This window comes from Pseudomonas fluorescens, assembly GCF_001902145.1.
In the GTDB taxonomy this organism is placed as follows: Bacteria; Pseudomonadota; Gammaproteobacteria; order Pseudomonadales; family Pseudomonadaceae; genus Aquipseudomonas; species Aquipseudomonas fluorescens_BV.
The window spans coordinates 398,823-450,229 of sequence record NZ_MRST01000023.1 but is presented as its reverse complement, the minus strand read 5'-3'; the positions used below and the strand labels follow the sequence as shown (position 1 = coordinate 450,229).

General features: G+C 61.3%; 45 protein-coding genes (1 of these 45 only partly in view). 17 read left to right on the top strand and 28 right to left on the bottom strand.

The features are described 5' to 3' along the window. Nucleotides 1-380: 380 nt before the first annotated feature. The 6 genes from BUE92_RS29290 to BUE92_RS13860 all read right to left on the bottom strand — a co-directional run bounded on the left by BUE92_RS29290 (nt 381) and on the right by BUE92_RS13860 (nt 7,416). Nucleotides 381-1,025, bottom strand: coding sequence for a hypothetical protein (locus BUE92_RS29290; RefSeq protein ID WP_305955552.1), 645 nt, complete (start codon nt 1,023-1,025; stop codon nt 381-383). Between the two features lie 678 nt (nt 1,026-1,703). Then, nucleotides 1,704-2,174, bottom strand: a complete 471-nt coding sequence (locus tag BUE92_RS13880; protein ID WP_073524320.1) for a CS1 type fimbrial major subunit — start codon at nt 2,172-2,174, stop codon at nt 1,704-1,706. Between the two features lie 5 nt (nt 2,175-2,179). Then, entirely contained in the window at nt 2,180-2,938 is a 759-nt protein-coding gene (locus BUE92_RS13875) for a pilus assembly protein (protein ID WP_073524318.1), read from the bottom strand. Nucleotides 2,939-3,007: 69 nt separating this feature from the next. Continuing rightward, nucleotides 3,008-4,252, bottom strand: coding sequence for a hypothetical protein (locus BUE92_RS13870; protein ID WP_073524315.1), 1,245 nt, complete (start codon nt 4,250-4,252; stop codon nt 3,008-3,010). Nucleotides 4,253-4,278: 26 nt separating this feature from the next. After that, nucleotides 4,279-6,798 carry a CS1-pili formation C-terminal domain-containing protein gene (locus tag BUE92_RS13865; protein ID WP_073524312.1) on the bottom strand — a complete coding sequence of 840 codons (2,520 nt, stop codon included), beginning with the start codon at nt 6,796-6,798 and terminating at the stop codon, nt 4,279-4,281. Nucleotides 6,799-6,918: 120 nt separating this feature from the next. Then, the gene (locus BUE92_RS13860; protein ID WP_073524309.1) at nt 6,919-7,416 is read right to left on the bottom strand and encodes a CS1 type fimbrial major subunit; all 498 of its coding nucleotides are present in this window, start codon (nt 7,414-7,416) and stop codon (nt 6,919-6,921) included. Nucleotides 7,417-7,961: 545 nt separating this feature from the next. On the opposite strand from BUE92_RS13860, the gene BUE92_RS13855 reads away from it, so the two are divergent. Then, a complete protein-coding gene (locus tag BUE92_RS13855; RefSeq protein WP_073524307.1) occupies nt 7,962-8,498 on the top strand; it encodes a PadR family transcriptional regulator in 537 nt (178 codons plus the stop codon). Further along, nucleotides 8,495-9,262 carry a siderophore-interacting protein gene (locus tag BUE92_RS13850; protein WP_073524304.1) on the top strand — a complete coding sequence of 256 codons (768 nt, stop codon included), beginning with the start codon at nt 8,495-8,497 and terminating at the stop codon, nt 9,260-9,262. The genes BUE92_RS13855 and BUE92_RS13850 overlap by 4 nt, the downstream gene beginning before the upstream one ends. 45 nt (nt 9,263-9,307) lie before the next feature. On the opposite strand, the gene BUE92_RS13845 is transcribed toward BUE92_RS13850, so the two are convergent. Beyond that, the gene (locus BUE92_RS13845; protein WP_073524301.1) at nt 9,308-9,934 is read right to left on the bottom strand and encodes a Pr6Pr family membrane protein; all 627 of its coding nucleotides are present in this window, start codon (nt 9,932-9,934) and stop codon (nt 9,308-9,310) included. A gap of 4 nt (nt 9,935-9,938) precedes the next feature. After that, nucleotides 9,939-10,172: a VF530 family DNA-binding protein gene (locus tag BUE92_RS13840; protein WP_043048686.1), complete on the bottom strand. Its 234-nt coding sequence runs from the start codon at nt 10,170-10,172 to the stop codon at nt 9,939-9,941. A 170-nt stretch (nt 10,173-10,342) separates the two neighbouring features. Here BUE92_RS13840 and BUE92_RS13835 point away from each other — a divergent pair, with 170 nt between their 5' ends. The 3 genes from BUE92_RS13835 to BUE92_RS13825 all read left to right on the top strand — a co-directional run bounded on the left by BUE92_RS13835 (nt 10,343) and on the right by BUE92_RS13825 (nt 15,242). Then, nucleotides 10,343-12,361, top strand: a complete 2,019-nt coding sequence (locus BUE92_RS13835) for a TonB-dependent receptor (RefSeq protein ID WP_073524299.1) — start codon at nt 10,343-10,345, stop codon at nt 12,359-12,361. 31 nt (nt 12,362-12,392) lie between these two features. Continuing rightward, nucleotides 12,393-12,602, top strand: coding sequence for a hypothetical protein (locus BUE92_RS28500; protein WP_073524297.1), 210 nt, complete (start codon nt 12,393-12,395; stop codon nt 12,600-12,602). A gap of 222 nt (nt 12,603-12,824) precedes the next feature. Beyond that, a complete protein-coding gene (locus BUE92_RS13825) occupies nt 12,825-15,242 on the top strand; it encodes a glucose/quinate/shikimate family membrane-bound PQQ-dependent dehydrogenase (protein WP_073524295.1) in 2,418 nt (805 codons plus the stop codon). A 122-nt stretch (nt 15,243-15,364) separates the two neighbouring features. Here the strand turns inward: BUE92_RS13825 and BUE92_RS13820 are convergent, their stop codons facing one another. The 9 genes from BUE92_RS13820 to BUE92_RS13780 all read right to left on the bottom strand — a co-directional run bounded on the left by BUE92_RS13820 (nt 15,365) and on the right by BUE92_RS13780 (nt 25,861). Continuing rightward, complete coding sequence (locus BUE92_RS13820; protein WP_073524372.1) at nt 15,365-17,701, bottom strand: putative bifunctional diguanylate cyclase/phosphodiesterase; 2,337 nt, start codon at nt 17,699-17,701, stop codon at nt 15,365-15,367. 207 nt (nt 17,702-17,908) lie between these two features. Next, on the bottom strand, nt 17,909-19,084 hold the full coding sequence (locus BUE92_RS13815; RefSeq protein ID WP_073524294.1) for an ABC transporter substrate-binding protein: 1,176 nt from the start codon (nt 19,082-19,084) through the stop codon (nt 17,909-17,911). Further along, nucleotides 19,081-20,055, bottom strand: a complete 975-nt coding sequence (locus BUE92_RS13810) for a CobW family GTP-binding protein (RefSeq protein WP_073524293.1) — start codon at nt 20,053-20,055, stop codon at nt 19,081-19,083. The genes BUE92_RS13815 and BUE92_RS13810 overlap by 4 nt, the downstream gene beginning before the upstream one ends. Before the next feature lie 112 nt (nt 20,056-20,167). Further along, nucleotides 20,168-20,470 (bottom strand): hypothetical protein, encoded by a 303-nt coding sequence (locus BUE92_RS13805; RefSeq protein WP_073524292.1) that lies wholly within the window; start codon nt 20,468-20,470, stop codon nt 20,168-20,170. Between the two features lie 13 nt (nt 20,471-20,483). Further along, entirely contained in the window at nt 20,484-21,233 is a 750-nt protein-coding gene (locus BUE92_RS13800) for an SDR family NAD(P)-dependent oxidoreductase (protein WP_073524291.1), read from the bottom strand. 149 nt (nt 21,234-21,382) lie between these two features. After that, nucleotides 21,383-22,144: an SDR family NAD(P)-dependent oxidoreductase gene (locus BUE92_RS13795; RefSeq protein ID WP_073524290.1), complete on the bottom strand. Its 762-nt coding sequence runs from the start codon at nt 22,142-22,144 to the stop codon at nt 21,383-21,385. A 10-nt stretch (nt 22,145-22,154) separates the two neighbouring features. After that, nucleotides 22,155-23,495 (bottom strand): MFS transporter, encoded by a 1,341-nt coding sequence (locus BUE92_RS13790; RefSeq protein WP_073524289.1) that lies wholly within the window; start codon nt 23,493-23,495, stop codon nt 22,155-22,157. Nucleotides 23,496-23,639: 144 nt separating this feature from the next. Next, nucleotides 23,640-24,518: a polysaccharide deacetylase family protein gene (locus BUE92_RS13785; protein ID WP_056789931.1), complete on the bottom strand. Its 879-nt coding sequence runs from the start codon at nt 24,516-24,518 to the stop codon at nt 23,640-23,642. Nucleotides 24,519-24,529: 11 nt separating this feature from the next. Continuing rightward, complete coding sequence (locus BUE92_RS13780; RefSeq protein WP_073524288.1) at nt 24,530-25,861, bottom strand: amidase; 1,332 nt, start codon at nt 25,859-25,861, stop codon at nt 24,530-24,532. Nucleotides 25,862-26,209: 348 nt separating this feature from the next. On the opposite strand from BUE92_RS13780, the gene BUE92_RS13775 reads away from it, so the two are divergent. From BUE92_RS13775 to cmoB, 6 genes are all read left to right on the top strand, one after another. Next, complete coding sequence (locus BUE92_RS13775) at nt 26,210-27,199, top strand: GntR family transcriptional regulator (protein ID WP_073524287.1); 990 nt, start codon at nt 26,210-26,212, stop codon at nt 27,197-27,199. A 144-nt stretch (nt 27,200-27,343) separates the two neighbouring features. Next, nucleotides 27,344-29,764 (top strand): endopeptidase La, encoded by a 2,421-nt coding sequence (gene lon, locus BUE92_RS13770; protein WP_073524286.1) that lies wholly within the window; start codon nt 27,344-27,346, stop codon nt 29,762-29,764. Between the two features lie 185 nt (nt 29,765-29,949). After that, nucleotides 29,950-30,339: a protease inhibitor I42 family protein gene (locus BUE92_RS13765; protein WP_073524285.1), complete on the top strand. Its 390-nt coding sequence runs from the start codon at nt 29,950-29,952 to the stop codon at nt 30,337-30,339. A 1-nt stretch (nt 30,340) separates the two neighbouring features. After that, complete coding sequence (locus BUE92_RS13760) at nt 30,341-30,997, top strand: lysoplasmalogenase (protein ID WP_073524282.1); 657 nt, start codon at nt 30,341-30,343, stop codon at nt 30,995-30,997. Between the two features lie 36 nt (nt 30,998-31,033). Then, nucleotides 31,034-31,777 (top strand): carboxy-S-adenosyl-L-methionine synthase CmoA, encoded by a 744-nt coding sequence (gene cmoA / locus BUE92_RS13755; protein WP_073524279.1) that lies wholly within the window; start codon nt 31,034-31,036, stop codon nt 31,775-31,777. Continuing rightward, nucleotides 31,774-32,730: a tRNA 5-methoxyuridine(34)/uridine 5-oxyacetic acid(34) synthase CmoB gene (gene cmoB, locus BUE92_RS13750; RefSeq protein ID WP_073524278.1), complete on the top strand. Its 957-nt coding sequence runs from the start codon at nt 31,774-31,776 to the stop codon at nt 32,728-32,730. Before cmoA ends, cmoB begins: the two co-directional genes overlap by 4 nt. 140 nt (nt 32,731-32,870) lie before the next feature. Here cmoB and tadA read toward each other — a convergent pair whose 3' ends face one another. The 10 genes from tadA to lptF form a co-directional block, all read right to left on the bottom strand. Continuing rightward, complete coding sequence (gene tadA / locus BUE92_RS13745; protein ID WP_073524277.1) at nt 32,871-33,368, bottom strand: tRNA adenosine(34) deaminase TadA; 498 nt, start codon at nt 33,366-33,368, stop codon at nt 32,871-32,873. Next, nucleotides 33,368-34,750, bottom strand: coding sequence for a multicopper oxidase family protein (locus BUE92_RS13740; RefSeq protein ID WP_073524370.1), 1,383 nt, complete (start codon nt 34,748-34,750; stop codon nt 33,368-33,370). The genes tadA and BUE92_RS13740 overlap by 1 nt, the downstream gene beginning before the upstream one ends. A gap of 228 nt (nt 34,751-34,978) precedes the next feature. Further along, nucleotides 34,979-35,722, bottom strand: coding sequence for a pyridoxine 5'-phosphate synthase (pdxJ, locus tag BUE92_RS13735; RefSeq protein WP_073524276.1), 744 nt, complete (start codon nt 35,720-35,722; stop codon nt 34,979-34,981). A gap of 51 nt (nt 35,723-35,773) precedes the next feature. Continuing rightward, nucleotides 35,774-36,463, bottom strand: a complete 690-nt coding sequence (recO, locus tag BUE92_RS13730) for a DNA repair protein RecO (protein ID WP_073524275.1) — start codon at nt 36,461-36,463, stop codon at nt 35,774-35,776. 167 nt (nt 36,464-36,630) lie between these two features. Further along, nucleotides 36,631-37,533 (bottom strand): GTPase Era, encoded by a 903-nt coding sequence (gene era / locus BUE92_RS13725; RefSeq protein WP_005785147.1) that lies wholly within the window; start codon nt 37,531-37,533, stop codon nt 36,631-36,633. Further along, nucleotides 37,526-38,215: a ribonuclease III gene (gene rnc / locus BUE92_RS13720; protein WP_003188856.1), complete on the bottom strand. Its 690-nt coding sequence runs from the start codon at nt 38,213-38,215 to the stop codon at nt 37,526-37,528. The genes era and rnc overlap by 8 nt, the downstream gene beginning before the upstream one ends. Before the next feature lie 144 nt (nt 38,216-38,359). Next, on the bottom strand, nt 38,360-39,214 hold the full coding sequence (gene lepB, locus BUE92_RS13715) for a signal peptidase I (RefSeq protein ID WP_073524273.1): 855 nt from the start codon (nt 39,212-39,214) through the stop codon (nt 38,360-38,362). A 5-nt stretch (nt 39,215-39,219) separates the two neighbouring features. Then, complete coding sequence (lepA, locus tag BUE92_RS13710) at nt 39,220-41,019, bottom strand: translation elongation factor 4 (protein WP_003210439.1); 1,800 nt, start codon at nt 41,017-41,019, stop codon at nt 39,220-39,222. A 256-nt stretch (nt 41,020-41,275) separates the two neighbouring features. Beyond that, entirely contained in the window at nt 41,276-42,355 is a 1,080-nt protein-coding gene (gene lptG, locus BUE92_RS13705; RefSeq protein ID WP_073524271.1) for an LPS export ABC transporter permease LptG, read from the bottom strand. Further along, complete coding sequence (gene lptF / locus BUE92_RS13700) at nt 42,348-43,466, bottom strand: LPS export ABC transporter permease LptF (RefSeq protein ID WP_073524269.1); 1,119 nt, start codon at nt 43,464-43,466, stop codon at nt 42,348-42,350. The genes lptG and lptF overlap by 8 nt, the downstream gene beginning before the upstream one ends. A gap of 284 nt (nt 43,467-43,750) precedes the next feature. On the opposite strand from lptF, the gene BUE92_RS13695 reads away from it, so the two are divergent. The 5 genes from BUE92_RS13695 to rlmF all read left to right on the top strand — a co-directional run bounded on the left by BUE92_RS13695 (nt 43,751) and on the right by rlmF (nt 50,438). Further along, complete coding sequence (locus BUE92_RS13695) at nt 43,751-45,241, top strand: leucyl aminopeptidase (RefSeq protein WP_073524267.1); 1,491 nt, start codon at nt 43,751-43,753, stop codon at nt 45,239-45,241. Between the two features lie 145 nt (nt 45,242-45,386). Then, the gene (locus BUE92_RS13690) at nt 45,387-45,815 is read left to right on the top strand and encodes a DNA polymerase III subunit chi (RefSeq protein WP_073524265.1); all 429 of its coding nucleotides are present in this window, start codon (nt 45,387-45,389) and stop codon (nt 45,813-45,815) included. A 7-nt stretch (nt 45,816-45,822) separates the two neighbouring features. Then, nucleotides 45,823-46,197: a DNA polymerase III subunit chi gene (locus tag BUE92_RS13685; protein ID WP_073524263.1), complete on the top strand. Its 375-nt coding sequence runs from the start codon at nt 45,823-45,825 to the stop codon at nt 46,195-46,197. 174 nt (nt 46,198-46,371) lie between these two features. Next, nucleotides 46,372-49,218, top strand: coding sequence for a valine--tRNA ligase (locus BUE92_RS13675; RefSeq protein WP_073524261.1), 2,847 nt, complete (start codon nt 46,372-46,374; stop codon nt 49,216-49,218). A gap of 203 nt (nt 49,219-49,421) precedes the next feature. Further along, complete coding sequence (gene rlmF / locus BUE92_RS13670; protein ID WP_073524260.1) at nt 49,422-50,438, top strand: 23S rRNA (adenine(1618)-N(6))-methyltransferase RlmF; 1,017 nt, start codon at nt 49,422-49,424, stop codon at nt 50,436-50,438. A 181-nt stretch (nt 50,439-50,619) separates the two neighbouring features. Here the strand turns inward: rlmF and BUE92_RS13665 are convergent, their stop codons facing one another. After that, on the bottom strand, nt 50,620-50,901 hold the full coding sequence (locus tag BUE92_RS13665) for an HU family DNA-binding protein (RefSeq protein ID WP_003188840.1): 282 nt from the start codon (nt 50,899-50,901) through the stop codon (nt 50,620-50,622). Nucleotides 50,902-51,297: 396 nt separating this feature from the next. Here BUE92_RS13665 and yejK point away from each other — a divergent pair, with 396 nt between their 5' ends. Continuing rightward, on the top strand, nt 51,298-51,407 hold the beginning of the coding sequence (gene yejK / locus BUE92_RS13660; protein WP_003171997.1) for a nucleoid-associated protein YejK. It continues 895 nt past the right edge of the window; only the first 110 of its 1,005 coding nucleotides appear in the window; the start codon lies at nt 51,298-51,300; its stop codon lies off the right edge, out of view.

The following is a 51,407-nucleotide window of genomic DNA, read 5'->3' as shown; positions in this document are numbered from 1 at the left end:
ATCAGTGACTGACACTCCGCTTTCGCGAGCAAGCCCGCTCCCACAGGGGATCTGTGCCAGGCGTTGATTCTGTGGGCAATACATGGCCAATGTGGGAGCTGGCTTGCCTGCGAAAGCGGTGGTTCAGTTAAGGATTCAGTGACTGACACTCCGCTTTCGCGAGCAAGCCCGCTCCCACAGGGGATCTGTGCCAGGCGTTGATTCTGTGGGCAATACATGGCCAATGTGGGAGCTGGCTTGCCTGCGAAAGCGGTGGTTCAGTTAAAGATTCAGTGACTGACACTCCGCTTTCGCGAGCAGGCCCGCTCCCACATTTGGTCTTCGTTGCTTTGAGCATTGCGTTCGCTTAACTGATCGGCATTGGGGCGACATTGGGCCGGCTAGACCTCCGAATCCCAGATCACCGTGGCCGTGCCCGAATAGGTGGTGCCCGGCGCCTTGAGCATTTCGGCGACGTCGTCCTTGCCCACCTCGAAATGCAGCTTGCCCGGTCGGAAGTCCACGTACTGGTTGGCCTGAATCAGCTCGGTGCCGACGCCGTCCAGGCGCAGCGGCAGTTTGTTCACCGGCTGGTCGTACTGGTCGCGCAGGCCATAGGGCAGGGTCACGGCGATCTGCACTGGCACCTCGTCCCCCTCGCCATTGCGCAGGCCGCAGGTGTTGCCGATCACCAGGCCGCATTCCAAGGTCATCTTGAAGCGCGAGCTGGCGGCGATGGTGAAGGTCTGTTCGCGGAACAATCGCGCCGGGCGCCGCCCCCCGTTGAGCCAGGATTGCCAGCCGCCTTCGGGCAAAAGCTCGATGCGATTGCCGCCCGGTGGCAAGTCGACCTTGAGCACGTGCTCCACCGACAGGGTGAAGTTGAAGCCAACGATGTTGTCGTTGGGCATCATCACATCACCGAAATCGAAGTCACCGCCCGGGCCCATGGTGTAGGTAATGGCACCTGTGTATTCGCCAGTGTCCATCCCCAGCGGATTAGGCGTTCTGAGTTCGTAGGCGTACTCCAAATGGCCGTACGACATGCGTGTAAACCCGGAACCGGACTTCACACTACAAGCCCCAGCCCCCTCCGGGACGATCCAGAAAAACAGCGCAAAGTTAGTGCCTGCCGCAAAGTAATTAATCGGCAGGCAAGGCGCCGGGGCACCGTACCAATACGTTCCCCAGTTGGGCGCCTCGGGTGTGGCCCAGCCGGACACACCTGGTGGCCGAGGCACGCTCCAAACAGAACCGATAGCCGCAATACGCACCTGCACCCTTTCTGTGTTACCCGTACCTCGATGGGTCACCAGCACGTCCCGCCATTCTGAGGGCACTTTAAAATAAGCGCTCTGACGCGGGTCTTCAGGATTGGCAGGAATAGGCGCAATCGAAGAGGCCCGAAACGTGGTATCGCGAATGCCGAAAATATTCAGCGCCTTACATTTATTGATGGCCCCCGAGTGGTATTCGCATAGGCCACTTTGCGGGGTTGTGTTAATGAACTTATTGCTCATGGGGTTTGCCGGGTCAGGACGAAAGACCGCAGTAATATCCGTGACAAAAGCCACCGCCGGCTGGCTGAACGCTCCCAATCCCAAGGCCAATGCACCCGGTACCACGACCCGCTTGATTGCTGTGATAACACTCATAAAAACTCCGACGCGACAGGCGCTGCTCTCACCGACAATGAAACTCAACTCTGGAATGTTCATCCCGTCTCAAGGCGCCAGAAAATCGAAGACCAAATGCACCGTGCCGAAGTAATCCCCGCCCTTGTAGCCGCCCTCGGGTTCGATGGCCGCAATGTCTAGCTCGGCACGGGTGCCGACGCGCGCCACGTCGGCGCTGATCACTTCGGTGGGATCCAGGCTCAACGGCACTTGGTTGAACAACACACGCAGCTCGATACGGTCACGCGGGCTGGCCAGGTAAGGCGTGTCCCCCAACCGCGCGGCGACGCCGCCGGCGAGGTTCTTCACGTCAAAATTCTTGCGCAGGCGCCCCAGTTCGGCACGCACCAGGTTCCAGGGCAGCAGCTGGTCCTGGCCCATCCAGTCCGGCTCCGAGGGCAGCACATAGGCTTCGTGCACCGGGATGGTCACCGAAATATCGAAAGTCTCGCGTTCCTGAATCGCCCAGGCTGAAGTACCGCTCATCAGCAGTACCGCCAGTGTCAGTTGCTTGAACATTAGGCTCACCCGTTATCGTTGACGGTCATCAGTTTTTTGTCGCGCCCTTCGACCTTCTGGAAGCTGAACTGGCGGTCGGGCTTTTTCTCGAAGACCAGTTCGCGGCCCGGCAAAATATGGTGTTTGGTGGTGGGCAGGCAGTCGGACTTTTTCGCCTTGGCGCAGTCACGGAACTCATCCAGTACCACCACGCTGTTGCCCGCGTTGCGCAGCTTGTACTGGCTGTCGGTCTGGGTGATTTGCGTGTCGAAGCGGGTGTCCTTGGGCCGCACGAAAAACACCGTGCCGTAGCCGGCCATGATGTTCACACCGGCCGCCAGGCTGTCCTTGTAGTCGGAGCGCTCTTGGTCGGTTACCGCAAAGTCATCGCTCTTTTCCGGCACCACCGGGATAAAGCGCACGCGAAAGTAGCGCTCTTTATCCCGCGCGCCCATGTACAGCAAGCGTGTGCCCTGGCGCCCGTTGGCGGGGACGATCATGCGCGCCGGGCTGGCCATCAGGCCGTCGCGGCTGGTGGTGGCGCCCTTCTCGTCGGTCAGCGAGGCCACCGGCACTTCCTTGGAGGTGCCGTCGGCGTTGTAGATGATTTCCAGCACATTGACCTTGATGAACGCGGTGCTGGTGCCGCCGTTGAATACCCGCTTGAGGTAGGAACTGCGGTCACCTTCCAGGTAGTCGTACACCACGCCGACGTTGATCGCCGGCCCGGCGTGGGCACTCAGGGAACCCAGGAGCAGAGCGCCCCATAACACTGCATGCTTCATATTTGTTACGCCTCATTGATTGAACGCGGCCTCCACCGGAGGCCGGTGCTGCGAATAGGTGTTGGCCGGCTAGACTTCCGAGTCCCAGATCACCGTGGCCGTCCCCGAATAGGTGGTGCCCGGCGCCTTGAGCATGTCGCCGACGTCGTCCCTGCCCACTTCGAAATGCAACTTGGCCGGACGGTTATCCAGGTAATAGGTGGGCTGGAACAGTTCAGTGCCGACGCCGTCCAGGCGCAGCGGCAAGTTGTTCACCGGCTGGTCGTATTGATCGCGCAGACCATAGGGCAGGCTGACGGCGATCTGCACCGGCACCTGGTCACCCTCGTCATTGCGCAGGCCGCAGGTGTTGCCGATCACCAGGCCGCACTCCAGGTTCATTTTGAAGCGTGAGCTGGCGGCGAGGGTGAAGGTCTGGTCGCGGAACAAGCGTGCCGGGCGCCGCCCCTGATTGAGCCAGGCTTGCCAGCCGCCTTCGGGCAACAGCTCGATGCGATTGCCGCCGGGGGGTAAGTCGACTTTGAGCACGTGTTCAACGGTGAGGGTAAAGTTGAACGTAAGCACACTGTCATTGGGGATCATCGTGTCGCCGAAATCGAGATCACCACCCGGGCCCATGCTGTAGGTGATGGTGCCTTCGTAGATGCCGGTGTCCATCGTCAACGGGTTGGGGGTCTTGAGTTCGTAACCATATTCGAGCCCGCTGTAGCGCATCCATGGAATGTCCGCACCGTTAGTAACACTACAGGCCCCAGCATTTTCCGGAACGATCCAGAAAAACAGCGCGAAACTGGCCGATGCCGCGATGTAGTTGATCGGCTGGCAAGGAGCAGGCGCTCCTCTCCAATAGGCAGACCAACCGACACCAGGCGTCGCCCAGGCCGATACGCCCGGTGGACGGGTGACATCCCAACGCCCGCCAATACCGGCGATGCGCATTTGTACGGTTTCCGTCCGACCGGTACCCCTATGGGTCACTGACACATCGCGGAACGCTGACGGCATCTTGAAATAGGCACTCTTGCGCGGATCGTCGGGAAACGCTGGTATGGGTGCGTTGTTAAAGGCGAGGAACGAGGTATTACGAATACTGAAGGTGTTGACCGCTTCACATCTGGCAGGCACGTGCCAGGGGCATAAACCACTTTGCGGCGTGGTGTTGATGAACTTATTGCTCATCGGGTTGGCCGGATCGGGCCGAAACACCGCGGTAATGTTCTCCACAATGGCCACCGCCGGCTGGCTGAACGCCCCCAACGCCAAGGCCAAGGCGCCCGGCACCATGACCCGCTTGATTGCTGTGATAACACTCATAAAAACTCCGAGGATCCAAACCGCCGTCAACCGGCGGTTTCAGCCTTGTGGGTGGCTTCGGCCAGGGTGTCCGGCGTGCAACGCAGGTCGCCGATCATCAGCACGTCGTTTTCACTCGGCGCGTTGGCCGGGTCCAGGCGGAACTGGCAGAGCAACTGGTTCTGGTAACGCACCTCCAGGGTCGGCGCGCTGGCGCTCATTTCCATGGAGAAGAACCCGTCCACTTCGCTGACCCCACGGCTGGCGTGGTTGATCACCTGGTGGCCGCGCAGCGGCGTGCCCTGGTCATCCAGCAGGCGCCCGAGCACCGTCACGGTTTTCATCACCGTGACCTTGCGGTAGTCCACCCCGCCCTTGTTCAGGTGGTAGGTGGAGCGTGCCGGCTGGATATTCGCCGCCGGTGGGTAGTTGCCTTCAAAGTCGAACGACACGGTGCTGCTCTTGTACGCCGACACCGGCACATAGTTGCGCCCGGGGCGCAGCACTACGCTGCCGCCGCTCAAGTCGTCGGCGCGCAGGCTGATGGCGTCCAGGTCCGTCTCAAGGTCGACGATCATGCCGGCGCCATTGCCCTGGTACTGGCTGCTCAGCAAGACCTTGCCGGCCCCGGCCACCAGGGTGCTGTTGAGGTTCAGGCCACCGGTGAATTCACCGTTATAGGAACTGCGCTGCACAAAACCGTCGCCGCTGACCGCATCGGTGCTGAAGCTGGCGGTTCCCGACATGCCGACGCCATAAGTGTCGGTAATGGCCGTCGCCGAAACGCTTTGCAGCACGTGGTCGGTCAAGTCCTGGCGAATCGTCACGGAGGCGTTGTTATCACGGCCGCCATCGCGCGAGGTACGGCTGCCGATGCTGCCGGACACCTGCCGGCCATCGGTGCCCAGAGCCAGGCTCAGCGTCACGTCGACACCGCGGTTGCGCCTGTCGTTGGTGCTGCCGGTGCCGGGGCGGTCAAACAGCGAGAAGCGCCAGTTGGCATCGCTGCCCAACACGATATCGCGACGGCTCCAGCCCAGGTCGAGACCGGCACCTTCGACGTTGCCTTCGCTGTGGGAGACGCGCATGTTCAGCGAGTTTTTCGCGTCGATCCGGTGGTTCACCGACAGCGAACTGTTGCTGGTCTGGCCAACGAAGGTATTGCGCCGCAGGCGGGTGCCATCGGGCAGGGTTTCATAGGTGTCGCGGGTGTCGAGCCAACTGCGGTTGTGGCTGAACACCAGGTTGGTGGCGCCGAAGGTGTAGAGCCCTTGCAGGTCCATGCCGGTGCCGTGGTCCTGGGTTTGGAACACGTTGGCGTAGACGCTGATATTGTTGGCCACGTTCCAGTCCACCGAGCCGCCGTATTGCAGCTGCTCACGGACCTCGCGTGCCGACAGGCCGAGGATCACCCGGGGGTGCAGCAGGTAGTTGACGGACGCACCGGCGGTGATCGAACCCGAGGCTTGTTCTTCCCAGTTACTGAACAGTTTGGTTTCGCGTCCGGCAAATACGTTGTAGCGCCAGCGGTCTTCGGCATTGCGCCAGTTACTGGGTTTGTATACCAGTTCCTGGGTGGTACTGACGGTCAGCCCGTCTTCGATCAGGCGTACCTCCACCTCATAGATGCCGCCCGGCAGCGGGCGTGTATCCAGGGTCTGCAAACCGGCTGCCACCGCCTGAGTGTTGATCAACAGGCCGTTGCGGTAGACCTCCACCGCCGCCTGCCGGTTGGCCGTGACGTAGATCGGGTAGACGCTGGGCTTGGGGTTATTGATGGCCAGGCTGTCGGAGCTGCCATACATTGCGCCCACCGCCGTGTCGGGACTGGCGCCGAAGCTGCGCAGTTGGCGGGTGAGGCCGTCGGAATTAGGGGTGAAATGGCCCAGGCGAAAGAAATTGCCTTCCATTTCACGCTGGGTATACAGCTCATGGATCGCATGGCGCATGGATTCATCGGCGCCGCTCTGACGCGCCAGTTGCAGGTTGAACACCTGGCTCCAGTTACCGATGCTGGAACTGGCTTGCAGGCCATAACGCCCGCCCAGGTCCTGTTCCTGGCCGCCGTTGAGGTTGAGCTGGTTGTTGATGATCAGCCCCAGGCTGCCGTCTTCGGGCTGCGCGTAATAGCGCGGGGCGTCACCAGTGCGCTCCACGTTCTGGGTGATGATCGACAGTTGCGAGCTTTCCAGGTTGTAGAACGCCGACACCAGCTGTTGCGGGCACGACTGGGTACAGGCGCCCAGGGCCACGCCTTTTTCCAGGATCGCTTGCCAGGTGTCGCGGGTGGCGGCCGGGACTTTGCTGTCGCCGGTGTCGGTGAATTCGAGCAGGCTGACGCGGTCATCCTGGGTCAACACGATCATCGCCTCGCCCAGCGGCTGCTGGTCAAGGTCCACACGTACGGCCAGCGGCACATCGAAAAAGTGCTCGGCAAACCCCGAGGGCAAGCCTTGGGCCTGGGTGATCAGACTACCGGGGGTCGAGGCGGCGTTGGCCTGGGTTGCCAGTGCACTCGTACCTATCAATAGCGCAAGCGCCGCCGCGATGTGAGTCATCGGGAACATGAACGGAATACTCTGAGGCCAAGAGACGGGGTTAAAACCAGGCCGGAGGAACGAGGGAGAGGGATCCAACCGGCCTGTAAATGACCCGCGAGCATTTCGCTCAGCGGGCCGGTATCGACATCAAGGCGTTACAGGCAGAACGGCATCGAATACAACCTGCGCCACTGCGGTGTAGGCACCACGCTGGGTAGCGTTCGGCTTGGCGGCGACGATACGCATTTCAGCGCCGACGCCCGGGGTGGAATCCGCTTCGTTCACGACTTCCTGTGGTGTACCGGTCAGGGTGACGCCATTGAGGGTGGTGGTCAGTGGGATGTTTTGCGCCGCATCACCGTTGAACAGCACAGCCGGGCCGCCTTCGATGTAGGCATGCACCGAACCGTTGGTGTTGCGGATGTCATAGATCGCGCTCAGAGGCGACAGCTCACCACTCACCAGGTTGTAGCTCATGGTTTCGTCACGGCCCCAGTTCGGATCACGCGGTTGGGCGTGGAACACGGTGGTCGGGATATTTGCCTTGAGGTTAACGGTGTGGCTGGCTTCGCCCGCTGCGAAGGCTGGCGAAGTGCTCAGCGCGATAGCGGTCAGTGAGGCGGCAAATGCAAACTTCTTGAACATGGTCAATACCTGTAGTTGTAAACAGTGAGTGACTCGTCGGTAAGTTTATTTAAAAGCACCAGGCTTTAGAGGACTTACAACGAATAGCGTTGCGCGTCGTTAGTTGAACCGCTGCAACGCCGAGGAATAATCCACTGTATTCAAAAGCAGGTATGCAGGGCGACTCCTATTGGCTCGTAGCCCATAGAGACTGGAGTTGAGGGAAAAGCATGGCACTTTGCCAAAACTTTAAAAGTAGCCGTCAGAAACTACCTACACGTATTAAAATGAGAATATTTCACACACTAACTTTACTGTAGGAATGGTATTACAACGTACCCTGGCGCTCAAGTTTCTGCGCTACCGAAGTTCAGGATAGTTTATTTTTCACCTAACTGAGTAGTTACTCTAAAAAATAATCAATGGCTCACTTTTAACCCTCGCCTGCCACTTGCAATCAACACTGATCGTTGTTGAGGTGAAGCCGACCGTTGGTCAGAGGGGCTTGCCCGGTCGCCAAGATATATCTTAAGTTGTATCTAACCCTAACGACGAGCACAGAGAAAATGAGAGAGCACCACCCCCACGACAGCCGCGACGGCTTCGAAAAACGCTTGGGCCGCGAACGCGGCGGGCGCGGCCCACGGGTCTTTGCCCCCGGCGATTTGAAGCTGCTGCTGCCGGCCCTGATCGCCGAACAGCCCTGCCACGGCTACGACTTGATCCGCCGGATCGAAAGCCTCTTCGACGGCGCCTATAGCCCCAGCCCCGGCGTGATCTACCCCACCCTGACCTTCCTCGAAGAGAGTGAGTTGATCAGCGGCGACACCGAGGGCGGAAAAAAACGCTACACAATCACCGACGCCGGTCGTCTCTTCTTAAGCGAACAAGCCGTTGCCCTGGATGGCGTACGCATGCGCATTGATGTCAGCAAGCGCTCGCTGCGCGGCCAGGACCGCCCACCGGAGATCCACGAGGCGGTGCATAACCTGCGCCATGCCTTGCATTCGCACCACGGGCGCTGGAGCCCGGAAGAAATCCTGCGTGTCGCGGCGCTGCTCAACCGCACCGCGCAAGCCATTGCCGACGGGAAAGACCAATGAACCCACAAGCCATTCACCGCGTGACCCACGAAATCAAACGCCGTCGCCTGCAGGTACTGCGGGTGGTGGATATCACCCCGCGCATGCGCCGCATCACATTGGGCGGGCCGGAATTGGCGGGCTTTATCAGCCTGGGCAGTGACGATCACATCAAGCTGCTGTTCCCGCAGAACGCCCAAGAGCAAGCCGCGCTGGAAAGCCCCACGTTCACGATCAAGGGCGACGGCCCGCAACCGGCCATGCGCGATTACACGCCACGGCGCTACGACTTGAGCATCGGTGAACTGGATATCGACTTCGTGCTGCACGGCGACGGCCCTGCATCCACCTGGGCTGAACAGGCGCAAGTCGGCCAGTACCTGTATATCGGTGGGCCAAGGGGCTCGATGATCGTGCCGGATATCTTCGACAGCTACCTGCTGATTGGCGATGAAACCGCCCTGCCCGCCATCGGTCGACGCCTGGACGAATTGCCGGCCGGGCGCAAGGTGCTGGCGGTGGTTGAAATTGCCGATGCGGCGGAACAGCAGGTGCTGGAGAGCGCGGCGGACGTCGAGATTATTTGGGTGGTGCGTGGCCAGCAAGACCTACTTGACGTAGTGCGCAACCTGACGCTGCCCGGCGGCACGCTGTACAGCTTTGTCGCGACCGAAACCAAGTTGTCACGCCAGGTGCGACGGGTATTGCTGGATACGCACAAGGTCAACGAGGAATATCTCAAAGCAGTGGGTTACTGGCGCGCAGAAGGCAGCGACGAAGATTAAACTGTGGGAGGGGGCTTGCTCCCTCCCACCCTGATCGTGCCCACTTTAAGTCGAGGGTGATTTGAGGCGTTTATCCAGGCCGATGATCGCCAATGCTATGACAATGAACCCCGCCAAAATCCCCCCGGCATTCACGAACACCTGTGGGTAACCCAGGGTCAGCACGTCAATGAACGGGTACTGATACTGCCCGAGCAAATCCCCGCGCAACAGCACATAACCGAAGTACACCAATGGGTAGATCACCCAGGCACCAATGTGCCTGAAACGCAGCTGCCCCTTGGGCACGTACTGCCACCAATAGATCACAAACAGCAGCGGCATCACGTCATGCAGCAATTCATCCGCGATGAATTGAAAGCCTTCGGGGCTCCACAAATGTCGCAGCAGCAGGTTATACGCCAGGTTCACCACAATGATGCTCACGGCGATTGCGCTGCTGACCACCGGCGCCAGGAAAAACCGTTTCATCGCTGAGTCGCGCTTGACCCCTGCATAACTGAGCACCACCACCGCCAGGGTATTGGTCAGCACCGTGAAGAAACTGAAAAAGCTGATCAGCCCACCCATCAGGCTGGCGTCGAGGGTCCAGCGTGAATATAAGATCAGGTATTGCTGGAGCGCCAACCCCACCCAACCGGCCAGTGCCGCTGCCGCCACAAAGCGCTTCATGGCCTCAATCCAGCGGGCGTTTGGTGCGCATCAGCTTGACGTACAGGCTTTCGACTTTCTCCCGTGCCCAAGGGGTCTTGCGCAGGAAGGTCAGGCTCGACTTGATGCTCGGGTCGCTCTTGAAGCAGCGGATATCAATACGCTCGGCCAGGCCGCTCCACTCGTAATGTTCAACCAGGGTGGTGAGCACGTGTTGCAGGGTCACACCGTGGAGCGGGTCGTTGCTTGTCGCGGTCATGCCAGGCCTTTTGCAAAAAGAGGAAACACAGCCGCGCACCTTAGCCGACGAGGCGTGCAGGTGGAAGCATCGCATTGAATATAGCCCGTAAGGAAAAGTTCCCCTTTTTTGCACAAAAGAGATGTTATATTGTAACTTTAATTAACAGTCATTTTTCCTAGGAATATCCGATGTCGCTGCCTTCTCTCTGGCGCTTGTCGCCCCTCGCCGCCGCCCTGTTGATCGGCTCCCAGGCCCATGCCCTGGAACTGCCAACCCAAGTGGTCACTGGCAACCCGCTGGGCAGCGAACAGCTGGCGTCACCCACCACCGTGCTGGAAGGCGACAACCTGACCCTGCAACAAAAAGGCAGCCTCGGCGAAACCCTGAACAAGCAGCCGGGCGTGTCGTCTTCGTACTTTGGCCCGGGGGCCAGCCGCCCGATCATTCGCGGCCAGGATGGCGACCGCATTCGCATCCTGCGCAATGGTGTGGGGGCACTGGATGCGTCGTCGCTGTCCTACGACCACGCGGTGCCGCTCGACCCGATCAACGTTGACCGCATTGAAATCGTGCGCGGCCCGGCTGCCCTGCTGTATGGCGGCAGCGCCATCGGCGGTGTGGTCAACACCTTCGACAACCGCATCCCCACCGAGGCCATCGAAGGCATCCATGGCGCTGGCGAGTTGCGCTACGGCGGTGCCGACACCACCCGCAGCAGCGCAGGCAAACTGGAAGCCGGCAACGGCACCTTCGCCCTGCACCTGGATGCCAATGCACGGGAATTCAACGACCTGAAAATCCCCGGTTATGCCCGCAGCCGCCACGCCCCGGCAAGCGAAGACGGCACCGGCAAAAATGGCCGCCTGGGCAACAGCAATGGGCGCCAGGACGGCGGTGCGGTGGGCGGTTCCTACACCTGGGACGATGGTTATGCCGGGCTGTCCTACAGCAATTACGACAGTAACTACGGCTCACCCGCCGAGCAGGATGTGCGCATCCGCATGAAACAGGACCACTACGCCTTTGCGTCCGAGATCCGCAACCTGCAAGGGCCGTTTACCTCGGTGAAAATCGACGCCGGGTACACCGACTACGAACACCGCGAAATCGAAGGCGGCGAAACCGGCACCACCTTCAAGAACAAAGGCTATGAAGCGCGGGTGGAAGCTCGCCACCAGCCGATCGGCCCATTCGATGGCGTGGTCGGCGCCCAAGTGACCCGCAACGAGTTCTCGGCCCTGGGCGAAGAAGCTTTCGTGCCGCAGACCGACACCAATGCCGGCGCACTGTTCATCCTCGAAGAGATGCAAGCCACCGAGCGCCTGAAACTCAGCCTCGGCGCCCGCGTGGAACACACCAGCGTCGATCCCGATGCCAAGGGCAACGAGCGATTTGCCAATGCCAGCAAGAGCAATGACTTCACCGCCGGCAGCCTGTCGTCCGGCGCGGTATATACCCTCACGCCAATCTGGTCCCTGGCTGCTACGTTGGGCTACACCGAGCGCGCGCCGACCTTCTATGAGCTGTATGCCAACGGCGCCCATGTCGCCACTGGCACCTTTGAGCTGGGCGATGCCAACCTGAAGAAAGAAAAAGCCGTGTCCAGCGACCTCGCGCTGCGCTTTGACAATGGCACCCACAAGGGCAGCTTCGGCGTGTTCTACAGCCGCTTCTCCAACTACATCGGCCTGCTCGGCACGGGGCGCACTTTGAACGATGAAGGTGAAGAGGACGCAGGCGGTATCCCCGAATACGAATATTCCGGTGTGCGTGCGCGTTTCGCCGGCTTCGAAGCCCAGGATCACTGGAAGCTCGGCGAAGGCGCCTACGGCAAGTTCGCGTTGGAGCTGTCGGGCGACTACACCCGCGCGACCAACCTGGATACCGGCGAAGCCTTGCCACGCATCGCGCCGCTGCGCTTGAACAGCGGCTTGCTATGGGAACTGGACCGCTGGCAGGCGCGTATCGATGTGGAACATGCCGCAGGCCAAGGACGTGTGCCGGATAACGAAAGCGGCACCGATGGCTACACCACCCTCGGTGCCAGCGCGGGGTATCGCTTCAACGTGGGTGACAGCCAGTGGCTGGCGTTCGTCAACGGTGAAAACCTGACCAACCAGACCGTGCGCTATGCCAGCTCGATCCTGCGCGATATTGCGCCGGCGCCAGGTAGAAGCGTGCAGTTCGGCGTTCGCACTACCTTCTAATCATCACCGCAAATCCCCTGTAGGAGCGAGCTTGCTCGCGAAAAACGCCAACGATAATGCGCGCTTCCTGAATAAACGCGGCGCCTGGGTGTTTTTCGCGAGCAAGCTCGCTCCTACAGGGGCATGCCTGACACCTTTTTTGCAGCGACTATCTGTCACTGTTACCAAAACTGAAATGATGCATCTTGCGATTCACCCTTTCTCAAAACGCCCCGCCGCATTATCCTTCGCAACAATCTGAAACGCTTCACTTCCGGGTCGACCCCATTTGCCGAATTTCCCTGCACGCAAAGACAGCGCTGTCTTAAATCGACCTGCGCCTGGGAATCTGTCGCCCGCCTGTGGATAACCCCGTTATCCACAAAAAACCAAAAAAAAACGATGAACCAAGCCCGTGCCGAATCGTCATCTACAGTGAAGCACGGGGTTACATAATTATTCCAACGTCACGGAGAAACACACTATGAGCACTGATGGTGCTTCAAGCCCAAGCCGCCTGTTGCCCAGGCTGCTAGGCGTCTTGCTGCTGATCATGGGGCTGGCCTTGCTGGCTGGCGGCGTCAAGCTGAGCATGCTCGGCGGGTCGTTGTACTACCTGCTGGCCGGTATCGGCATCACCCTGACCGGCGTGTTGCTGCTGGCCACCCGCCGCGCTGCGCTGGGCTTGTACGCACTGGTGCTGTTCGCCAGCACCGTGTGGGCACTGTGGGAAGTCGGCCTGGACTGGTGGCAACTGGTACCGCGCCTGGCCCTGTTGTTCGCCTTGGGCATCGTCATGCTGCTGCCGTGGTTTCGTCGTCCGTTGCTGCGTGGCCAAGCCGCCCCGTTGGGCACCGGCGCACTGAGTGTGGCCGTGGTGCTGGCGGGCGCTACCGCCCTGGCCAGCCAATTCACCAACCCAGGTGAAATGGTCAAGACCGGCCAACTGGACCGCGACGCGGTACCGGGCATGGCCAGCGCTGCGCCAACCCAGGCCGATGGCGACTGGAACTCCTATGGCCGTTCGGCCTTCGGTGACCGTTACTCGCCACTGGCACAGATTACCCCGGAGAATGCCCATAAGCTGGTGCCGGCATGGACTTATCGCACTGGCGACATCCCTGGCCCAGGCGACCCCGGTGAAACCACCGCGGAAAACACTCCGCTGAAAGTCAACGGCATGCTTTACGTGTGCACACCGCACAGCCAAGTGATTGCCCTGGACCCGGATACCGGCAAGGAAATCTGGCGTTTCGACCCGAAGATCACCACCCAGGGTGCTGAAAGCTTCAAAGGTTGGGCGCACATGACCTGCCGTGGCGTGTCGTACCACGATGACGCCGCCTACGCTTCCGAGCAGAGCCCGACTGGCAGCGCCAGCCCGGCCGCCGCACCGAATGCCTGCCCGAAACGCATCTTCGTGCCGACCGCCGACACCCGTCTGATCGCCCTGAACGCCGACACCGGCAAGATGTGCGAAGACTTCGGTGACAAAGGCCAGGTCGACCTGCGTGCCAACATCGGCAGCTTCGCCCCAGGCGGTTACTACTCCACTTCGCCACCGGCCGTGACCAAGAACCTGGTCGTGATCGGCGGTCACGTGACCGACAACGTTTCCATCGACGAGCCAAGCGGCGTGATCCGTGCGTTCGACGTGCACACCGGCAAGCTGGTGTGGAACTGGGACAGCGGCAACCCGGACGACACCACCCCGTTGGCCGAGGGTAAGACCTACACCCGCAACTCGCCGAACATGTGGTCCATGTTCGCCGTGGATGAAAAACTCGGCATGCTCTACCTGCCGATGGGCAACCAGATGCCCGACCAGTACGGCGGCGACCGTACCGATGATTCCGAGAAGTACGCCGCAGGCCTGACCGCGCTGGACATCGACACCGGCCACGTGAAGTGGACCTTCCAGTTCACCCACCACGACCTGTGGGACATGGACGTGGGCGGCCAGCCTTCGCTGATCGACATCAAGACCGCTGCTGGCGTGAAGCAGGCAGTGATGGCGTCGACCAAACAGGGCAGCATCTACGTGCTCGACCGCGCCACTGGCCAGCCAGTGGTGCCAGTCAATGAGATCCCGGTGCCACAGGGCGCAGTGGCGGGCGACCGCACCTCCCCTACCCAACCCAAGTCCGACCTGAACTTCATGCCGCCGCCGTTGAAAGAACGCGACATGTGGGGCGTGACACCGTTCGACCAGATGCTGTGCCGGATCGACTTCAAATCCATGCGCTACGACGGCCCGTTCACCCCGCCGTCACTGCAAGGCTCGATCGTGTACCCAGGCAACTTCGGCGTGTTCGACTGGGGCGGTATCTCGGTTGACCCGGTGCGCCAGATCGCCTTCGTGAACCCGAGCTACATGGCGTTCAAATCGAAACTGATCCCGGCGGCCGACATCGCCAAACAAGGCCCACGTATCAGCGAAACCCAAGGCGTACAGCCGAACAAAGGCGCACCTTACGGCGTGATCCTTGAAGCGCTGCTGTCGCCAATGGGCCTGCCGTGCCAGGCGCCAGCCTGGGGCTACGTGGCAGCGGTCGACCTGACCAACAACCAGACCATCTGGATGCACAAGAACGGCACCGTGCGTGACAGCTCGCCGGTTCCAATCCCGCTGAGCATGGGCGTACCTAGCCTGGGTGGTACGTTCACCACGGCCGGTGGCGTCGCGTTCCTCAGCGGCACCCTGGACCAGTACCTGCGTGCCTATGACGTGAAAAACGGCAAGCAACTGTGGGAAGGCCGCCTGCCTGCAGGCGCGCAAACCACCCCGATGACCTACACCGGCAAGGACGGCAAGCAATACGTGCTGGTCATGGCCGGCGGTCACGGCTCCCTGGGGACCAAGCAGGGTGATTATGTAATGGCGTTCAAACTGCCGGATTAAGCGGTACCAGCGGTAAAACAAAGGCGGCTACCCTCATCAGGTAGCCGCCTTTTTCATGCACATCGAAGATCAAAGTATGGGAGCCGGCTTTCCTGCTCCCACATTAGTCCGTGTCCATCCAATTAGATGGATATCCGCTCACGCCGCATCCACCGCTCGAACGCCATGGCATTGAGCGGCCGGCTGATCAGGTAGCCCTGGGCCGTGTCGCAGTTCCAGCGTTTGAGCAGGGTAAGGCTGTGTTCGAACTCCACGCCCTCGGCCACCACCTTGAGTCCCAGGTTGTGGCTCATGTCGATGGTGGAACGCACAATCACCCCGTCGCCGCTGGTGCTGTCGAGGTTGCGCACAAAGGACTGGTCGATCTTCAGCTCTTGCACCGGCAGGCGCTGCAATTGTGCGAGGGATGAGTAACCGGTGCCAAAATCATCCACCGAGAGGCTGATCCCGCAATTGCGCAGCTGCTCCAGCACGCTGAGGGCCTGCTGCGGGTTGTGCATGATGGCGCTTTCGGTGATTTCGAAAATCAAGTGCTCGGCGCCCACGGCGTAGCGGGCCAATAGCGCAGTGACGCGAATGGCCAGGTCATCATCGGCCAAGTCGTTCACTGAGATATTCACCGACAGCTGGATAACCAGCCCACGCTGCGCCCATTCGGCAATCTGGCGAATGGCTTCCTCGATCACCCACAGGGTCAGCGCGCCCATGCTGCCGGTGCGTTCGGCCAGGGGAATGAACTCTGCGGGGGACACCTGCCCCAGCGTCGGGTGTTGCCAACGCAGCAAGGCTTCGGCCTGGCCCACGTGACCGTGTTGAAGGTCGAGCTTGGGCTGGTAGCACAGGAACAACTCGCCTTCGATGACCGCGCGGCGCAAGTCGCGAATCAGGATGATCTGGCGCTGATGGGCGAGGTCGCGGTCCGGTTGGTAGACCTGCAAATGCCCCGGCAGGCTGGCCGCGTCATGCCGGGCGATGGCGGCGCGGTTGATCAATTCTTCTACCTGCTGCCCATCAGCAGGGTACGCAGCAATGCCGATGCTCACCTCATGGCGCACTTCGTCGTTGCCGATGCGCAGGGGTTGGGTCAACGCCCCATGCAAGTGATCGGCCCGGGCCACGGCGTAGTCGATCTCGGTATTTTCCAGCAACAACAGAAACTCACTGCCGGCGATGCGCGCGGCGGTGTCGCTGGCCAACAGGCTCATGGACAAGCAGCGGCTGGCCTCGCACAACATGTACTCGACGCCTTCGGGGCCAAACCCTTCGTTGATGACCCGGTAGTTTTCAATCCCCACGTACAGCAACACTACCGGCCGCCGTGCGCTGATCGCACTGCCCAGGCGCTCCATGGCCAGGGCGCGGTTGGGCAGGCCGGTGAGCGGGTCATGCAAGGCATTGTGGGCCAACTGCCGTTCGCGCAGGGCAATGCCGCTTTGCATGGCGTTGAAAGCACGCGCCAGCAGGCCGAACTCGTCGTGGCTGCGCACCCGCACCGGCGTGTGGTAGTCACCGGCCCCAATCCGTTCAGCGGCTTGCACCAACGCATTGAGCGGGCGTGACACCCGCCGTGCAAGAAACAACGCGACCGCCAGCGCGACCAGCAGCACCGCCAGGGCAATCCCCAGGAACTGCCGGTCCAGCGGCGCGAAGGACTCCAGCGCATGGTCCAGCGGGCTTTGCAGCAACACGCGCACTTCATCGCCCTCGCCGCTGCTGGCCAAGGGCAACACCTGGCTGAGTACACGCTGGCCGTGGAACAGCTGCATCTGCGCCTCGGGGTCGACCTGCGTGCCATGCAAGAGGCTGAAGATGCTCGGGCGCCAACTGCCTGGGTGGGTGGTGAACAGCTGCCCGGCATGGCCGTCCTGCACACTGAGGAACGACACCTCCAGATTGCTCATGGAGCGCAGTTCATGGGCGAATTGCGTGTCCATGGGAAAACCCATGACCACGCGGGCGATAGGCGCAGGCGCGAGCACATCCTTTTGCACCAGCAAATAGGGGCGCCCGGCCATGGCGACGATCAGCATTTGCTGGCCGCTGCGCCGAGCCTTGCGCAAGGCTTCGGCATACGGGAACAGCTGGCCTCGCGTCTGCACCCGCAGGGTACTGGCCATGACCTTGTCATCCAGGCCCAGCACCACCACTTCGCTGGAACTGATCCCAGTACCATGGGTGCCCAGCGCCTCCAGGATCGGCAGCGGCCGGCCACCGGCCACCGCCTGCTTGAACGGCCCATCGGCGGTGAGCCAGTCCAACCCGTATTGCAAGCGCCGCCCGCGCAGGTCCAGCAGGCGCTCGAACACCTGCCGCCCCGTGTTCAACTGTACGTCGGCCTGGTTCTCCACCGCGCGGGTGGTGGCGGCCTTGACGGCAAAATAAGTGGCGGCCACGACCACCAGCAACAACAGCGCCAGTACCCCGGCAATGCGGGTTTGAAAGGTGTGGCGCCAGTGCATGGCCACGCCCCCGCGCCTTGCTCGTCGCTCTGTGGCGTGCTTTCGTTGTGTCATACGCGTCCCTGCCGACTGCTAACCGGCGTCAAAAAAATATCCTTTTTTATGAGGAGTTCTCTTTGAGCAGGTTAGCTGGGACTGTGGATAAGTAAACCCAATAAAGGCGGGGCCTTACGCGTCACATTATTGACATCAATACCATCACAGCCGCTAGTTACCCCGCGCCCGCATGAAGTCCCCCCAACGCCTCACCAGATAATTGTGCTCATCCATCACCGAATTCCACACCGCGATGTGCCCCATGCGCTGCTCATAAGAACCTCCATCACGCACCTCTCCGATATCAATCAACGGCAAGCCATCGCTGCCCAATAACTCCTCCCGGGCCGGCTTGCCCGCATACCAGTAATCCCATTCGGCACTGCTCAAGTGGTCTCGGGTGCGCGCCGGGTTGCCGATGTAGTAACCCTGGCGGGCCATCACCGCGCCGGGCCAGCCGGACAGCCACCAATTCAAATACGCGTAGGCCGCATCCAGCACCGGCCCCTGGGCATGCCGCGACAGGGACAGGCCGCCGAACCAGGCGCGGTAGCCCTCGCGGGGCACTGCCAGGCGGTACTTCACCCCCGCGCGGTGCAGGCGCATCAAGGTCGGCGACCATAGGCTCTGGATATCGATACTCGGGCTGAGCATCAATTGCGCGGCCTCTTCATCGTCCGACCAGAACGCCGCGAAGTGCCCTTGCTTCTGCTTGCGCACCAGGATGTCGGCCAGCACGTCGATCTCTTCGATGCTCATGTTGCCGATATCCTTGAACGTTGCGAGGCCGGCGCCCTGCACCGCCAACGCCGCATCCAGGGCGCCGATGGCGGCGTCGCTTTGCAGCGCGGTACGTGCCCCCCAGGCCGGGTCGAGCAACCAGCCCCAGCTTTCATTGCCATGACAGAAACCATCGGGCAACCGTTCGGGGCGGTAGGCGAAGCTGTCGGCGTTGTGGGTCAATGGCAACATGCTGATGCGTTCAGTGACGGTGCTACCCAGGCTCCCGTCATGCTGCACGAACAACCGCTCACTGGGCACACTGCCGCTGCCCAGGCGGTCGCTGGCCGAGAGGCGGCCGCGCTTGGGCAGGTCATTGATCTCGTGCCACAGGGCGATACGCCGCGTGTCGATGGGCTGGATCGCGCGCGCCGGCCACACGAAGTCCACGTTGTGGAACCATTGGTCATACAAGTCATAGCTGTCGGGCTGCATCACCGCAATGCGCTGGGCCTGCTCGACGTCATGCACTTGGTACACCAGGCGAATGCCCAGCTCCTGCTCGGCGCGTATACGCAACGTTTCGAGCAGGGTCACGGAAGTACCGAGGACGCGTAAGGTGATCATGGTGCGAACCGCCGGGAGAACACCTCAAAGGAGCGGCGCAACACTGCCGGGTCAAGGCCGCGCAGGATAAACACCAGCCGCGATTGCCGGTCGTTGCCCGGCCACGCGGGCAGATGGACCGGGGCATGCAGGCAGTGCTGCACGCCATGGATGACGATGGGAGCGTTACTGGCGTTCACGTTGAGCAGCCCTTTGACACGAAGGATTCGTTCGCCGTGGCATCTTAGCAGCATCGACAGCCACACCCCGAAACCGACCCAGTCCAGCGGCTGATCGAGGCTCAGGCAGCACACCTGCGCGGCGCCGTGGCTGGCCGTGGTGCTGTGATGCAATTGCCAGCGGCTGACTTCCAGGGCCGGTTCGGCGCTGCGCAAGCCTTCGCCCAGCAGCAGTTGGTCACCGCTGTGGATAGCCTGGGTATCGAGAATCGGCGTGCCGGCGTTGAGGGCCCGCAGGTGCGCGCGCAGGGGCTCGCAGTCGTCGACCAGGTCGGTCTTGCTCAGCAGCAAGCGATCCGCTGCCGCCACCTGTGCCAGCCACTCCGGATGCAGGCGCTCTTGCAGGGTGGCGTGGCTGGCATCGACCAGCGTGATGACCAGGCCGATATGAAAGCGCCCTCGCAACTGCACATCGTTGTTCAAGGTTGCCAGGATCGGCGCCGGGTCGGCCAGGCCGGTGGTTTCCAGGATCACCCGTTTGAACGCCGGAATGTCCCCGCGCTCGCGACGCTGCAGCAGGCCAAGCAGCGCGTCTTTCAACTCACCGCGAATCGAGCAGCACACGCAGCCGCTGGGCAGCAGCACGGTGTCCGGCGCGACCTCTTCCACCAGCAGATGATCGATACCTACGTCACCGAACTCGTTGATCAGCAAAGCGGTGTCACCGAGGCTTTCGCCTTGCAACAGGCGAGTGAGCAAGGTGGTTTTGCCACTGCCGAGGAAGCCGGTCATTACATTCAGGGCGATGCTCATTTTCTACCTCCGCTTACTGTAGGAGCGTGCTTGCTCGCGAAAAACCTGAGAGCGCCGCGTTCATCCAGGCAGCGCGCGTTATCGTTAACGTTTTTCGCGAGCAAGCTCGCTCCTACAGTGGGTTGTATTCCAAATGGTCGAGCAGGTTGGGATCGAGGGGATCCAAAGGCCGCCCAAGCATGCTTTCAGCCGCTTGCCAGAGTTGATCCAGACCGCTCGCCAGTGCCTGTTTACCGGTAGCACCGAGCAGCAGGTACGAGGCGCCTTGAAAGTCTTCGACCTTGAGCCGGAACACCGCCAGCACCTGGTTGATCGCCGCAATCCGGCGCAGGCGCTCACGCCGTCGCGGCAAGGCGTCGCCCAAAGGGTCGCTCCAGTGCAGGTCTTCACTCAACAGCCCGCAGAGTCCACACATGGCTACACCCCGCTCATGGCATGACGTCGCCGGAATTAGGCCCCAGGGTCTGGCCCACGAACAGGTTGCCACCTGGCTCGCTGGCCAACAGTACCGCCACCGGCGCCACTTCGTCCGCCAGGCCGAAGCGGCCCAACGGCAGCTCGGCGGCCTTGGCGCGTTTCCAGGTGTCGCTGATGCCGCCCACCAGCGGCGTCTCGATGGGCCCCGGGGCGATGGCGTTGACCAGCACATTGTCCTTGGCCACTTCCAACGCCAGGGATTTGGTAAAGCCGATCACCCCGGCCTTGGCGGCAGCGTAATGGCTCAGCTCGGCGCCGCCCTTGATACCCAGCTGCGAGGCAACGTTAATGATCCGCCCCCAGCGCTGCGCAAGCATATGCGGCAAGGCACGCTGGCTGGCGATAAAGACGCTGGTGAGATCGACGCGCAGCATGTCGTTCCACATCTCGATACTCAGGTCGACACAGCGCGCCTGGGTGAGCATGCCGGCGTTGTTGACCAGGATGTCGATGCCGCCAAAGTGTTCGACACAGCGGTCGACACTGGCCTGGGCGCCTTCGACGCTGCCGACGTCGGCCAGGCATTCGACCACCTCGGCACCGAGGTTGCGGCAGGTGATGGCGGTTTCGGCCAGGCTCGCGGCATTGCGATCGGCCAGCAGCAAGCGTGCACCTTCAACGGCGTAAGCACGAGCGATGGCGGCACCGATGCCGCTGCCGGCGCCGGTGATGACGGCGCGGCGGTGGGTGAGTTGGCTCATAAAAACTCCTCAAACTGCGAACGCGATCACATGTGGGAGCGGGCTTGCTCGCGAAAGCGCTGTGTCAGTCGCCGCATATGGAGCTGAGCCACCGCATTCGCGAGCAAGCCCGCTCCCACAATTGAACCGAGTCCGGCTTCCAAGTGAAATTAGTCCGGCCAGCGCACGGTCAGGCCGCCGTCGATCACAATGCTTTGGCCGGTCAAATAACTCGACGCGTCACCGGTCAAGAACTGCACCAACGACGCCACCTCATCGGCCCTCCCGACGCGCCCCAGCGGGATCGCCCGCGCCGCTTTCGCCAGGCCCTCAGGCCCCAACGAGTTCTGCGCATCCAGCGACTGCGGCGTCTCGATCAGCCCGGGAATCACCGCATTGCAGCGAATCCCCAAGGGCGCCAACTCCACCGCCAATGAACGACACAACCCCGGCACGCCGGCCTTGGCCGCCGCGTAATGGCTGTGTTCCTGCCAGCCATACACCCCACCGGCAATCGACGATATCGCCACCAGTGCGCCACCTTCTTTCATGTGCCGGGTCGCGGCGCGGAAGGTGCGCATCACCCCGGTCAAGTCGACATTGAGCATGTCGTCCCACAGCGCGTCGGTCATCTCCAGCAACGGTGCGCGGCGCAACAACCCAGCGTTGGCCACCGCATAATCGAGGCGCCCGAAGTGCTGCACGGCCTGCTCGGCCAAGGCGTCGACCGAGGCACTATTGCCCACGTCCAAGGGCAGCATCACGCACTCGCCGCCCGCCTCTTGCACCTGCGACACGGTGGTCTGCGGGTCATGGGGATCCGCCGGGTAATACCCGCCCACCACCGCCACGCCACTGCGCGCGTAGGCCACGGCGAGGGCTTGGCCGATGCCGCTGGCGGCACCGGTAATCAAGGCAACTTTGCGTTTCATCGAATACTCCTTACTGCACGGTTTCCGGGCGTACATGGCGTGCGGCAAACATCAAGGCGCCGGACAGGAAGCACGGCAACGCACCGAACCACAGCGCGGCGGTCTGCCAGTCACTGCCGGCGGCCAGTACTTGGGTTGCACCAAAGCCTGCGACCACCGCGCCAATCGGGCCCATGGCATGGATGATCGCGCCACCGGTGGCGCGGATGCTGGTGGGGAAACTTTCGCTGATAAAAAACAGTGCCGCCGAGTAAGGCCCGATCAGGAAGAACAGGCCCAGGCTGTACAGCCCGACCACCATCGGCATATTGCTGGGCCCAAACAGCATGCCGGCGAACGCCAGGCCGCCGAGCATCCAGCCCAGGCCGATCACGTTGCGGCGGCCGATCTTGTCGCCCATCCAGCCGTGGCTGAGGTAGCCGCAGTAACCCACCAGGTTCGACAGTACGAGGATAATCAGCGAGTTCTCGAACGAAATATGGTGCACGCTGACAATCACCGACGTGCCCAACACGCTGAACACCTGGATCGCCGCCCAGTTGAGCAGCAACGCGGCACCGATCACCAGGGTGGCGCGGCGCGCCGGGCCACGGAACGCGGCTTTGAGGCCGGCCTTGCTGTGCTCGTCGTAGTCCACGCCGTAGGTCACTGCGACGTTTTGTGCCTCTTTCACCGCACCGCTTTTGCGCAGTTGGCTGATGCGCTGGTGGATCTGGAACTGGGGGCTCTCTTTGAGCTTGCGCGCCATGATCGCGATCACAACGGCCGGGATCGCGGCGAAGATAAAGCAGCCCTGCCAACCGATAATCGGCAACAACAGCGCGGTCAAGCCGGCGGCGATCAACGCACCGACCGGCCAGCCGCCCTGCACCAGGCTGTAGATGAACCCACGCCGCTTGGTCAGCCGCGGATCCTCGGAGGCGCCATACAGTTCACTCAAGTAGGTGGCGTTGACGGTTTCCTCGGCATAACCCAGGCCGCCCAGCGAACGGATCAGAATCAGCGGCGACTTGCCCCACGCGCCACCAATGGCGGTGAGTGCCGAGCACAACGCGGAGCCGGCCACGGTGAAGATAATGCCGGTGCGCCGCCCCAATTTATCCACCACGGGGCCAATGGCAAAGGCCACCACCGCCGTGCCCACTGCCACCCAGGTCGCAATCTCGGCTTGCTCGACTTCACCCCAGCCGAAGTGCCGGCCAATTTCCGGCAGCAAGGTGCCGAACAGAATGAAGTCATACACCGCAAACACCCAGGCAAAAAACGCGATCCAGGTGGCAAAGCGCACTTCCTTGGATGTCAGTTGCCGGGGTTTCCAGCCAGTCAGGTCAAGCTTGTTGTAAATAGACATGAATCGCGCCTCAAGGGGATAGGGGGTTGCCCTTCTGTAGGAGCGAGCTTGCTCGCGAAGACCGCACAGGCACTGCGTACAACCAGGTGGCCTGCGTTATCGTTAACGACCTTCGCGAGCAAGCTCGCGCCTACCGAGTGGACGTCAGGTACGCGGCTGGCGGCGGATGAAGTCGTCGGCGATTTCGTCGAAGGTGACGAAGCGCACGCCGGCATGGCTCTGGATGTGTTCGATCAAACGCTCCAGCATCAGCAGCACTTGCGGGCGGCCGGACACGTCGGGGTGGATGGTCATGGTGAACACGGCATGTTCGTGTTCGCGGTAGACCCAGTCGAACTGGTCGCGCCACATTTCTTCCAGATGGCGCGGGTTGACGAAGCCGTGGCTGTTGGGCGCTTTCTTGATGAACATCATTGGCGGCAGGTCGTCCAGGTACCAGTTGGCCGGGATCTCCACCAGGTCGGTTTCTTCGCCGCGCACCAAAGGCTTCATCCAGGTATCGGGGTGCTGGCTGTAGTCGATCTTGGTCCAGCTGTCGCCCTTGCGCACGTAGTAGGGGTGGAAGTCGTTGTGCATCAGGCTGTGGTCGTACTTGATGCCTTTTTTGAGCAACAGTTCGTTGGTGACCTTGCTGAATTCCCACCATGGCGCAACGTAGCCGGTGGGGCGTTTGCCGGTGACCTGGGTGATCAGGTCGATGGACTTGTCGAGCACGATCTCTTCCTGCTCGGCGGTCATGGCAATGGGGTTTTCATGACTGTAGCCGTGCACGCCGATTTCGTGGCCGGCGTCGGCCACGGCCTTCATCTGCTCGGGAAAGGTTTCCATCGAGTGGCCCGGGATAAACCAGGTGGTGCGCAGGCCGTAGCGTTCGAACAGTTTGAGCAGGCGCGGCGCACCGACTTCACCGGCGAACAGGCCACGGGAGATGTCGTCGGGCGAATCTTCGCCGCCATAGGAACCGAGCCAACCGGCGACGGCGTCCACGTCAACGCCAAATGCACAGAGAATATCTTTAGCCATGGTGTGTCTCCTTAAAGAGTCAGTACGGATTCAACGGCCAACGCCGCGCCTAACAGGCGTGCGTCTTCGCCGGTCGGGGCGCTGAGCAGCAGCCCGGTGGGCAAACCCAGGACGTCGCGGCCGCTGGGTAGGCTGACGCCCGGCATGTCGAGCAAACTGCCCGGCATGGTCAGGCGCAGGGTGGCGAGGTTGGTGGTGGCGAACAGCGCGTCGTCGGCCTCCAGCGCCGCCAACGCCGGGGCGACGTGGGCGACGGTCGGCGTTATCAGCAGGGCACCGTCGAGGTCATCGAGCAATTGCTGTTGCAGCCGCCGACGCGCCTCGATCAGGTGCAGGCGTTGGCTGGCCGGCAGCGCGCGTGCGGCTTCGAGGCGGCGGCGCACACGAGGGTCGAGTTGCTCGGCGTCGGCGCTGTCGAGCAAGGTTTCGTGCAGGGCAAACGCTTCGAATGAACCGAGCCAGCCATGCTCTTTGATCAACGCCAGGGTGGCCTGGAACGTGGCGGATGGGCGCACATCGATCAACGCGCCGGCTTCCTTCAACTGGTCGACGGCGCGCAGCAGGTTATCGCGCACAGCCGGCTCAATACCTTCCAGGGCGCCTTGTTCCAAGACCAGGCGCAGGCCCTTGAGGCTGGCGGCAACGTGGCGTTGGCTTCGGCCATTGAGCACGTCGTCGAGGGCCAGTGCATCACGCACACTGCGGGTCAGCGGCCCAAGGCTGTCGAGGCTGTGAGCCAGGGGGAAAACACCCTCGCGGCTGTAGTGCTGGCAACTGCTGCGATAACCCACCACGCCATTGAGTGCCGCAGGGATGCGGATCGAGCCAGCGGTGTCGGTGCCCATGGCAATCGGCACAATGCCCGCCGCCACGGCGACCGCCGACCCCGAGGAGGAGCCACCGGGGATGCGCGGCTGATCGCGGCTGCTCGGGTTATGGGGCGTACCAAAATGCGGGTTCAGGCCCAGGCCGGAATAGGCCAGTTCGCTGAGGTTGGTCTTGCCCAGGCTGACCATACCGGCGCGACTCAACCGTTCAACACAGGGCGCGTCTTGCACGGCCGCCGGCGCATGGCGACGGTAGGCAGCACCGGCAGTGGTGATACTGCCGGCCATGTCGAATAAATCTTTCCACGCCAGGGGCACGCCATCGAACTGGCTCAAAGGCTGCCCGGCGCGCCAGCGGGCCGCGGACGCTTGAGCCTCACGACGAGCACGCTCAGCCGTCAGGGAGATGAACACGCTGGGCGCCATGCTTGCATGAAGGAGGGCTTGTTCAAGGACCTGCACCGGATCACTTCGACCGCTGGCGAAGGCTTCGGCCATGGAAGTGGCGTCTGACATCAAGATGACCCTCACAAAACGTACATATTAATAAAATGTACATTTTACAAAGGCAGCTTTCGTGCCAGTCTCATGAGGGCGCTTTCCCCACGCTTAAGGTTTTACCTGCTGAGCTACGGGCTAGATGCTTTTTGGTGAGGTGAAAAATTCTGACGAAGGGTGGGCGTGCGCTTCGAATGAAATAATGTATCTTTTATTAGAAAGTACATTTTGGTGCAGAAAAGTAACATCGCGACCTCCACAGCCCCAAAAATGTGCCGCCGACGTGGCGCAGAGTGACAGCCCAACTATGAGAGAATCCCCGGCCAGCGTCCTACAAGCCCAAGAGCTCTTTACCTAGAGAAACAGATGAAAACAGTGCCCGCCTCGGCCTCCCGTTACGCGATGATCCACCAGATTTTGCGCGACGCGATCATCAACGGCACCGCCCGTCACGGGCTGGTCTTGCTTGAAGCGCCGCTGGCCGAACTGTTCGGCACCAGCCGCGTCCCGGTGCGCAAGGCGCTGGACCTGCTGCATGCCGAAGGGCTGATTTGCCGCTTCAATGGCCGCGGTTACCTGATCAACCCCGACGGCCTGGCCATGGAGCCCCTGCGCCTGCCCTTGAGCCATGGGCATCTGGGCCTCAACCACGACGATGAGCTGGTGGACACCCGGCCATTGGGTGAGCGAATTGTCGAGGAGATCGGCGCGGCGCTGTCCACTTGCATCGCGTTCGGCCATTACCGCCTGGACGAGCAAGCCGCCGCTGACCACTACGGTGTCAGCCGCGCCGTGGTGCGCGAAGCGCTGATGCGCCTGCGCGACCGTGGCCTGGTAGAAAAGGAGCCCTACTCCCAATGGCTGGCCGGACCGTTGACCGCCCGCGAAGTCACCGAAGACTACGAGCTGCGTGCCTGCCTGGAGCCCGAGGCCCTGCGCCAGAGTGCGCCTGACCTCGACCGCGACCTGCTCCAGGCGATGCTGCAGCGTGTACTCGACGCCCAGGCCAGCCCCCATTGCAGCCTGGAAGCCATCGAACACATTGAGGAAGACTTGCACCAGCACTGCCTGGCCGGCCTGCGCAACCGCAAGATCGCCGCCCTGATCCGCCAGGGCCAGAGCCCTATGATCATCAGCCGGATCTTCTACCGTTTGCTGGGGATCGGCGCCGATCCTGCAATGTTGGCCGAACATCGCCTGATACTTGAGCTGTTGCTGCATGGAGCGTTTGATGCTGCGGCGCTGAACCTGCGCGAGCATTTACAGCGGGCCAGCCAGCGCATGTTGCAGCGCTTGAAAGTGCTCTCGGTACTTCCCGAACAACCGCTGCCTGCCTACCTGCACAAAATCAGCTGAGAATGTGGGAACCAGCAAGCCCCCGCCCGCCTTGACCGAGTCTCTCCAGTTATTTCGTGCAAATTGTTGCTAACCACGCCCCCCCATTGAAACCACCGCAACCCCGCCCCATCTAACCTGCATACTTACTGATGCAGGTGCCCCATGAGCGACCAGCAAGAATTTCCAGATTACGACCTCAACGATTACGCCGACCCCGAAAACGCTGAAACCCCCTCGTCCAATACTGGCCTGGCCCTGCCTGGGCAAAACCTGCCGGACAAGGTCTACATCATCCCGATCCACAATCGGCCGTTTTTCCCGGCCCAAGTGTTGCCGGTGATCGTCAATGAAGAACCCTGGGCCGAGACCCTGGAGCTGGTGAGCAAATCCGACCACCATTCCCTTGCGCTGTTTTTCATGGACACGCCGCCCGAAGACCCACGGCACTTCGACACCTCCGCCCTGCCGCTGTACGGCACCCTGGTGAAGGTGCACCACGCCAGCCGCGAGAACGGCAAGCTGCAATTCGTCGCCCAGGGCCTGACCCGCGTGCGCATCAAGACCTGGCTCAAGCACCACCGCCCACCGTACCTGGTGGAAGTCGAATACCCGCACCAGCCCAGCGAGCCGACCGATGAGGTCAAGGCCTACGGCATGGCGCTGATCAATGCGATCAAGGAACTGCTGCCCCTCAACCCGCTGTACAGCGAAGAGTTGAAGAACTACCTCAACCGCTTCAGCCCCAACGACCCGTCGCCGCTCACCGACTTTGCCGCCGCACTCACCTCGGCGACAGGTAATGAGCTGCAGGAAGTGCTGGACTGCGTGCCCATGCTCAAGCGCATGGAAAAAGTGCTGCCGATGCTGCGCAAAGAGGTAGAAGTCGCGCGGCTGCAAAAAGAGCTGTCTGCCGAAGTGAACCGCAAGATCGGCGAGCACCAGCGTGAGTTCTTCCTCAAGGAACAACTCAAGGTCATCCAGCAGGAGCTGGGCCTGACCAAGGACGATCGCAGCGCCGACGTCGAACAGTTCGAACAGCGCCTGCAAGGCAAGGTGCTGCCGGCCCAGGCGAAAAAACGCATTGATGAAGAATTGAACAAACTGTCGATCCTGGAAACCGGTTCGCCGGAATACGCCGTCACGCGCAACTACCTGGACTGGGCCACCTCGGTGCCGTGGGGCGTGTATGGGGCAGACAAGCTCGACCTCAAGCACGCGCGCAAAGTGCTCGACAAGCACCATGCGGGCCTGGATGACATCAAGAGCCGCATCCTCGAATTCCTCGCCGTGGGCGCCTACAAAGGCGAAGTCGCCGGTTCCATCGTATTGCTGGTGGGCCCACCGGGCGTGGGCAAGACCAGTGTGGGCAAGTCCATCGCCGAATCCCTGGGACGGCCGTTCTATCGCTTCAGCGTCGGCGGCATGCGCGACGAGGCCGAGATCAAGGGCCACCGCCGCACCTACATCGGCGCCCTGCCCGGCAAGCTGGTACAGGCGTTGAAAGACGTGGAAGTGATGAACCCGGTGATCATGCTCGACGAGATCGACAAGATGGGCCAGAGCTTCCAGGGCGACCCGGCTTCGGCGCTGCTGGAAACCCTGGACCCTGAGCAGAACGTCGAATTCCTCGACCATTACCTGGACCTGCGCCTGGACTTGTCCAAGGTCTTGTTCGTGTGCACCGCCAACACCCTGGACTCGATCCCGGGCCCGTTGCTGGATCGCATGGAAGTGATTCGCCTGTCGGGCTATATCACCGAAGAAAAAGTCGCCATCGCCAAGCGTCACCTGTGGCCCAAGCAGTTGGAAAAAGCCGGCGTGGCCAAAAGCAGCCTGACCATCAGTGATGGTGCACTGCGCGCATTGATCGATGGTTATGCTCGGGAAGCAGGGGTGCGCCAACTGGAGAAACAGCTGGGCAAGCTGGTGCGCAAGGCGGTGGTAAAACTGCTGGATGAGCCGGACTCGGTGATCAAGATCGGCAACAAGGACCTGGAAAGCTCCCTGGGCATGCCCGTGTTCCGTAATGAGCAAGTGCTGTCCGGCACCGGCGTGATTACCGGCCTGGCCTGGACCAGCATGGGCGGCGCCACCTTGCCGATTGAAGCGACGCGCATCCACACACTCAACCGTGGCTTCAAGCTCACCGGGCAGTTGGGTGAAGTGATGAAAGAGTCCGCCGAAATCGCCTACAGCTACATCAGTTCCAACCTGAAGTCGTTTGGCGGCGATGCGAAGTTCTTCGACGAAGCCTTCGTGCACTTGCACGTACCGGAAGGCGCCACGCCGAAAGACGGCCCGAGTGCCGGCGTGACCATGGCCAGCGCGTTGCTGTCCCTGGCCCGCAACCAACCGCCGAAAAAAGGCGTGGCAATGACCGGCGAGCTGACCTTGACCGGGCATGTACTGCCGATTGGCGGCGTGCGAGAGAAAGTGATTGCGGCGCGGCGCCAGAAGATTCACGAGTTGATCTTGCCGGAGCCGAACCGTGGCAGCTTTGAAGAGTTGCCGGACTACCTGAAGGAAGGGATGACGGTGCACTTTGCCAAGCGGTTTGCGGATGTGGCGAAGGTGCTCTTCTGACGGTTATGGAGTGCCTGAGCTGGCCCTTTCGCGAGCAAGCCCGCTCCCACATTTGATCGCATTCCAAATGTGGGAGCGGGCTTGCTCGCGAAGAGGCCAGCCAAATCAACGCAAAACCCCGCCTTGTCACACCTTGTCTCATCTTCGGTTATGCTCCCCCTTCGTCGTGTATTAACGGAGCCTTCATGACCGCTGCCCGCCTGTTTCTCCCCTTGAGCCTTGCCCTGCTGGCCGGATGCGCCAGTGCCCCCAAGCAAAACGTCAGCGTGGACAACCAGAGCGCCTGCCCGCTCCAGCTTAAAAACGGGCAAAACCTGATCCTCACCCTGCCCAGCAACCCCACCACTGGCTATCGCTGGGCCATTCAGGACTCCGCTGGCGGCGTGTTGCGTGCCTTGAGCCCCGAGGTCTACAGCAGCACCGAGTCCGGCGTGATCGGCGGTGGCGGCCAGTCCACCTGGCGCTTCCAGGCGTTTGCCGCAGGCCAGGGGCGTTTGCGCCTGACGTCCCAGCAACCCTGGGAACCGGAAGCCGAACCTGCCGAGACCTTTGACTGCGCCATTACGGTGAACTGATATGCCCTGGCTGATCCTTGCCTTGATGGGCGCCGGCACCTTTGCCTACGGCCTGGCAACCCATGCGACGCTGCTGTGCCTGCTGGTCAAGCCGCTGCCGGTGCTGGCGCTGCTGGGTTGGCTGCATGACGCGCCGCCCACCGAGTATCGACGCTGGATCAGCCTGGGGTTGATTTTTTCCCTGATGGGCGACGTATTGCTCGCCTGGCCAGGCGACCTGTTCATCTTTGGCCTGGGCGCGTTTCTGTTCGCGCATCTGGCCTATCTCAAAGCCTATTTCAGTGACTGTCGGCGCTTGGCGTTGCTGCCGCTGGTGCTGGCCCTCGGCGTAGGCGCAATCTTGCTGAGCATCCTGATCTCCCACGGCCTCGGTGAGCTGTTGATACCGGTGGTGGTTTACGCACTGGTGATCAGTGCCATGCTCTGGCGTGCGTTGGCGCGACTGGGCAGCCAGGTGCCCAAACGTTCGGCGTGGCTGGCGGCGGCGGGTGCGGTGTCGTTTGTGGTTTCCGACGCGCTGATCGGCATCAATCGGTTTGTACTGGCGTTCGAGGCAGCGCCGTATTTGCTGATTGCCACTTACTGGCTCGGGCAGTGGGGCATCACCGCCTCGGCTTTCCATCAGACAACCCGCGCATCCGAGGGCCAACTTGGCTAAAATGCCGGCCTTCCCCCCACCGTCGCCGGAACAGCCGTGAGCAAAGAACCCGATCGCCTATTCGCCCAGCCCCTGCCCCAGGTGCCGGACTTCGCCTTTAACGAGGATGTGGTGCGGGTGTTCCCGGACATGATCAAGCGCTCGGTGCCGGGTTACCCCACCATCGTCGAGAACCTCGGCGTGCTGGCCGCGCAATTTGCCCAACCGGGTAGCGTGCTGTATGACCTGGGCTCTTCCCTGGGCGCCGTGACCCAAGCCCTGCGGCGCCATGTACGTACCGAAGGTTGCCGGGTGATCGCGGTGGATAACTCAGCCGCGATGGTCGAGCGCTGCCGTGAATACCTCAATGGCCAGGATTCGATGTTCCAGGAATTGCTGCCCGTGGAGGTGATCGAGGGCGATATCCTCGCCCTGCAATTCAAGCCGGCCTCGGTGGTGGCGCTGAACTTCACCCTGCAATTTATCGCCCCTGAGGAACGCCTGGCGTTGCTGGGGCGCATTCGCCAGGCGCTGCTGCCGGGCGGGGCGTTGATCCTGTCGGAAAAGCTGCGCTTTAACGATGTTGAAGAACACGCCCTGCTGACCGACCTGCATATCGCCTTCAAGCGCGCCAACGGCTACAGCGAACTGGAAATCGCCCAGAAGCGCAGCGCCATCGAAAACGTCATGAAGCCCGACAGCCTCGAAGAACACCGCGAACGCCTGCTGGCGGCCGGGTTCTCGAAAGTCGTGCCGTGGTTCCAGTGTCTTAACTTTGCCTCGTTGATTGCCTTGCCATGATTGATTTGTCTCCCCTCGCCCGCCACCTGGTCGGCACTCCCCTGGCCGTGTGGGCCCAGGGCCTGCAAGCGCAGCTCGATAGCAAAATGGAAAAAGGCCATGGCGACCTGGAGCGCTGGCAGAGCGCGCTGGATGCACTGCCACGGATCCAACCCAGCAGCGTCGACTTGCTCAACGGCCTGGTGCTGGACACCGATTGCGACGACGCCACCCGTGAGCAAATGCACACCGCCTTGATGGGCCTGAGCCCCTGGCGCAAAGGTCCGTTCCATCTGTTCGGCGTGCATGTGGATACCGAGTGGCGTTCGGACTGGAAGTGGTCGCGGGTCGCGCCGCACCTGGACCTCAAAGGCAAGCGTATCCTCGACGTGGGCTGCGGCAACGGCTACTACATGTGGCGCATGCTCGGCGCCGGGGCCGACAGCGTGATTGGCGTGGACCCCAACTGGCTGTTCTTCTGCCAGTTCCAGGCGGTGCAGCGTTATCTGTCCGAGCCCAAGGCCTGGCACCTGCCGTTCCCCTTCGAAGATTTACCGGCGAACCTGGAAGGCTTTGACACCGTGTTTTCCATGGGCGTGTTCTACCACCGCCGCTCGCCCATCGAGCATTTACTGGCGTTGAAGGACACCCTGGTCAAGGGCGGCGAGCTGGTATTGGAAACATTGGTAGTGGAAGGCGATCAACAGCAAGTGCTGGTGCCGGAAGACCGTTACGCCCAGATGCGCAACGTGTGGTTCCTGCCCTCGGTGCCGGCGTTGATGCTGTGGCTGCGCCGTGCCGGGTTCAGGGATGTGCGTTGCGTGGACGTGAGCGTGACCACGGTTGAGGAGCAGCGTGGGACGCAGTGGATGAGGTATCAGTCGCTGAGTGATTTCCTGGACCCTGAGGATCACAGCAAGACCATTGAAGGGCTGCCGGCGCCGATGCGGGCGGTGATCATCGCTCGCAAATGACACCACGCTCGTCCTGAAAAAATGGAGATCAAAGGTGGGAGCTGGCTTGCCTGCGATAGCAATCTGTCAGTCAGCCCAATATTGACTGACCCACCGCTATCGCAGGCAAGCCAGCTCCCACATTGATACTTCAGTGTCCTTTAGAGTGTTGGTTTAGCCCGGCGAGCCTTGAAGAACTCGCTGAGGACCGCCCCACACTCCTCGGCCAACACCCCACCTTCAAACAGCACCCGATGATTCAGAAAACCCTGGGTAAAAAACTGCCCCTGGCTTTGCACGATGCCCGCCTTCGGCTCCAACGCGCCATACACCACCCGCGCAACCCGCGAATGTACGATCAAACCCGCGCACATGCTGCACGGTTCCAGCGTCACGTACAGCGTACTACCCACCAGGCGATAGTTACTGATTGCCTGGGCAGCGGCGCGGATCGCGACCATTTCGGCATGGGCGCTGGGGTCGTTGCCGCTGATGGGGCAGTTGAAGCCGCGGCCGATAATTTCACCGTCCTGCACCAGCACCGCCCCCACCGGAACTTCGCCCAGTGCGGCGCCTTGGGCGGCGAGCGCCAGGGCTTCGCGCATAAAGTCCTGGTCGCGGCTGCGGTCGATAATCGCGGCGGGGCGAATCTGGCGCATCACGCCACCTCGATAGCGGCCATCAGGCCGGTTTCCATGTGGTCGATCACATGGCAATGGAACATCCACACCCCCGGGTTATCCGCCACCAAGGCCACGCGGGCGCGTTCGTTCTTGCCCAGCAGGTAGGTGTCGGTGAAGTACGGGATCACCTTATGGCGGTTGGACGCAAGCACCTTGAAGCTCATACCGTGCAGGTGGATCGGGTGCTGGTACTGGGTCATGTTCTTCAATTCGAAAATGTAGCTCTTGCCCTTCTCCAGCTTGGCAATCGGGCGGTCGGCGCAGGTCTTGTCGGTGATGTCCCACGCCTGGCCGTTGATCTGCCACAGGCTCGGCGGCTTACCGTTTTCGACATTGACCGACACCGAACCGACCCATTCGAAATTGAAGTTGAGTTTCTCGGCATTGGCCAGGTCTGGCTCGGCAACCGGATTGGCCGGCAATGCCGGTGGCCACGCGGTAGGCGCGTCGGTATTGACCACCGAGCGGAAGGTGCCAAGGCGCACCGGACCGTTGCGGATCGACAGTTCTTCGCCCGCCGGTGGCGCCTTGATCGCCAGGCAAATGCGCATCCCCGGGCCCAGCCAATATTCCTTGCCCAACGGGCGCGGCTCGATGGGGTTGCCGTCCAGGGCGTAGATCTGCGCTTCGACGCCGGGGATATTGAGGCGATAGGTCAGCGTGTTATCCAGGTTGAGCAGGCGCACGCGGGTGATTTGCCCGGCAGGCAGCTCGATGACCGCCTGAGGCACGCCGTTGATGGTCGACAGACGCCCGGCCGTGCCGCCGCGCGCCGCTTCACGGGGGATGCTGAACTCGACAAACGCACCCTCTTCGTCGATGTGCCAGTTCTTCAGGCTCAAGGTGCGTTCGTACTTGAAACCAGTGGGGTCGCGCTCTTCCACGATCAACGGGCCAACCAGGCCACGGCCGAGTTCTTCGCTGCTGCTGACATGGGGGTGGTACCAGTAGCTGCCGGCATCGGGCACGCGGAATTTGTAGTCGAAGTATTCGCCAGGCAGCACGGGCAATTGCGAGACGTAGGGCACGCCGTCCATTTCCAGCGGCAGGCGGATGCCGTGCCAGTGGATGGTGGTGGCGACTGGCAGATGGTTGATAAAGCGCACCCGCAGCCATTCGCCTTGGCGCACCCGCAACTCGGTGCCAGGCGCCGAAGGGCCGAACGCCCAGGCTGGGGTCTTGTGTCCTGGCACCAACTCTACGTCCAGGGGCGCGGCAATCAACTCGTAATCGTGACCCGCCTCGGACTCAGCGACTTTCCCCAGCCAGTAGCGGTAGCCACCGCCGGCACCGACGCCTACTACGGCAAGGCCAGCAAGACCACCCAGGATTTGTCGACGGGAAAAGGATCGGGACACAACAACCTCGCGTATCGGCCGCAGGCCAAGGGCCCGCAAAGGGCTGATACGATACACCTGCGTCGCCTAAACAGTAAGGCTTCGCATTGCCGCACAGATGAAAGATGGCTCAAACCTGTAGGAGCGAGCTTGCTCGCGAAGGTCGTTAACGATGACGCGGGGAGGCTGGCTCCCCGAGTTGCCCTCAGGTCTTTCGCGAGCGAGCTCGCTCCTACAGTTAATTTGCCGTCAGGCCTTGGCGGCAGCCAGGATCAGGGCTTTCATCTCGGCCACCGCGCCTTTGAAACCAACAAACAACGCATGGGCCACCAGCGCATGGCCAATGTTCAGTTCGTTGATGCCCTTGATCGCAGCCACGGCTTCGACGTTGTGGTAATGCAAGCCATGGCCGGCATTGACGATCAAGCCTTCGTTGAGCCCGCAGTTCACGCCGTCGATGATGCGTTGCAACTCATCGGCTACTTCGGTCGGCGTGGTGGCATCGGCATAACGGCCAGTGTGCAGCTCGATCGCCGGGGCGCCGACACGGCGGGAGGCTTCGATCTGGCGCTCGTCGGCGTCGATAAACAGCGAGACTTCACTGCCGATGCTCGACAAGCGCTCCACCGCGGCCTTGATCCGCGCTTCCTGGCCGGCGACGTCGAGGCCGCCTTCGGTGGTCAACTCCTGGCGGGTTTCCGGCACCAGGCAGATATGCGCCGGGCGGATGCGCTCGGCGAACGCCATCATTTCTTCGGTGACGCCCATTTCGAAGTTCATGCGGGTTTGCAGCACGTCCTTGAGCAGCAACACGTCGCGCTCCTGGATGTGGCGGCGGTCTTCGCGCAGGTGCACGGTGATGCCGTCGGCGCCCGCTTCTTCGGCGTCCAGCGCGGCCTTGACCGGGTCAGGGTAACGGGTGCCCCGGGCCTGGCGCAGGGTGGCGACGTGGTCGATGTTGACGCCAAGAAGAATGCGATTGCTGGTGGTCACGGAAGCGCTCCTGAAAAGGGAAAGAATCGGTGCACAGCATACACGGGGATGTCAGGGCTTTCGAAACAACTCGCGACTGACCAGCGGCCGCCCGCCCAGGTGCACGGCCAGGGCCTGGCGCATCAGGCGCTTGGCGGCGGACAGCGCACCGGGAGCGTGCCAGTCGGCTTCACTCATGGCCAGCAGTTCGGTGCCCTGAAACAGGCCGGGCTGCAGCAGGTACACACGCTCAAGCCCCGCATCGACTTGCAGGCGATACATGCCGTCGGCGGCGATGGGCTCGCCGTGCAGGTCGTTGGCCAGTTCGAAGCCGTAGCCAAGGTCGTCGAGCAAACGCCATTCGAAAGCGCGCAGCAGCGGCTCCAGCGGACGGCCTTCAGCGAGGGCGAGCAAGGTGGCAGCGTAGTGATCGAAGACCGCCGGGTGCGGGTCTTCGGCGGGCAACAGGCGAATCAGCAGTTCATTGAGGTAAAGGCCGCTGAACAGCGCGTCGCCATTAAGCCAGGCCGAGATGCCAACGCTTTCCAGGCGGCCGACGTTTTTCAGCTCGCCCTTGCCGCGAAACTCCACGTCCAGCGCCACGAACGGCCGCGCCAAGGTGCCCGCCTTGCCGCGCGCGCTACGCAACACCGCGCGCAGGCGGCCTTGGGGCGTAAGGAAATCCACCAGGGCGCTGGTCTCGCGGTAGGCGCGGCTGTGCAGGACGTAGGCGGGTTGGCTGGGGGCTGGAGTTGAAGACATAGGCTCTCGCTGCGGGAATGCGATGGTGACAACAACATAAACCTAATGTGGGAGCGGGCTTGCTCGCGAAAGCGATGGGTCAGCCAATACATGTACCGACTGAAGCACCGCATTCGCGAGCAAGCCCGCTCCCACATTTTTCGTCCTGCAGTGTGACTGGAGGCCGATTACAGGTCGCCGTAGCCCAAGGAGCGCAGTGCACGCTCATCATCGGACCAGCCACCCTTAACCTTCACCCAAAGGTTGAGCATGATCTTGGAGTCGAACAACAACTCCATATCCTTGCGCGCTTCGGTGCCGATACGCTTGATACGCTCGCCCTTGTCGCCAATGATGATTTTCTTCTGGCCGTCACGTTCGACGAGGATCAGCGCATGGATATGCAGGGTCTTGCCCTGCTGCTTGAACTCTTCGATTTCGACGGTGATCTGGTACGGCAGCTCGGCGCCCATCTGGCGCATGATTTTCTCGCGGACCAGTTCGGCGGCAAGGAAGCGGCTGCTGCGGTCGGTGATCTGGTCTTCCGGGAAGAAGTGCTCGTTTTCCGGCAGGTAACCGGCGATCACGCGCTCCAGGGCTTCCAGGTTATGGCCGTGCTGGGCCGAGATCGGCATGATCTGGGCGTTCGGCAGTTGTTCCTGCAACCAGGTCAGGTGCGGCATCAGCTCGGCTTTGTCCTCGATACGGTCGGTCTTGTTCAGCGCGACGATCAACGGGCCGGTCACATACTGCACACGCTCGAGGACCATCTGGTCTTCGTCGGTCCACTTGGTGCGGTCCACCACGAAGATCACCACGTCGACGTCTTTCAACGCGGCCGAGGCGGTCTTGTTCATGTAGCGGTTCAGGGCTTTCTCGCCGCCTTTGTGCATGCCAGGGGTATCGACATACACCGCTTGCACATTGCCTTCGGTCTTGATGCCCAGCATGTTGTGGCGGGTGGTCTGGGGCTTGCGCGAGGTGATCGCGAGCTTCTGGCCGAGGATGTGGTTGAGCAGCGTGGACTTGCCCACGTTCGGGCGGCCGACGATGGCAACATAGCCACAGCGTGTTGCGGTTGAATCAGTCATGGCCATTCTCCACGCCCAGGGCAATCAGTGCTGCAGCGGCCGCTACCTGTTCGGCAATACGACGGCTCACACCCTGACCTCGGCTTTTTTCGTTCAATAAGGTGATTTCACATTCCACGAAGAACACCCGGCAATGGGGTTCGCCCTGGATATCCACCACTTCGTAGCGTGGCAGTTCGCAACCGCGGGACTGCAGGTACTCTTGCAGGCGGGTCTTGGGATCCTTGTTGGTATCTACCAGCGTCAGGCTTTCGATTTCCGAGGCCAGCCAGGCGACAACGCGCTCCTTGGCCGTCTCCATGCCTGCATCGAGGTAGATCGCACCGATCAAGGCTTCCAGGGCATCAGCCAGGATTGACTCGCGACGGAAACCGCCGCTTTTCAACTCACCGGAACCCAGCCGCAGGTACTCGCCCAGGCCAAAGCCTCGGGCCAGCACGGCCAGGGTCTCGCCTTTCACAAGGCGTGCGCGCAAGCGCGAAAGCTGGCCTTCCCGCGCTTGGGGGAAACGCTCGAACAGCGCCTCGCCGGCGGCGAAATTGAGGATAGCGTCACCGAGGAATTCCAGGCGCTCGTTATTGCGCCCTGCAAAGCTGCGGTGTGTGAGGGCAAGGACCATCAATTCCTGGTCCTTGAAGGTGTAGCCGAGCTGACGCTCGAGACGACTTAGAGAAACGGTCACGGTTTATCCATATCTAGTTGATGGCACCGGCGGCCATCGACGATTGACGCAGTGTTCAAATTCAAATCCTGATGGGTACCGGGCATCGGAAAATGTCCAAGCCCCAGAAAAGCATTCGGCGCTGTGTTCACAGCGCCGCTTGTATTACTTGATCAGCCCGACCCGCGAGAAGTTCGGCAGGTGGCTGAGCTTGGGTTCCGGCCAACTCATCCAGACCGCGAAGGCTTTGCCGACAATGTTCTCGTCGGGCACCATGCCCAGCAGGTCCTTGGGAATGTTGGGGTCATCCCAGTAGCGGCTGTCGTTGGAGTTGTCGCGGTTATCGCCCATCATGAAGTAGTGCCCGGCAGGCACTTTCCACTGGCCATCAGGCATCGCGCGGTAGCGGCTCATCTCCTTGCGGATTTCATGCTCCACCGCACCGAGTTTTTCCTGATACAGCTCGGCACTGCCCAACGTGTTCGGTTCGGCACCCAGCAGCTTCTCGGCCACCGACTCACCGTTGATCAACAGACGCTTGTCGCTGGTGTAGCGCACCACGTCGCCCGGCAAGCCGACCACACGCTTGATGTAGTTGACGTTCGGGTCGCTTGGGTAGCGGAACACCATCACATCGCCGCGCTGCGGGTCACCCACCGGGATGACTTTCTTGTCGATCACCGGCAGGCGAATGCCGTAGGAAAACTTGTTCACCAGGATGAAGTCGCCCACGTCCAGGGTCGGCTTCATCGACCCCGAAGGGATCTGGAACGGTTCGACCAAAAACGAGCGCAGCACCAGCACGATGAACAACACCGGGAAGAACGACTTGCCGTACTCAACCAGCAAAGGCTCTTTGTTCAGCTTCTCGACCACCACCGCATCGGGCTGGCTGACGCTGCCCTGATAGGAAGCGATGGCCGCCCGACGGCGCGGGGCGAAGAACACCAAATCGAGCAACGCCAGGAGACCGCAGACGGCAACGGCGATGACCAGCAACAGCGGGAAATTTAGCGACATAGGACCTAACTATCCAACCTGAGCACCGCAAGGAAGGCTTCTTGTGGAATTTCCACATTGCCCACTTGCTTCATGCGTTTTTTACCGGCCTTTTGCTTCTCAAGCAGCTTGCGCTTACGGCTGACGTCGCCGCCATAGCATTTGGCCAGTACGTTCTTTCTGAGTGCCTTGACGGAGGTCCGCGCAATGATCTGCCCGCCAATGGCGGCCTGGATCGCGACGTCGAACATCTGGCGCGGAATCAGTTCTTTCATCTTCTCGGTCAATTGGCGACCTTTGTAGTGCGCGTTGTCCTTGTGCACGATCAGTGCCAGGGCATCGACCTTGTCGCCGTTGATCAACACATCCAGTTTCACCAGATTAGCCGATTGGTAACGGTCGAAATGGTAATCCAGCGAAGCATAGCCGCGACTGGTGGATTTGAGACGGTCGAAGAAGTCCAGGACCACTTCGTTCATCGGCAAGTCGTAGGTCACTTGCACCTGGGTACCGAGGAACAGCATGTCGTGCTGTACGCCACGCTTTTCGATACACAAGGTAATCACGTTACCCAGGTGTTCCTGTGGCACAAGGATATTGGCGCGCACGATCGGTTCGCGCATGTCTTCGATGGAAGACAGGTCTGGGAGCTTGGACGGGTTATCGACGTAAATCGTTTCACCGGTTTTCAGCGCCAGCTCAAAAATAACGGTCGGTGCCGTGGTGATCAGGTCCAGGTCGTATTCGCGCTCGAGGCGCTCCTGGATGATTTCCATGTGCAGCATGCCGAGGAAGCCGCAGCGGAAGCCGAAGCCCAGGGCGTCGGAGCTTTCCGGGGTGTACTGCAACGACGAATCGTTGAGGGTCAGCTTTTGCAAGGCTTCGCGGAAGTCTTCGAAGTCATCCGAGCTGACCGGGAACAGGCCGGCGTAGACCTGCGGCTGGATGCGCTTGAAGCCCGGCAGCACGTCGACGTCCGGGGTGGAGCTGAGGGTCAGCGTGTCACCGACCGGGGCACCGTGGATGTCCTTGATACCGGCGATGATGAAACCTACTTCGCCGGCCTTCAGGTCCGTGGTGGCGGTGTGCTTGGGGTTGAATACACCGACGCTGTCCACCAGGTGGATCTTGCCGGTGGACTTGACCAGGATCTTGTCGCCCTTCTTCACACGGCCATGGCGCACACGTACCAGGGAAACAACCCCCAGGTAGTTGTCGAACCATGAGTCGATGATCAACGCTTGCAGCGGATCTTCGTAGTTGCCGGTTGGCGCGGGAATGGTTTTGACCAGGCGCTCGAGCACTTCGTCGACGCCCAGGCCGGTCTTGGCGCTGCACTCGACGGCGTCGGTGGCGTCAATGCCGATGATTTTCTCGATTTCTTCCTTGACGCGATCAGGATCGGCCTGAGGCAGGTCGATCTTGTTCAGTACCGGCATGACCTCCAGGCCCTGCTCGATAGCGGTGTAGCAGTTGGCCACGGACTGGGCTTCAACGCCCTGCCCCGCGTCAACCACCAGCAATGCGCCTTCGCAGGCTGCCAGGGAGCGGCTGACTTCATAGGTGAAGTCGACGTGGCCTGGGGTGTCAATGAAATTCAGCTGGTACTTGATACCGTCTTTGGCGGTGTAGTACAGGGTCACGCTGTGGGCCTTGATGGTGATCCCGCGCTCGCGTTCAAGGTCCATGGAGTCCAGGACCTGGGCTTCCATTTCACGCTCGGCAAGGCCGCCGCACATCTGGATGAATCGATCGGCCAGCGTCGACTTGCCATGGTCAATGTGGGCGATGATGGAGAAATTGCGGATATGACTCAAATCACTCACGGATCAACACTCAAAAAGGCTGCAGGCAGATTGCCCGCTGAAAAATAGCCGGGAATTGTACCTGATGCTCAGGCCAGACGTCATCTTTGCTGACCAATACAAAAAAGCCCCGTGTCCACGGGGCTTTTTACTGCAGGAGCGAGCTTGCTCGCGAAGATCGCCACCGATAACGCGCTCATCCTGGATGAACGCGGCGTTTCGAAGACTTTCGCGAGCAAGCTCGCTCCTACAGTGAGTGACATTCGCGAGCGCGGCGTCAACCGGCCCGACGCAGCAGCCAGAACCCGGCCACGGCACAAATAGCTGTTGGTACCAGCACCGCAAACAGCGGCGAGAAACCGAATACCAGGCTTGATGGGCCGAGCAGATCCTGGGCGATGCGGAAGGTAAAGCCCACCAGCACACCGGTAAATACCCGTTGGCCCAGGGTCACGGAACGCAATGGCCCGAAAATGAAGGAAATCGCCATCAACACCAAGGCGGCGGTAACCACCGGCTGCAAGACTTTCACCCAGAACGCCAGCCAGTAGCGGCCATTGTTCAGGCCCTGCTCCTTGAGGTAGTGGATATAGCTCCACAAACCAGAGATCGGCAGGGCTTCCGGCACCATCACCACGGTGTTGAGCAACTCCGGCTTGAGGGCGATATCCCACTGCTCGGTCGGTACATTGACCACTTCGGTGCTGGACTGGGTGCCCTGGCCCACGTTACGGAAGTGCGTGGTGGTGACGTCGCTCAGTTGCCATTGCTCGCCACTGTACTGCGCGCGCTTGGCGAAGCTGGACGACAACATGTGCCGCTCTTTGTCGAAGGTGTAGCGGGTCACCCCGATCAACAGGCCACCCGGTTGCACGGCGTTGATGTGGATGAACTCGTCACCCTGGCGGTGCCACAGGCCGTGCTTGGCGCTTTGCGCATCGCCCGAACCCTGGGCCAGGGCACGATTGGCCTGGGCGGTGGCTTCGGCCGGTGGTGCGACGTATTCACCGATCAGCACGCTGCAGGCCATCAGCAGCAGCATCGGTTTCATGACCGCCCAGACGATACGGCCGATGGAAACCCCGGCGGCGCGCATGATGGTCAGCTCGCTGTTGCTGGCCAGGGTACCCAGGCCGATCAGACAGCCAATCAGCGCGGCCATCGGCATCATGTCGTAAAGACGACGCGGCGCGGTCAGTACCACGTAGCTCAGCACGTCCGTGACGGTGTAAGTGTCAGTAACGTTGCCCACTTCATCAATGAAGGCGAACAACAAGGCCAGGCCAAGGATGATGCCCAGTACCGCCAGGATGGCGATCAGTACACTAATGCCGATGTAGCGATCAAGCTTAGCCACGAGCCATCTCCTTCAGGCCACGACGGCTCTTCATTTTCAAACGGATAGGTTCCCAGTAGAGCAGCCCCAGGCCGATCATCAGGAAAACCCCGTGCACCCACCACAGGCCCAGGGCCGGCGGCAACTTGCCCTTCTCCAGGGAACCACGGGCAGAAATCAGGATAGTCAGGTAGGCCATGTACAACAGGATCGCCGGCAGCAACTTGAGGAACCGCCCCTGGCGCGGGTTGACGCGCGACAGCGGCACAGCCATCAGGGTCACGATAAACACCAGCAGCGGCAGGGAAAGGCGCCATTGCAACTCGGCGATGGAGCGCAATTCCGGGCTGCCGAACAGCGATGAGGTGGGCAGTGCGTCGCGGTCGGTGACCTCGTCACTGATCTCGGCCTTGGGCAGCATGACGCCATAGGTGTCGTACTTGATCGCCCGATAGTCCGCCAGGCCAGGGCTGCCGTCGTAGCGGTAGCCGTTTTCCAGGATCAGGTAGCGATTGCCATCGGGACGGATTTCCTGGCGACCGCTGTCGGCCACCAGAATCGAAATACCCCGATCCTTCTGGTTCTGACCGAGGTTCTTCTGGGAGATGAACACGCCGCCAAGGTTGGAGCGGTCGTCGGTCATGGTTTCGGTGTAGGTCACCCGCGAACCGTCGCTGAGCGACTGGAAGCGACCGGGCTCGAGGGTGTCGAACTCAGTCATCGCATCCTGCTTGTTCAGCAGCAGCTGGAACTGCATGGCCCCCTGGGGCGCCAGGCTCATGCTCAACCAGGCCACCACCAGGGCAACACCGGCGGCAGGCACCATGGTCATGGCCAGCAGGCGCTGCTGGCTCATGCCGGTGGCCGACAGCACGGTCATCTCGCTTTCCAGGTACAGCCGGCCATAGGCCAGCAATATGCCGAGAAACAGGCCAAGCGGCAGGATCAACTGGAGCATGCCGGGCATCCGGTAGCCCATGATCAGGAACAGTGAGCCCGGATCCAGGGCGCCAGCGGCGGCCTGGGCCAGGAACTTGACGAAACGACCACTCATGATGATGACCAGCAACACCGCACTCACGGCACTCAGGGTCAACAGGACTTCGCGGGACAGATAACGGAAGACAATCAAACCAGACACTCCAGGGTTGTCAGGCTAAGGCGGCCAAACAAGCAAGCATACCGAGTCGACCCGTTTACCACGGGCCGGCTAAAAAGATGGCGCATTATCCTGTGATTGACCGCGCCTGTCACGGAGCTTACTCATGCGCACGCACAAAGCGTGCGCCAAGGGTTGTCAGGCTCCGCTGGCGAGGTTCAAACTGCGGCCTTTGTCGCTGGCGGTTTACAACGCTGCCGAGCTTTAAAGCCGGAGTACAGACTCCTGGCTCACAGACCTTGATAAGGGACCCGAAAATGGAATTGGTTGTAAAAAGCGTTAGCCCCGAAACGTTGAAAACCGCCACCCTCGTGGTCGCTGTCGGCGAAGGCCGCACACTCGGCGTCGCCGCCAAGCAACTAGACGAACTGAGCGGCGGCGCTATCAGCGCAGTGCTCAAGCGCGGCGACCTGGCCGGCAAGGTCGGCCAGAGCCTGCTGCTGCAGAGCCTGCCCAACCTTAAAGCCGAGCGCGTTTTGCTGGTGGGCGTGGGCAAGGATGCCGAACTGGGCGACCGTCCGTTTCGCAAGATCGTCAGCGGCATCCTCACCATCCTCAAGGGCCTGGGCGGCAGCGATGCGGTGCTGGCGCTCGATGAAATCGTGGTCAAGGGCCGCGACAGCTACGGCAAGACCCGACTGCTGGCTGAGTCGCTGGTGGACGGCGGCTATATTTTCGACCAGTTCAAGAGCCAGAAAGCCGAACCCCGCGCCCTGAAGAAAATCACCCTGCTGACCATCAAGGCCGCCCAGGCTGAGGTTCAGCGCGCCGTTACCCACGCGCAAGCCATCGCCAACGGCATGTCGTTCACCCGCGATCTGGGCAACCTGCCGCCGAACATCTGCCACCCGACATTCCTGGGCGAACAGGCCAAGGCATTGGGCAAAGAGTTCAAGGGCTTGAAGGTTGAAGTGCTGGACGAGAAGAAGATCAAGGACCTGGGCATGGGCTCGTTCTATGCCGTGGGCCAGGGCAGCGACCAGCCGCCACGCCTGATCGTGATGCAATACAACGGCGGCAAGAAGTCCGAGAAGCCTTACGCCCTGGTAGGTAAAGGCATCACCTTCGACACCGGCGGCATCAGCCTCAAGCCGGGTGCCGGCATGGACGAGATGAAGTACGACATGGGCGGCGCCGCCAGCGTGTTCGGCACCCTGCGTGCCGTGCTGGAACTGAAGCTGCCGATCAACCTGGTGTGCATCCTGGCCTGCGCCGAGAACATGCCGAGCGGCGGCGCGGCTCGCCCAGGCGATATCGTCACCACCATGAGCGGCCAGACCGTGGAGATCCTCAACACCGACGCCGAAGGCCGCCTGGTGCTGTGCGATGCCCTGACCTACGCCGAGCGCTTCAAACCCCAGGCCGTGATTGACATCGCCACCCTGACCGGTGCCTGCATCGTGGCCCTGGGCTCCCACACCTCGGGCCTGCTGGGCAATAATGACGAACTGATCGAGCAACTGCTCAGCGCCGGCAAGGCCGCCGACGACCGCGCCTGGCAACTGCCGCTGTTCGATGAGTACCAGGAACAGCTCGACAGCCCGTTCGCCGACATCGCCAACATTGGTGGCCCGAAAGCCGGCACCATCACGGCGGCCTGCTTCCTGTCGCGCTTTGCCAAGAACTTCAACTGGGCGCACCTGGACATCGCCGGCACGGCCTGGACCAGCGGCGGCAAGGACAAGGGCGCCACTGGCCGTCCGGTGCCCCTGCTGACCCAATACCTGCTGGATCGCGCCAAAGCTTAAGCGCCCCCGGCCCTTCTGTAGGAGCGAGCTTGCTCGCGAAGATCGCCAACGATAACGCGCCCATCCTGGATGAACGCGGTGTCCTCTGGTTTTTCGCGAGCAAGCTCGCTCCTACAGGACTGGCGGGCCAGTACCAGGAACTGCAATGACCCAAGTCGACTTCTATATATTGCCCAGCGCCAATCCCCTCGCGCGCCTGGACTTTGCCTGCAAACTCACTGAAAAAGCCTGGCGCATGGGCCACCGCATCTATCTGCATTGCAGCGATGCCGCCCAGCGTGAGGAGCTGGATGCGCGCCTGTGGCGCTTCAAGGGCGAAAGCTTCGTGCCCCACGGCCCCGCCGAATCCGAACCCGAAAGCCTGGTCGTCCTGGGTTTGGGCGACAGTTGCGGCAATCATCAGGACCTACTGGTCAACCTCGACCTGAAAGTACCGGCCTTTGCCAAGGTTTTTGCCCGCGTGGCGGAAGTGGTGGTGGAAGACCCGGCTATTCGTCAGGCCGCGCGGGAGAGTTTCCGTTTCTATCGCGAACAGGGCTATTCTCTGCAAGATCACCGGCTACAACGACTTTGAGCACACGATGGACACTCCCAACCCGCTGAAAAAAGACGACCACCTGCTGGATGACCTGGAGTCGATCCGTCAATTGCTGGGTGATGACAACCTGCAACCGCCGCTGCTGACCGAAACGGTCGAGGGCGAGGTACAGATCCCGCTGTTGTTCGACATGGTCGGCGGCAAGCCTGCCGCGCCGGCGCCTGTGGTTGCAGAACCCGCTCCAGCCGCCGAAAAAGCCCCCGACGCCCTGTTGCTGCACCTGGACAACGAACTGCGCGCCGCTGCGCAATTGATCATGCAGGATGTGATCGATGACTTTGCGCCGCATATCGAGGCTGAGATCAAGCGTCGGATGGATGCCAGGATGGAGCGGTTGCTCAGCCAATACCAGAATTAGCCTTTCTGTAGGAGCGAGCTTGCTCGCGAAAATCCTCAACGATAACGCGGGTAGCCTGAGTAAACGCAGCGCCCTCTCGTTCTTCGCGAGCAAGCTCGCTCCTACCCCTCGCCCCTATCCCCCGTTATACTTGCCGGCTTTCCTGAATAAATGCCAACTAGGGTCCCGCCGCGCATGGATAAGACCTACCAGCCCCACGCTATCGAAACTTCCTGGTACAACACCTGGGAGTCCGAGAACTATTTCGCCCCACAAGGTGCGGGCGACTCGTACACCATCATGATTCCGCCACCGAACGTCACTGGCAGCCTGCACATGGGCCATGGCTTCAACAATGCGATCATGGATGCGTTGATCCGCTTCCGCCGCATGCAGGGTCGCGACACCCTGTGGCAACCGGGCACCGACCACGCCGGTATCGCCACCCAGATGCTGGTGGAACGCCAACTGGAAGCCACCGGCCAGAACCGTCACGACCTGGGTCGCGAGAAATTCCTGGAGAAAGTCTGGGAATGGAAAGACCAGTCCGGCGGCAATATCAGCCGTCAGATCCGTCGCCTGGGTTCGTCCGTAGACTGGAGCCGCGAGCGCTTCACCATGGACGACGGCCTGTCCGAAGCCGTAAAGGAAGCCTTTGTGCGCCTGCATGAAGACGGCCTGATCTACCGCGGCAAGCGCCTGGTCAACTGGGACACCAAGTTGCACACGGCGATTTCCGACCTCGAAGTGGAAAACCACGACGAGAAAGGCTTCCTGTGGAACCTCAAGTACCCGCTGGCCGACGGCGCCAAGACCGCCGAAGGCAACGATTACCTGATCGTCGCCACCACCCGCCCGGAAACCATGCTCGGTGACGCGGCCGTGGCCGTTAACCCGAACGATGAACGCTACCAGGCGCTGATCGGCAAGTTCGTCGAACTGCCGCTGGTTGGCCGCCGCATTCCGATCATCGCGGACGACTATTGCGACCCTGAATTCGGCACCGGCTGCGTGAAAATCACCCCGGCCCACGATTTCAATGACTACGAAGTCGGTAAGCGCCACAACCTGCCGTTGCTGAACATCTTCGACAAGAATGCCGCCGTATTGCCGGCCTGCCAGGTGTTCAACCTGGACGGCACGCTCAACGACAGCATCGACGGCAAGATCCCGGCTGAATATGCAGGCCTGGACCGTTTTGAAGCGCGCAAGCAGATCGTTGCCGCCTTCGACGCTGCCGGCTTGCTGGTCAGCGTCGATGACCACGGCCTGAAAGTGCCGAAGGGCGACCGCTCCGGCACCGTGATCGAGCCGTGGCTGACCGACCAGTGGTACGTGTCCACCAAGCCGCTGGCCGAGCCTGCGATTGCCGCCGTGGAAGATGGCCGCATCCAGTTCGTGCCTAAACAGTACGAAAACATGTACTTCTCGTGGATGCGCGACATCCAGGACTGGTGCATCAGCCGTCAGCTGTGGTGGGGCCACCGTATTCCGGCCTGGTACGACGAGTCGGGCAAGGTCTATGTGGGCCGCGACGAAGCTGAAGTACGTGCCAAGCACAACCTCGGCGCCGACATCGCGCTGCAACAGGACAACGACGTACTGGACACCTGGTTCAGTTCGGGCCTGTGGACCTTCTCTACCCTGGGCTGGCCGCAGCAGACCGAGTTCCTGAAGAAATTCCACTCCACCGACGTGCTGGTCACCGGCTTCGACATCATTTTCTTCTGGGTTGCCCGGATGATCATGCTCACCATGCACTTGGTGAAGAACGAAGACGGCACCCCGCAGGTACCGTTCAAGACCGTGTACGTACACGGCCTGGTACGCGACGGCCAGGGCCAGAAGATGTCCAAGTCCAAGGGCAACGTCCTGGACCCGCTGGACATCATCGACGGTATCGACCTGGAAACCCTGGTGCAGAAACGCACCTCTGGCCTGATGCAGCCGAAGCTGGCGAAGAAGATCGAGAAGCAGACCCGCGACGAATTCGAAGGCGGCATCGCCAGCTACGGCACCGACGCCCTGCGCTTCACCTTCTGCTCGCTGGCCTCTACCGGTCGCGACATCAAGTTCGACATGGGCCGCGTCGAAGGCTATCGCAACTTCTGCAACAAGATCTGGAACGCCGCGCGCTACGTGCTGGACAAAGGCGAAGACTGCGGCCAGAACGGCGAAGCCGTTGAACTGAGCCTGGCGGATCGCTGGATCATCTCGCAGTTGCAGCGCACCGAAGCCGAAGTGACCCGCCAGCTCGACCAGTTCCGTTTCGACCTGGCCGCACAGGCCCTGTACGAGTTCATCTGGAACCAGTATTGCGACTGGTACCTGGAACTGTCCAAGCCGGTGCTGTGGGACGAAAACGCTCCGGTCGAACGCCAGCGTGGCACCCGTCGCACCCTGGTGCGCGTGCTGGAAGTGGCATTGCGCCTGGCGCATCCGTTCATGCCGTTCATCACCGAAGAAATCTGGCAGCGCCTGGCGCCTCTGGCCGGTATCGAAGGCAAGACCATCATGCTGCAACCTTGGCCGGTGGCCAATGAAGCACGCATCGATGCGGCCGCCGAAAGCGATATCGAATGGCTCAAGACCCTGATGCTCGGCACGCGCAACATCCGCGCCGAGATGAACATCGGGCCGGGCAAGCCGCTGGCCGTGTTCGTCAAGAACGCCAGTACCGAAGACCAGCGTCGCCTCAGCGAGAACGATGCGCTGCTCAAGAAACTGGCCAAGCTGGAGTCGATCACTGTATTGGCTGCCGGTGCCGAAGCGCCGTTGTCCGCCACTGCGCTGGTGGGCGACATGGAAGTGCTGGTGCCGATGGCCGGGCTGATCGACAAGGGCGCGGAACTTGCCCGTCTCGACAAGGAAATCGCACGCCTGCAAGGTGAAGTGCAGCGAGTGGGCGGCAAGCTGTCCAACGCGGCGTTCGTCGACAAGGCGCCGGCTGAGGTGATCGAGAAAGAACGCGCCAAGTTGGCCGAGGCTGAACAGGCCTTGGGCAAGCTGGCGGAGCAACATGCGCGGATTTCCAGCCTGTAAGGCTTGCGCCGTGTAAAAAAGAGACCTTCGGGTCTCTTTTTTTTGCCCTCTGTGGGAGCTGGCTTGCCTGCGATACTGACGACTCGGTGTGTCAGGCAGACCGAGGTGATGCTATCGCAGGCAAACCAGCTCCCACATTTGACCGAGTTGTGTTCAGGAATGTGTGACAATGCCCACCACATTGAGCCAACACCAGAATCATCATGACCGCCCCCACTACGCCCAAACCTTCGCGCAAGAAGCCTAAAACCGCCGCCACGGCCAAACCCGTCGCGCCGCGCAAAGAGGCCACCCTGCACCCACGCAACCGTCACACGGGCCGTTACGACTTCCCGGCGCTGATCAAGACCACGCCTGAACTGGCCAAGTTCGTGATCATCAACCCCTATGGCAAAGAGAGCATCGACTTCGCCAGCCCGGACGCGGTGCGGGTGTTCAACCGGGCGTTGCTCAAGGCGTTCTATGGCATCCAGCATTGGGACATCCCGGCCGATTACCTGTGCCCGCCGGTGCCGGGGCGCGCCGACTATGTGCATTTCCTTGCCGACCTGCTCGCTAGCGTCAACGACGGCAAGATCCCGCGTGGCTCGATCGTCAAGGTGCTGGATATCGGCATGGGCGCCAACTGCGTCTACCCGCTGATTGGCTATATGGAGTACCGCTGGAACTTCCTGGGCTCAGAGGTCGACCCGATCGCCGTGTCCGCCGCCAAGGCCATCGTGCAGTCCAACGACCTGAGCAAGGTCATCCAGCTGCGCCTGCAACCCAACCCCAAGCAGATTCTGTTGGGCCTGCTGGAGCCGGGTGAGCGCTTTGACCTGACGATGTGCAACCCGCCCTTCCATGCGTCCATGGACGAAGCCACCAAAGGCAGCGAGCGCAAATGGCGCGCCTTGGGCAAGGCCGACCCGAAACGCAAGTTGCCAGTGCTCAACTTCGGTGGCCAATCGGCCGAATTGTGGTGTGAAGGCGGCGAAGCGCGGTTTGTAACGCAATTGATCGCCGAGAGCGCGCATTTTGCCCACAAAGTGCTGTGGTTCAGCACCCTGGTGTCAAAAGCCTCCAACTTGCCGGCGATCGAAACCGCACTGAAAAAAGCCGGCGTGCTGGAAAGCCAGGTGGTGGAGATGTCCCAGGGGCAGAAGCAGAGCCGCTTTGTGGCCTGGACGTTCCAGACCAAGAACGAGCAGCAGATCTGGCGCGAGCGCTGGGTCCGCTGACGCCAACCTGTAGGAGCGAGCTTGCTCGCGAAAAACGCCAGGGCGCCGCGTTCAACCAGGACGGGCGCGTTATCGTTAACGTCTTTCGCGAGCAAGCTCGCTCCTACAGCTAGAAACAAAATCGCAGGCAATAAAAAACCGTGCCCGGATCACTCCGAAGCACGGTTTTTTTTGCTGCGTCTTACTTGTTAACAGCGTCGGTCAGGCCTTTAGCCACAACCAGCTTGATAACTTTCTTGGCAGCGATTTCGATGGCAGCGCCAGTCGAAGGGTTACGGCCAGTACGGGCAGGACGCTCGGTCACTTTCAGTTTGCCAACGCCTGGCAGAGTGATTTCGCCGCCATTTTCCAGCTGATCAGCAACAACTTGGCTCAGTTGGTCCAGCAGAGCACGCACGGTAGTTTTCGGTGCGTCTACTGCTTCAGCCAGGTCAGCGATCAGTTGGTCTTTAGTAATAGCCATTGTGGTGTTCCTTCCCTATCAAATTCATATGGATTGCAGAGTGCAGTGTCAGCCGTCGAGCCCGACCATCATGGCCTGGCATCCCCGGCCATAACCACGGAGATCGGGGTTATAGATGCTTGAAACGGGGATTGGTTCGACCTGACAAATGCTGAATGCACGCTTAACGCCGAGACTTGGCGTAAGACGGGGCAAAACTAGCACAGAGACGGGGAAATATCCGCCTCAACATACCCATTTGGTCAGCTTTATCGCTCTAAACCGTGAAAAAAAGGCATATGGCCAGTCGGAGGGCGTGCAAAATGCCGTTCGGGGCACGTCTTGACCAATGGGTGCGGTACACTGGGCGACTTTTCGGGGAGGCCAACCGCTCCCCTTCAACCAGCCGAGAAGCCTATGCCGATCCGTCATTGCATCGTCCACCTGATCGACAAAAAACCCGACGGCACACCCGCAGTTCTTCATGCCCGCGACTCGGAGCTGTCCGAGTCCGCCGCCATCGAGAA

Coding starts and splice junctions, on each gene's coding strand:
- BUE92_RS29290 (WP_305955552.1), bottom strand. CDS start 1,025: ATGTCGTACGGCCATTTGGAGTACGCCTACGAACTCAGAACGCCTAAT.
- BUE92_RS13880 (WP_073524320.1), bottom strand. CDS start 2,174: ATGTTCAAGCAACTGACACTGGCGGTACTGCTGATGAGCGGTACTTCA.
- BUE92_RS13875 (WP_073524318.1), bottom strand. CDS start 2,938: ATGAAGCATGCAGTGTTATGGGGCGCTCTGCTCCTGGGTTCCCTGAGT.
- BUE92_RS13870 (WP_073524315.1), bottom strand. CDS start 4,252: ATGAGTGTTATCACAGCAATCAAGCGGGTCATGGTGCCGGGCGCCTTG.
- BUE92_RS13865 (WP_073524312.1), bottom strand. CDS start 6,798: ATGTTCCCGATGACTCACATCGCGGCGGCGCTTGCGCTATTGATAGGT.
- BUE92_RS13860 (WP_073524309.1), bottom strand. CDS start 7,416: ATGTTCAAGAAGTTTGCATTTGCCGCCTCACTGACCGCTATCGCGCTG.
- BUE92_RS13855 (WP_073524307.1), top strand. CDS start 7,962: ATGAGAGAGCACCACCCCCACGACAGCCGCGACGGCTTCGAAAAACGC.
- BUE92_RS13850 (WP_073524304.1), top strand. CDS start 8,495: ATGAACCCACAAGCCATTCACCGCGTGACCCACGAAATCAAACGCCGT.
- BUE92_RS13845 (WP_073524301.1), bottom strand. CDS start 9,934: ATGAAGCGCTTTGTGGCGGCAGCGGCACTGGCCGGTTGGGTGGGGTTG.
- BUE92_RS13840 (WP_043048686.1), bottom strand. CDS start 10,172: ATGACCGCGACAAGCAACGACCCGCTCCACGGTGTGACCCTGCAACAC.
- BUE92_RS13835 (WP_073524299.1), top strand. CDS start 10,343: ATGTCGCTGCCTTCTCTCTGGCGCTTGTCGCCCCTCGCCGCCGCCCTG.
- BUE92_RS13825 (WP_073524295.1), top strand. CDS start 12,825: ATGAGCACTGATGGTGCTTCAAGCCCAAGCCGCCTGTTGCCCAGGCTG.
- BUE92_RS13820 (WP_073524372.1), bottom strand. CDS start 17,701: ATGCACTGGCGCCACACCTTTCAAACCCGCATTGCCGGGGTACTGGCG.
- BUE92_RS13815 (WP_073524294.1), bottom strand. CDS start 19,084: ATGATCACCTTACGCGTCCTCGGTACTTCCGTGACCCTGCTCGAAACG.
- BUE92_RS13810 (WP_073524293.1), bottom strand. CDS start 20,055: ATGAGCATCGCCCTGAATGTAATGACCGGCTTCCTCGGCAGTGGCAAA.
- BUE92_RS13805 (WP_073524292.1), bottom strand. CDS start 20,470: ATGTGTGGACTCTGCGGGCTGTTGAGTGAAGACCTGCACTGGAGCGAC.
- BUE92_RS13800 (WP_073524291.1), bottom strand. CDS start 21,233: ATGAGCCAACTCACCCACCGCCGCGCCGTCATCACCGGCGCCGGCAGC.
- BUE92_RS13795 (WP_073524290.1), bottom strand. CDS start 22,144: ATGAAACGCAAAGTTGCCTTGATTACCGGTGCCGCCAGCGGCATCGGC.
- BUE92_RS13790 (WP_073524289.1), bottom strand. CDS start 23,495: ATGTCTATTTACAACAAGCTTGACCTGACTGGCTGGAAACCCCGGCAA.
- BUE92_RS13785 (WP_056789931.1), bottom strand. CDS start 24,518: ATGGCTAAAGATATTCTCTGTGCATTTGGCGTTGACGTGGACGCCGTC.
- BUE92_RS13780 (WP_073524288.1), bottom strand. CDS start 25,861: ATGTCAGACGCCACTTCCATGGCCGAAGCCTTCGCCAGCGGTCGAAGT.
- BUE92_RS13775 (WP_073524287.1), top strand. CDS start 26,210: ATGAAAACAGTGCCCGCCTCGGCCTCCCGTTACGCGATGATCCACCAG.
- lon (WP_073524286.1), top strand. CDS start 27,344: ATGAGCGACCAGCAAGAATTTCCAGATTACGACCTCAACGATTACGCC.
- BUE92_RS13765 (WP_073524285.1), top strand. CDS start 29,950: ATGACCGCTGCCCGCCTGTTTCTCCCCTTGAGCCTTGCCCTGCTGGCC.
- BUE92_RS13760 (WP_073524282.1), top strand. CDS start 30,341: ATGCCCTGGCTGATCCTTGCCTTGATGGGCGCCGGCACCTTTGCCTAC.
- cmoB (WP_073524278.1), top strand. CDS start 31,774: ATGATTGATTTGTCTCCCCTCGCCCGCCACCTGGTCGGCACTCCCCTG.
- tadA (WP_073524277.1), bottom strand. CDS start 33,368: ATGCGCCAGATTCGCCCCGCCGCGATTATCGACCGCAGCCGCGACCAG.
- recO (WP_073524275.1), bottom strand. CDS start 36,463: ATGTCTTCAACTCCAGCCCCCAGCCAACCCGCCTACGTCCTGCACAGC.
- era (WP_005785147.1), bottom strand. CDS start 37,533: ATGACTGATTCAACCGCAACACGCTGTGGCTATGTTGCCATCGTCGGC.
- lepB (WP_073524273.1), bottom strand. CDS start 39,214: ATGTCGCTAAATTTCCCGCTGTTGCTGGTCATCGCCGTTGCCGTCTGC.
- BUE92_RS13695 (WP_073524267.1), top strand. CDS start 43,751: ATGGAATTGGTTGTAAAAAGCGTTAGCCCCGAAACGTTGAAAACCGCC.
- BUE92_RS13690 (WP_073524265.1), top strand. CDS start 45,387: ATGACCCAAGTCGACTTCTATATATTGCCCAGCGCCAATCCCCTCGCG.
- BUE92_RS13685 (WP_073524263.1), top strand. CDS start 45,823: ATGGACACTCCCAACCCGCTGAAAAAAGACGACCACCTGCTGGATGAC.
- BUE92_RS13675 (WP_073524261.1), top strand. CDS start 46,372: ATGGATAAGACCTACCAGCCCCACGCTATCGAAACTTCCTGGTACAAC.
- rlmF (WP_073524260.1), top strand. CDS start 49,422: ATGACCGCCCCCACTACGCCCAAACCTTCGCGCAAGAAGCCTAAAACC.
- BUE92_RS13665 (WP_003188840.1), bottom strand. CDS start 50,901: ATGGCTATTACTAAAGACCAACTGATCGCTGACCTGGCTGAAGCAGTA.